The sequence below is a fragment of the Enterococcus faecium genome, from assembly GCF_029023785.1.
Classification (GTDB): domain Bacteria; phylum Bacillota; class Bacilli; order Lactobacillales; family Enterococcaceae; genus Enterococcus_B; species Enterococcus_B faecium.
The window spans coordinates 1,009,217-1,066,887 of the sequence record NZ_CP118955.1 but is presented as its reverse complement, the minus strand read 5'-3'; the positions used below and the strand labels follow the sequence as shown (position 1 = coordinate 1,066,887).

The 57,671-nt window shown below is 38.6% G+C and carries 49 protein-coding genes and 1 pseudogene (2 of these 50 running past the window's edge); 8 read left to right on the top strand and 42 right to left on the bottom strand.

The features are described 5' to 3' along the window. The 3 genes from gatC to pcrA all read right to left on the bottom strand — a co-directional run. Nucleotides 1–92 carry the 5' portion of an Asp-tRNA(Asn)/Glu-tRNA(Gln) amidotransferase subunit GatC gene (gene gatC / locus PYW34_RS05045; RefSeq protein ID WP_002288477.1) on the bottom strand. The gene continues 214 nt to the left of window position 1, outside the view, so the window shows 92 of its 306 coding nt (coding positions 1–92); the start codon lies at nucleotides 90–92; its stop codon lies beyond the left edge, outside the window. Nucleotides 93–197: 105 nt separating this feature from the next. Next, nucleotides 198–2,234: an NAD-dependent DNA ligase LigA gene (ligA, locus tag PYW34_RS05040; RefSeq protein WP_002323115.1), complete on the bottom strand. Its 2,037-nt coding sequence runs from the start codon at nucleotides 2,232–2,234 to the stop codon at nucleotides 198–200. 16 nt (nucleotides 2,235–2,250) lie between these two features. After that, the gene (gene pcrA / locus PYW34_RS05035) at nucleotides 2,251–4,485 is read right to left on the bottom strand and encodes a DNA helicase PcrA (protein WP_002333058.1); all 2,235 of its coding nucleotides are present in this window, start codon (nucleotides 4,483–4,485) and stop codon (nucleotides 2,251–2,253) included. Nucleotides 4,486–4,639: 154 nt separating this feature from the next. Between pcrA and PYW34_RS05030 the strand changes: the two genes are divergently transcribed. Beyond that, a complete protein-coding gene (locus PYW34_RS05030; protein WP_002334506.1) occupies nucleotides 4,640–6,199 on the top strand; it encodes a ClC family H(+)/Cl(-) exchange transporter in 1,560 nt (519 codons plus the stop codon). A 100-nt stretch (nucleotides 6,200–6,299) separates the two neighbouring features. On the opposite strand, the gene PYW34_RS05025 is transcribed toward PYW34_RS05030, so the two are convergent. From PYW34_RS05025 to PYW34_RS05005, 5 genes are all read right to left on the bottom strand, one after another. Then, nucleotides 6,300–8,231: a PTS fructose transporter subunit IIABC gene (locus PYW34_RS05025; protein WP_002295246.1), complete on the bottom strand. Its 1,932-nt coding sequence runs from the start codon at nucleotides 8,229–8,231 to the stop codon at nucleotides 6,300–6,302. Nucleotides 8,232–8,248: 17 nt separating this feature from the next. Then, entirely contained in the window at nucleotides 8,249–9,163 is a 915-nt protein-coding gene (gene pfkB / locus PYW34_RS05020) for a 1-phosphofructokinase (protein ID WP_002288484.1), read from the bottom strand. Beyond that, the gene (locus PYW34_RS05015) at nucleotides 9,160–9,912 is read right to left on the bottom strand and encodes a DeoR/GlpR family DNA-binding transcription regulator (protein WP_002288485.1); all 753 of its coding nucleotides are present in this window, start codon (nucleotides 9,910–9,912) and stop codon (nucleotides 9,160–9,162) included. The genes pfkB and PYW34_RS05015 overlap by 4 nt, the downstream gene beginning before the upstream one ends. Nucleotides 9,913–10,068: 156 nt before the next feature. Then, nucleotides 10,069–10,278, bottom strand: coding sequence for a hypothetical protein (locus PYW34_RS05010; protein WP_002294422.1), 210 nt, complete (start codon nucleotides 10,276–10,278; stop codon nucleotides 10,069–10,071). Nucleotides 10,279–10,288: 10 nt separating this feature from the next. Continuing rightward, nucleotides 10,289–11,617: a hypothetical protein gene (locus tag PYW34_RS05005; protein WP_002333059.1), complete on the bottom strand. Its 1,329-nt coding sequence runs from the start codon at nucleotides 11,615–11,617 to the stop codon at nucleotides 10,289–10,291. Nucleotides 11,618–11,752: 135 nt separating this feature from the next. Here PYW34_RS05005 and PYW34_RS05000 point away from each other — a divergent pair, with 135 nt between their 5' ends. Then, on the top strand, nucleotides 11,753–11,908 hold the full coding sequence (locus PYW34_RS05000; protein WP_002288488.1) for an SPJ_0845 family protein: 156 nt from the start codon (nucleotides 11,753–11,755) through the stop codon (nucleotides 11,906–11,908). 73 nt (nucleotides 11,909–11,981) lie between these two features. Here the strand turns inward: PYW34_RS05000 and yihA are convergent, their stop codons facing one another. The 7 genes from yihA to PYW34_RS04965 all read right to left on the bottom strand — a co-directional run bounded on the left by yihA (nucleotide 11,982) and on the right by PYW34_RS04965 (nucleotide 18,671). Continuing rightward, on the bottom strand, nucleotides 11,982–12,569 hold the full coding sequence (gene yihA / locus PYW34_RS04995) for a ribosome biogenesis GTP-binding protein YihA/YsxC (RefSeq protein ID WP_002288491.1): 588 nt from the start codon (nucleotides 12,567–12,569) through the stop codon (nucleotides 11,982–11,984). A gap of 82 nt (nucleotides 12,570–12,651) precedes the next feature. Next, complete coding sequence (gene clpX, locus PYW34_RS04990; RefSeq protein WP_002294425.1) at nucleotides 12,652–13,902, bottom strand: ATP-dependent Clp protease ATP-binding subunit ClpX; 1,251 nt, start codon at nucleotides 13,900–13,902, stop codon at nucleotides 12,652–12,654. A gap of 246 nt (nucleotides 13,903–14,148) precedes the next feature. Beyond that, entirely contained in the window at nucleotides 14,149–15,438 is a 1,290-nt protein-coding gene (gene tig, locus PYW34_RS04985; RefSeq protein WP_002292069.1) for a trigger factor, read from the bottom strand. Nucleotides 15,439–15,591: 153 nt separating this feature from the next. After that, entirely contained in the window at nucleotides 15,592–16,524 is a 933-nt protein-coding gene (locus PYW34_RS04980) for a hypothetical protein (protein ID WP_002296313.1), read from the bottom strand. 156 nt (nucleotides 16,525–16,680) lie between these two features. Beyond that, entirely contained in the window at nucleotides 16,681–17,340 is a 660-nt protein-coding gene (locus PYW34_RS04975) for an RDD family protein (RefSeq protein WP_002294427.1), read from the bottom strand. Between the two features lie 2 nt (nucleotides 17,341–17,342). Next, nucleotides 17,343–18,368: a signal peptide peptidase SppA gene (sppA, locus tag PYW34_RS04970; RefSeq protein WP_002333060.1), complete on the bottom strand. Its 1,026-nt coding sequence runs from the start codon at nucleotides 18,366–18,368 to the stop codon at nucleotides 17,343–17,345. A gap of 12 nt (nucleotides 18,369–18,380) precedes the next feature. After that, complete coding sequence (locus PYW34_RS04965; protein ID WP_002287827.1) at nucleotides 18,381–18,671, bottom strand: hypothetical protein; 291 nt, start codon at nucleotides 18,669–18,671, stop codon at nucleotides 18,381–18,383. Between the two features lie 408 nt (nucleotides 18,672–19,079). Between PYW34_RS04965 and glmS the strand changes: the two genes are divergently transcribed. Beyond that, nucleotides 19,080–20,885 carry a glutamine--fructose-6-phosphate transaminase (isomerizing) gene (gene glmS, locus PYW34_RS04960; protein WP_002300367.1) on the top strand — a complete coding sequence of 602 codons (1,806 nt, stop codon included), beginning with the start codon at nucleotides 19,080–19,082 and terminating at the stop codon, nucleotides 20,883–20,885. A gap of 71 nt (nucleotides 20,886–20,956) precedes the next feature. Here the strand turns inward: glmS and glmM are convergent, their stop codons facing one another. The 4 genes from glmM to nifJ form a co-directional block, all read right to left on the bottom strand. Beyond that, the gene (glmM, locus tag PYW34_RS04955; protein WP_002287824.1) at nucleotides 20,957–22,312 is read right to left on the bottom strand and encodes a phosphoglucosamine mutase; all 1,356 of its coding nucleotides are present in this window, start codon (nucleotides 22,310–22,312) and stop codon (nucleotides 20,957–20,959) included. Nucleotides 22,313–22,335: 23 nt separating this feature from the next. Beyond that, nucleotides 22,336–23,505 carry a CdaR family protein gene (locus PYW34_RS04950; RefSeq protein ID WP_002294430.1) on the bottom strand — a complete coding sequence of 390 codons (1,170 nt, stop codon included), beginning with the start codon at nucleotides 23,503–23,505 and terminating at the stop codon, nucleotides 22,336–22,338. Continuing rightward, on the bottom strand, nucleotides 23,502–24,389 hold the full coding sequence (cdaA, locus tag PYW34_RS04945) for a diadenylate cyclase CdaA (protein ID WP_002287821.1): 888 nt from the start codon (nucleotides 24,387–24,389) through the stop codon (nucleotides 23,502–23,504). The genes PYW34_RS04950 and cdaA overlap by 4 nt, the downstream gene beginning before the upstream one ends. Before the next feature lie 188 nt (nucleotides 24,390–24,577). Then, complete coding sequence (gene nifJ, locus PYW34_RS04940; RefSeq protein ID WP_002333061.1) at nucleotides 24,578–28,270, bottom strand: pyruvate:ferredoxin (flavodoxin) oxidoreductase; 3,693 nt, start codon at nucleotides 28,268–28,270, stop codon at nucleotides 24,578–24,580. A gap of 198 nt (nucleotides 28,271–28,468) precedes the next feature. On the opposite strand from nifJ, the gene PYW34_RS04935 reads away from it, so the two are divergent. Next, nucleotides 28,469–28,990, top strand: coding sequence for a DsbA family protein (locus PYW34_RS04935; protein WP_002294434.1), 522 nt, complete (start codon nucleotides 28,469–28,471; stop codon nucleotides 28,988–28,990). A 698-nt stretch (nucleotides 28,991–29,688) separates the two neighbouring features. Here PYW34_RS04935 and PYW34_RS04930 read toward each other — a convergent pair. The 9 genes from PYW34_RS04930 to uvrB form a co-directional block, all read right to left on the bottom strand. Next, nucleotides 29,689–30,246, bottom strand: a complete 558-nt coding sequence (locus PYW34_RS04930; protein WP_002294436.1) for a hypothetical protein — start codon at nucleotides 30,244–30,246, stop codon at nucleotides 29,689–29,691. 178 nt (nucleotides 30,247–30,424) lie between these two features. Beyond that, nucleotides 30,425–31,081 (bottom strand): hypothetical protein, encoded by a 657-nt coding sequence (locus PYW34_RS04925; protein WP_002294437.1) that lies wholly within the window; start codon nucleotides 31,079–31,081, stop codon nucleotides 30,425–30,427. 567 nt (nucleotides 31,082–31,648) lie between these two features. Continuing rightward, entirely contained in the window at nucleotides 31,649–32,584 is a 936-nt protein-coding gene (whiA, locus tag PYW34_RS04920) for a DNA-binding protein WhiA (RefSeq protein ID WP_002333062.1), read from the bottom strand. 33 nt (nucleotides 32,585–32,617) lie between these two features. Continuing rightward, entirely contained in the window at nucleotides 32,618–33,616 is a 999-nt protein-coding gene (locus PYW34_RS04915; RefSeq protein WP_002306471.1) for a gluconeogenesis factor YvcK family protein, read from the bottom strand. Next, nucleotides 33,613–34,497, bottom strand: coding sequence for an RNase adapter RapZ (gene rapZ / locus PYW34_RS04910; RefSeq protein ID WP_002289695.1), 885 nt, complete (start codon nucleotides 34,495–34,497; stop codon nucleotides 33,613–33,615). Before rapZ ends, PYW34_RS04915 begins: the two co-directional genes overlap by 4 nt. Nucleotides 34,498–34,631: 134 nt before the next feature. Continuing rightward, on the bottom strand, nucleotides 34,632–35,363 hold the full coding sequence (locus tag PYW34_RS04905; protein ID WP_002294440.1) for an aspartate racemase: 732 nt from the start codon (nucleotides 35,361–35,363) through the stop codon (nucleotides 34,632–34,634). A 3-nt stretch (nucleotides 35,364–35,366) separates the two neighbouring features. Continuing rightward, nucleotides 35,367–36,632, bottom strand: coding sequence for a D-aspartate ligase (locus tag PYW34_RS04900; protein ID WP_002294441.1), 1,266 nt, complete (start codon nucleotides 36,630–36,632; stop codon nucleotides 35,367–35,369). A 262-nt stretch (nucleotides 36,633–36,894) separates the two neighbouring features. Then, entirely contained in the window at nucleotides 36,895–39,711 is a 2,817-nt protein-coding gene (gene uvrA / locus PYW34_RS04895; RefSeq protein ID WP_002300375.1) for an excinuclease ABC subunit UvrA, read from the bottom strand. Between the two features lie 9 nt (nucleotides 39,712–39,720). After that, the gene (gene uvrB, locus PYW34_RS04890) at nucleotides 39,721–41,715 is read right to left on the bottom strand and encodes an excinuclease ABC subunit UvrB (RefSeq protein ID WP_002294444.1); all 1,995 of its coding nucleotides are present in this window, start codon (nucleotides 41,713–41,715) and stop codon (nucleotides 39,721–39,723) included. 258 nt (nucleotides 41,716–41,973) lie between these two features. Here uvrB and PYW34_RS04885 point away from each other — a divergent pair, with 258 nt between their 5' ends. Both PYW34_RS04885 and PYW34_RS04880 read left to right on the top strand, forming a co-directional pair. After that, entirely contained in the window at nucleotides 41,974–43,476 is a 1,503-nt protein-coding gene (locus tag PYW34_RS04885) for an amino acid ABC transporter substrate-binding protein/permease (RefSeq protein WP_002294446.1), read from the top strand. Nucleotide 43,477: 1 nt separating this feature from the next. Continuing rightward, a complete protein-coding gene (locus PYW34_RS04880) occupies nucleotides 43,478–44,215 on the top strand; it encodes an amino acid ABC transporter ATP-binding protein (protein WP_002292113.1) in 738 nt (245 codons plus the stop codon). 368 nt (nucleotides 44,216–44,583) lie between these two features. On the opposite strand, the gene dnaJ is transcribed toward PYW34_RS04880, so the two are convergent. The 12 genes and pseudogenes from dnaJ to PYW34_RS04825 form a co-directional block, all read right to left on the bottom strand. Beyond that, on the bottom strand, nucleotides 44,584–45,765 hold the full coding sequence (gene dnaJ / locus PYW34_RS04875) for a molecular chaperone DnaJ (RefSeq protein ID WP_002294447.1): 1,182 nt from the start codon (nucleotides 45,763–45,765) through the stop codon (nucleotides 44,584–44,586). A gap of 150 nt (nucleotides 45,766–45,915) precedes the next feature. Next, complete coding sequence (gene dnaK / locus PYW34_RS04870; RefSeq protein WP_002292134.1) at nucleotides 45,916–47,745, bottom strand: molecular chaperone DnaK; 1,830 nt, start codon at nucleotides 47,743–47,745, stop codon at nucleotides 45,916–45,918. Between the two features lie 50 nt (nucleotides 47,746–47,795). After that, complete coding sequence (gene grpE / locus PYW34_RS04865; RefSeq protein WP_002294448.1) at nucleotides 47,796–48,359, bottom strand: nucleotide exchange factor GrpE; 564 nt, start codon at nucleotides 48,357–48,359, stop codon at nucleotides 47,796–47,798. Between the two features lie 93 nt (nucleotides 48,360–48,452). Continuing rightward, on the bottom strand, nucleotides 48,453–49,496 hold the full coding sequence (gene hrcA, locus PYW34_RS04860) for a heat-inducible transcriptional repressor HrcA (protein ID WP_002294449.1): 1,044 nt from the start codon (nucleotides 49,494–49,496) through the stop codon (nucleotides 48,453–48,455). Between the two features lie 234 nt (nucleotides 49,497–49,730). Beyond that, on the bottom strand, nucleotides 49,731–50,897 hold the full coding sequence (gene hemW / locus PYW34_RS04855; protein WP_002300945.1) for a radical SAM family heme chaperone HemW: 1,167 nt from the start codon (nucleotides 50,895–50,897) through the stop codon (nucleotides 49,731–49,733). Between the two features lie 15 nt (nucleotides 50,898–50,912). Then, entirely contained in the window at nucleotides 50,913–51,140 is a 228-nt protein-coding gene (locus PYW34_RS04850; protein WP_002300943.1) for an adenosine deaminase, read from the bottom strand. Between the two features lie 251 nt (nucleotides 51,141–51,391). Next, a pseudogene (locus tag PYW34_RS13110) lies at nucleotides 51,392–51,472 on the bottom strand (type II toxin-antitoxin system RelE family toxin); the annotation flags it as partial. Next, nucleotides 51,460–51,783, bottom strand: a complete 324-nt coding sequence (gene relB / locus PYW34_RS04845) for a type II toxin-antitoxin system RelB family antitoxin (protein WP_002333063.1) — start codon at nucleotides 51,781–51,783, stop codon at nucleotides 51,460–51,462. The pseudogene PYW34_RS13110 and the gene relB, both read right to left, overlap by 13 nt. A gap of 342 nt (nucleotides 51,784–52,125) precedes the next feature. Further along, a complete protein-coding gene (locus PYW34_RS04840) occupies nucleotides 52,126–52,584 on the bottom strand; it encodes an HNH endonuclease (RefSeq protein WP_002323211.1) in 459 nt (152 codons plus the stop codon). Continuing rightward, complete coding sequence (locus PYW34_RS04835; protein ID WP_002294459.1) at nucleotides 52,571–53,179, bottom strand: hypothetical protein; 609 nt, start codon at nucleotides 53,177–53,179, stop codon at nucleotides 52,571–52,573. Before PYW34_RS04835 ends, PYW34_RS04840 begins: the two co-directional genes overlap by 14 nt. Before the next feature lie 483 nt (nucleotides 53,180–53,662). Continuing rightward, the gene (locus PYW34_RS04830; RefSeq protein ID WP_002294460.1) at nucleotides 53,663–53,824 is read right to left on the bottom strand and encodes a hypothetical protein; all 162 of its coding nucleotides are present in this window, start codon (nucleotides 53,822–53,824) and stop codon (nucleotides 53,663–53,665) included. Continuing rightward, a complete protein-coding gene (locus PYW34_RS04825) occupies nucleotides 53,817–54,491 on the bottom strand; it encodes a zeta toxin family protein (protein WP_002294461.1) in 675 nt (224 codons plus the stop codon). The genes PYW34_RS04830 and PYW34_RS04825 overlap by 8 nt, the downstream gene beginning before the upstream one ends. Nucleotides 54,492–55,013: 522 nt before the next feature. Here PYW34_RS04825 and PYW34_RS04820 point away from each other — a divergent pair. Both PYW34_RS04820 and PYW34_RS04815 read left to right on the top strand, forming a co-directional pair. Next, nucleotides 55,014–55,604 carry a type 1 glutamine amidotransferase family protein gene (locus PYW34_RS04820; RefSeq protein WP_002294462.1) on the top strand — a complete coding sequence of 197 codons (591 nt, stop codon included), beginning with the start codon at nucleotides 55,014–55,016 and terminating at the stop codon, nucleotides 55,602–55,604. 189 nt (nucleotides 55,605–55,793) lie between these two features. Next, a complete protein-coding gene (locus PYW34_RS04815; protein WP_002325767.1) occupies nucleotides 55,794–56,507 on the top strand; it encodes a hypothetical protein in 714 nt (237 codons plus the stop codon). Between the two features lie 114 nt (nucleotides 56,508–56,621). Here PYW34_RS04815 and PYW34_RS04810 read toward each other — a convergent pair whose 3' ends face one another. Together PYW34_RS04810 and PYW34_RS04805 are read right to left on the bottom strand one after the other, a co-directional pair. Further along, the gene (locus PYW34_RS04810; protein ID WP_002294465.1) at nucleotides 56,622–57,632 is read right to left on the bottom strand and encodes a S66 family peptidase; all 1,011 of its coding nucleotides are present in this window, start codon (nucleotides 57,630–57,632) and stop codon (nucleotides 56,622–56,624) included. Between the two features lie 36 nt (nucleotides 57,633–57,668). Then, nucleotides 57,669–57,671: the 3' portion of a YbaK/EbsC family protein gene (locus PYW34_RS04805; protein ID WP_002294466.1), read on the bottom strand. The gene runs 480 nt beyond the window's last position; 3 of the gene's 483 nt are visible here — the last part of the coding sequence; the start codon falls outside the window, past its right edge — the gene reads right to left on this strand; it ends in the stop codon at nucleotides 57,669–57,671.

Here is a 57,671-nt window from a genome sequence, read left to right as displayed (position 1 = left end):
AATTGGTCGGTAAAACTTGCAAGTTCTTCATCTGCGAACGCAAGTTTTGCTAATTTGGCAACGTGTTTCACTTGTTCTTCACTAATCGCCATACTACCCCTTCTTTCTAAACGAGTTAAAAACTTTGCTCTCTATTTTAACACAAGAGTGCCGTGTCTGAAATTGTTTATTGAAATTTGTCTGAAAAAACTCATTTTTCATTCTTCTACTGAGCGACTTTTAGCCAATGCATCTGCCATTTGATCTTCTGTCCAAACTTCGATTCCTAATTCTTGTGCTTTGGTCAGCTTGCTGCCAGCATCTTCTCCTGCTACCACGATATCCGTTTTTTTCGATACGCTACCAGTCACTTTCCCGCCAAGATTTTCGATCGTCTCTTTTGCTTCTTCACGAGTAAATCGTGTTAGTTTACCAGTAAGGACTACTGTTTTTTCTTTAAAAGGAGACTCGACTTCTTGCAATTGGGCATTTCGAAGCCCTTTGTATTCGAAATTGACGCCTGCTTGTTTTAATTCATTCATCAATTCATGGACTTCTTCGTTACTGAAATAAGTGACTACACTGTCGGCAATGATATCACCGATCGTATCAAGCGCAATAATCGACTCATAGTCACTTTTACTCAATGTTTCTAGATCACCGAAATGTTCTGCTAAAATTTTTGCTGCTTTCGCTCCGACATGTCGGATTCCTAACCCGAAAATCAACCGCTCGACCGAATTATCTTTGCTGTTGTCGATTGCTGTCAAAATATTATTTGCTGATTTTTCTTTTATTTTGTCCAACGTCAATAACTCTTCTTCTGTCAATTTGTAAAGATCAGCAACATCTGCTACTAGTTTTTTATCATACATCTGTTCTAGTACGCGCGGCCCCAACCCATCGATATTCATCGCATTTCTTGAAACAAAGTGGTTCAAACCTTCTTTCATTTGAGCAGGGCATTTAGGATTGATGCACCGTAAGGCTACTTCTTCATCCAAATGGACAAGTTCACTTCCACAAACTGGACAATGTGTAGGCAATTGGTATTCTTCGCTGTCTTTAGGTCGTTTATCTAACACGACTTGCGAAACTTCTGGGATGATGTCTCCCGCTTTATAAATCAGAACTGTATCTTTCAAGCGGATATCCTTCAACTTAATATAATCACCGTTATGCAGGCTGGCACGGCTTACTGTCGTTCCTGCTACTCGGACTGGTGTCATGATAGCTGTTGGCGTTACTACCCCTGTTCGACCGACTGTCCATTCGATGTTTTCGATTAGCGTTTCAACTTCTTCTGGCGGAAACTTGTAAGCTGCTGCCCATCTCGGTGCTTTGACAGTAAAACCAAGTTGATCTTGTAGCGAGAATTCATTCACTTTGATGACGATTCCATCGATTTCATAGGGCAAATCCACACGTTTGTCATGATATTCTTCAATGTATGACCACACTTCATCAATCGAATGACATAGACGTTTTTCCCGATTCGTGTGGAATCCAATTTTTTCTAGCTCTTCTAGCGCATCATACTGGGTTTTTGCTTGCATAGGACCGAAATCAGCTACTGTGTATAAAAAAGTGTCCAGATTTCTTTTCGCTGTGATTTTAGAATCTAACTGACGCAAAGAACCAGCTGCGGCGTTCCGAGGATTCGCAAAGATATCTTTTCCCTCTGCTTCTCTGTCTTGGTTCAATTGGACAAATGACCGTTTTGGCATGAAACATTCGCCTCTTACTTCGATGTTCATTGGTTCTTTTAATTTGATTGGGACCGACCGGACAGTTTTTAGGTTTTCAGTGATGTTTTCTCCTACAGTTCCATCCCCGCGAGTCGCACCTCTCACGAAATTTCCATCTTCATAACGCAAAGAAACGGAAAGTCCATCTATTTTTAGTTCACAGCAATAGTCAACTACACGTCCCACTGCTTTTTGTACACGTTGATCAAAAGCTATCAGCTCTTCTTTGCTGAAAACGTCGTTCAAACTGTAAAGCGGAATATCATGAGTGACTTTTTCAAAACCTTCTAATACTTTTCCGCCTACTCGTTGAGTGGGAGAATCAGACGTGATCAAATCAGGATATTGTTCCTCGATTGCTACTAATTCTGCGTATTCTTTATCATAAACATAGTCTTCCACTGTTGGTTTATCTTCTACGTAGTATTCGCGAGACCATTGGTTCAGTCTTGTACGAAGTTCTTCTGCTCGTTTAGCAGCTTCGTCAATCGTCATTTCATGTTCCATCATTTACCCTCCACTACTAAGCTTTTTCAATTGGCGCAAAGGCAGCCAAAAGACGTTTTACTCCTTGACTTGGGAAAGCCACATCTAGTTCTAGATCCTTCGACGTCCCGCTTACTCGGACGACTGTTCCTAGACCCCATTTTTTGTGTTTGACTTTATCTCCAGGTTTCCAGTTGTTATTTTCCCCTCCAGTAGCACTTTTAGAGGGAACAACCGCTGTCTCTGGCTGTTTATAGCTATATGCTGTTTTTTTAGCGAATACAGGTGTTTTTTTAGGCGTAGGACGCATGCCTTCGATTTCCAGTAACTCCTGATCGATTTCTTCTACAAAACGAGAAGGTCGGTTATATTGCGTCCGTCCATATAATGTTCTGGAGAAAGCATTTGTTAAATACAACGCTTCTTCTGCTCGCGTGATCCCCACATATGCGAGACGGCGTTCTTCTTCCAGTTCGCTTTCTTCCATCAATGCTCGAGATAAAGGAAAAACCCCCTCTTCTAGACCAATCAGGAATACAACTGGGAATTCTAATCCTTTGGCTGCATGCAAAGTCATCAATGTCACTTGGGAAGCATCTTCTTCTAAATTATCAATGTCGGAAACAAGTGCCAGATCATTCAAGAAGACCGTTAGTTTTTCTTCTGGTGCATCAGCGTCTTCTTCATTTTGCTGTTCGAATTGCTTGTCGAATTCTTGTGTGACCGTTAAAAATTCCTCCAAGTTTTCGATGCGTGCTTGTGCTTCTAATGTATTTTGGATTTTTAAGTCTTCTAGATATCCGCTACGATCCAAAACCTCTTTCGTCAATTCTGTCACTGTCAAGTATTGGATCATCTGAGTGACTTCTTGGATCATCTCTCCAAATGCACCTAATTGCTGTCCTGCTTTTCCACCGATATTTGCCAGATCCACATTTTGCGCTGCTTCAAGCAGTGGCCATTCATGAAGAGAAGCAAAACTGCGTAGTTTTTCGATAGATCCTGGTCCGATGCCTCGTTTGGGCGAATTAACGATACGCTCAAAACTGATTGAATCTTGAGGATTTGCCAGCACATTCAAATACGCTAAAATATCTTTGATTTCTTTACGATCGTAGAACTTGTGCCCTCCAACCATTTTATAAGGAATATTTGCTTTCAACAGAGTTTCTTCCATTACACGAGATTGTGCGTTCGTCCGGTACAAGATGGCAAAGTCGCCGTAATTCCGATGATTGCTTCGAATCTCTTCTTGCATCCGGTCTACGATAAAACGGGTTTCGTCTCGTTCATTATCTGCACGGTAGTAAGTGATCTTGTTTCCTTCTTTGTTTTCTGTCCACAAGTTTTTTGGTTTTCGATTGCTATTGTTTTCAATGACTTGGTTTGCTGCGCTAAGGATGTTTTTAGTGGAGCGATAGTTTTGTTCTAGCAAAATTACTGCAGCATCTGGATAATCTTTTTCAAAATCCAAGATGTTCTGCATATCTGCACCGCGCCAGCCGTAAATACTTTGATCTGCATCTCCCACGACGCACAGGTTCCTAAATCTACCTGCCAATAAATTGACTAGCGTATACTGTGCGTGATTTGTATCTTGGTACTCATCTACATGAATATAATGGAATTTGTTTTGATAATATGTGAGTGAATCAGGATGTTCTTCAAATAACCGAATCGTATTCATGATCAGGTCGTCAAAGTCCATACATTGATTATATTGAAGCTCTTTTTGGTAAGCAGCATAACATTTTGCCGCAATCTCTTCGTAATAACTGCCTTGCATTTTTGCAAAATCCTGAGGGGTCTGCAGGCTGTTTTTTGCTTGAGAGATTGTTCCTAATATACTTCGAGGATCATATTTTTTCGGATCAATGTTCAGTTCTTTTAGTATCCGTTTCATCAAGGTCAGCTGTTCAGAAGAATCGATGATTGTAAAGTTCCGGTTATACCCGATAAAATCAACATCTCTTCTTAAAATACGCACACACATCGAGTGAAAAGTCGATACCCAGACATCTTCGCCTCCAGATGCGAGAATCGCATTGACACGTTCTTTCATTTCTTTTGCAGCCTTATTGGTAAAAGTAATCGCTAGGATGTTCCAAGGATTGACTTCTTTTTCCTCAATCAAATAGGCAATGCGGTGTGTCAGCACTCTCGTCTTTCCACTTCCTGCACCTGCCATTAGCAGTAATGGTCCGTCAGTGTGAAGAACAGCTTCTTTCTGACGGGGGTTCATCCCGTTTAATAATTCAGCTTTGGATGACATTAACAACATCCTTTCTTTTATCAATCTTGTTAATTATAGCATTTTCTTGGCTTTCATTAAACTAGCTAGTTCAAAATCATTTGTTTCTTTTTATGGATTTTTCCTTGTCAATTCGTTGATTTCGCGCTAAATTAAAAGAAAGCGAGGCGTTTGAATGGAAAAAAAAGGAAAAATCAAGAAATTAGATAAGACTCAGATATATTTTATTCTAAAAGGAATATTTGTTGGACTGCTGACAGGAATCGTCGTTAGCCTGTTTCGATTATCTATCGAAAAGCTAAGCGATTTAGTTCGAAGTATCTATGAAATGAGTCGGGAACAGCCGATTTACTTAATTGGCGTAGCTATTTGCTGCATCCTTGCAGCATTTTTCGTGGGTTATCTGGTCAAAAATGAACCGGATATCAAGGGAAGCGGGATTCCACAAGTAGAGGGACAGCTTCGCGGGGAATTATCAATGAACTGGTTCTCTGTTTTATGGAAAAAGTTCATTGGCGGTGTACTTTCAGTTGGTGCGGGCCTTTTTCTAGGTAGAGAAGGACCTTCTATACAGCTTGGCGCATCCATTGGACAAGGAGCTGGACAATTGTTTCGGAGTCCATCTTCAGAAGAAAAGATTTTAATTTCTAGCGGTGCAAGTAGCGGACTTGCAGCAGCATTCAATGCTCCTATCGCAGGATTACTCTTTGTTTTAGAAGAAATCCATCACTCCTTTTCTCCATTTGTTTGGCTGACATCATTTGCTTCAGCAATCACTGCTAACTTCGTCTCTCTTTACTTTTTCGGCTTGAGACCTGTTTTATATCTAGGTGATCTTCCTTCTTTGCCGTTGAAATATTATGGTTCTTTAGTGGGATTAGGAGTACTTCTAGGCGTCTTAGGTTTTATTTATCAGAAGGTCTTGCTGGCTTTGCCAAAATTTTACAACCGATTGCCTTTACCAGCTTATTTTCACGGGTTCGTTCCTTTCTTGCTGATTTTGCCAATTGGTTATTTATGGCCTAATACTCTAGGCGGAGGCAATCAAATTGTTTTAGCTTTTGGACATGCTTCCTTGCCAATCATTATGATTATCGGTTTGTTTGTTCTTCGATTCGTTTTTTCCATGATTTCTTACGGTGGTGGTCTTCCAGGGGGGATTTTCCTTCCGATATTGACATTGGGGGCTTTAATCGGTAGCTTTTATGGAAACATTATGGTTGATTTCGGGATGGATCCAATCTACATCAAGGATTTTGTCGTTATTGCCATGGCTGGTTATTTCACAGCGATTGGAAAAGCACCGCTGACAGCAATTATTTTAGTGACAGAAATGGTTGGCTCTCTTAATCATCTGATGCCTTTAGGATTGGCTGCTCTTGTTGCTTATATCGTCAATGACCTTCTCGGCGGGAATCCAATTTACGAATCATTATTGGAACGTCTACTTGGAAATACTCAGACCGCCTCACTAAAAGGTGCAAGGACAACTTTTGATTTTCCAGTAACGGCAGAGAGTTCTTTAGACGGATTAATGGTACGAGACTTCAATTGGCCTAAAAATATGCTGCTAATCTCTATACGCAGAGGAAATCAGGAAATCTTGACTCACGGTGATACGATCATGAATGTAGGAGATATTTTGGTTATCTTGACTGATGAAGCAAACTTGCCAAGAATCAAGCAGGAAATCGAGGCTAAATCTTCTATCACAAATTTGAAGCAATCATTTTAACGAACATGGAAAAACTATTTTACAACAACTATTCATCTACACTACTTGATTCTATAAAAAAAGAAGAGGCTGGGGTTTCCCAGTCTCTTCTTTTTTATTTCTATGCTTCTGCTGCTGCAGGAGCTTTTCTCAATAAACCATAAATCACACCAGATACGACTGCTCCGATAGCAATAAACACCAAATACATGACCGGGTGACTCAGTAAGAATACAACGAAAATCCCGCCGTGAGGAGCCAGTAATTTGATCCCGAAAGCTCCGACTAATCCGCCAGTTAAAGCAGAACCAATAATAAAACTTGGAATGGCACGAATCGGGTCAGCTGCTGCAAATGGAATCGATCCTTCCGTGACAAACGATAGTCCCATCACGATGTTCGTCAAACCAGCATCTTGATCTGTTTTGCTGAATTTATTCTTAAACAAACGTGTAGCAACGAAAATTGCCAATGGAGGTACCATTCCTCCAGCCATAACAGAAGCCATCACGACACTTCCGCCAGTTGCAACAGTCGTAGCTAAAGTTGCTGTACCAAACACATAAGCAGCTTTGTTGATTGGACCGCCTAAATCTGCCGCCATCATTCCAGCTAATAATGCACCAAGTAAAGCAGCATTCGAACCACTCATACTTGTCAAGAAACCGTTCAATGCATCATTGATTGCTTTCATAGGGACATTGACCAGCAACATCAAGAAACCAGTAATCAGTAAGCCAAACACTGGATAAAAGAGGATCGTTTTAATTCCATCCAATGATTTTGGTAAGTTCTTGAATAATTTACGTAAAAATACGATGACATAACCAGCTAAGAATCCACCAATCAGTGCACCTAAGAATCCTGCACCGCCTGTATTAGCTAATGCACCAGCAGCAAATCCAACGATCAAACCAGGGCGGTCACCGATACTTGAAGCAATAAATCCTGCTAATACCGGCAGCATGAAACCAAATGCAGCTTGTCCGATTTGGTTGAACCAGCTAGCAGCTTGATTGTAATTCCCTAGATTTGATAATTGATCATGTGGCACGCCAATAAATTGGTCGATCATGAAAGAAAGCGCAATAGCGATTCCTCCACCAATAACGAAAGGTAACATGTGTGATACGCCGTTCATCAAATCTTTGTAAATTCTTTGTCCGATAGTACCATCCGCATTTCCTTCTTCTGAACTGCTTTCTTTTCCATCACCATGGAATACTGGTGCAGTACCACTAAGGGCTAGATTGATCAGCTCTTCTGGTTTACGGATACCATCACTGACAGGACGATTGATCAGTTCTTTTCCGTCAAAGCGATTCATCTCTACTTTTTTGTCTGCTGCAACGATTACACCTTCTGCACGGGCGATGTCTTCAGCAGTCAATCGGTTTTTGATTCCTTCTGAACCGTTCGTTTCGACTTTGATCTCCACACCCATTTCTTTCGCTTTTTTCTTCAGAGCATCTTCTGCCATGTAAGTGTGAGCGATCCCTGTTGGACAAGCTGTAACGGCAACAATGAATTTTCTTTCTGGATGAGCAGAAGCTTCTGCAGCTTGTGTTTCTTGTTCTGCTTTTTCTTCTGCTTCTTTTTGCTCTTCAGCTGTTTGGAACAAGTCTTGGACTTCTTCTGGTGTATTTGCTTCTTTTAATTTTCCTACGAAATCTGCATCAATCAGCAATCGAGATAGTGCTGCTAATGCTTGCAAATGTGTGTCGTTTGCGCCTTCTGGAGCTGCGATCATGAAAAACAGATAAGTTGGCTGTCCGTCTAAGGCTTCATAATCTACTCCTTTTTGGCTTTTTGCGAATAAAACTGTTGCTTCTTTAACTGCACTGTTTTTCGCGTGAGGCATGGCGATTCCATCACCAAGACCTGTAGAAGTTTGTGCTTCGCGGGCTAGAATTCCTTCTTTATATGTTTCGATATCGGAAATCCGGCCGGCATCAAACATTTTTTGGACCATTTCATCGATTGCGCCTTTTTTATCAGTCGCTTGCAAATCCATGATCATCGCTTCTTTGACCATTAAATCCTTGATATTCATGATTATCCTCCTTGAAACTAATCAATTTTTGTGATTTCAACTTCTGGCAGCAACTCATCAATCAATTCGCGAGCTGCCAAGTCATCAGAAAAAGCTGTTGCGCTTCCGCAAGCAACTCCCCATTTAAAGGCTTCGATTGGATCTTTCGTACGGCTGTAAGCCCCAATAAAGCCGGCAATCATTGAATCCCCTGCACCTACTGAATTTTTCAATGGGCGAACTAATACATTCGTTTTATAAGTTCCTTGTTCCGTGAAGAGCAAAGCACCGTCTCCAGCCATTGAGATCAGCACATTCTGTGCCCCTTCAGCTAGCAATTTTTTACCATACGGAATGATTTCTTCTACAGATTGGAAGGTTGTATTGTAAAGCTCAGCTAATTCGTGATTGTTTGGTTTGATCAACAATGGTTTCTTAACAAGTGCATTTTTTAGGTCATCACCTGTTGTATCAATCACGAAATCTGCACCTTTTTCTCGAATGATATCAATCAGTTCTTGATAAAATCCTTTTCGCAGGCTAGCCGGCGCGCTTCCTGACAATACGACGATATCTCCTTGTCCTACTGTTCCTAATGCTTGCTTCAACTCATCGATTTCTTCATCTGAAATAGATGGGCCCAAACCGTTAATTTCAGTTTCAGTATCTGATTTTAGTTTGATATTGATTCTTGTATCTTCTTTTACGGTTGTGAACAAAGACTGGATTTGTTCTTTTTCAAGCCACTTCGAAATAAATTCGCCAGTGAACCCTCCTAAAAACCCTAGTGCTGTAGATTGAGAATCGATCCGTTTCAAAATACGGGAAACATTGATCCCTTTTCCTCCAGGTAACTTGAAGTCTTCCTTCATTCGGTTCAAATCGCCTAGTTTTAACCCATCTACGCGTACGATATAATCAATTGATGGATTAAGTGTTACTGTGTAAATCATTGTATTGCCTCCTTAATTGTTGTCTTTTCACGGAATTCATTAACGAATTCTAATGGACAACGCTCGGTTATGATCGTGGCTGCTTCCAAAGGTGCAACAGAGGTGAAGGACAACTGGTTGAATTTGGTATGATCAATCAATACAAATGTCTCTTCGGAATTTTTCATGGCTAAACGTTTAACAGCTGCCTCTTCTGGATCCGGAGTCGTGAATCCTTGTTCAAGATGGGCACCGTTCATTCCCATAAATGCTTTATTAAAATGAAAATTTTTTAGTTGTTCTATCGCATTAGATCCTAAAACAGCATTAGTTGCCAGCTTGATCGTTCCACCTAAAATAATGGTAGCAAGCTCCAAATCAACTAAATTTGCCGCATGTTGAACGGAATTTGTCACTACTGTGATCTGTTTTCCTTGCAGAAAAGGAATCATTTCTAACGTAGTAGAGCCAGCGTCTAAATAAATGACATCTTCGTCATTAATGGTTTCAGCTGCCGATTTGGCGATTTGCTGTTTTTCGTGAACGTTTTTGAGTGATTTTTCACTCATATTCTGCTCAAAATTCAATAATTGCTCTTTCTTAGCTCCGCCATGAACTCTTTCTAGAAACCCACTATTCTCCAGCTCTTGTAAATCACGTCTTATCGTTGATTCAGAAGCATTCAAAAGGTTTACAAGATCTTGTGATTTCACGATTTTCTGCTGTTCAAGCAAGTCTAGGATTTTTTGTCTGCGTTCCTCTGTAAGCATTTTCACGATCACCTCAATACAAATAATAGCATATTTTTTTTCTACTCGCAATATAAATCAGTCAAAAACGTTCATAAAAATTATAAATCAGTCAAAAAAATAAAAAACCAGTCAAAAAGACTGGTTTTTTATTTTTTTGTCTATCATCAAGCCGTTTTATCGTTTTTTATTTTCGCTTCTTGTTTTTTTCATATAAACAGAAGCAGGTTTTCTTTCCTTATGAAGAAGATAATAATAAAGTCCCATCCCGCCAAACATGACCAAAAAACCGATGACTGATCGAATAGGAAAATTAGGAACAAAAAAGAGACAGACGGATAATAATGATGCCGGAACCATTATTCGATAATAGAGTTGTTTATCCATTTTCTTCACCTCATATTTTTTGTAAAGTAATCAATTGTTCTAATTCTCGGTAATCTAAAAATTGCACACGCAGATGCTGCTCACCTTTCTTGACATCGAATTGGATACTTCGCCGCTTTTTCTTTATTCGTTTGAAGGTAACATCAGAGAGTCTATGTTTGATTTCCTTTAACGGTAATTCTGACAGGGATTCTGAAGGAACATAGATTCTTAAGGATAAAAGATACTCTTGATATTTTTCATCTGTTACCTCTACTTCTAGATATTCCCTAATATAATAACAATAAGCTTCGATTCCATTATCCAAAGCAACAGTCGGATCGATAACTTTATAGCACATCATGCGCGAGCGATTCTCGTCAACCCAAGGAAAATACGCCTGAGCATTTAGTGTTCCGCGAACACGCCTTTCTTTATAATCTCCTTGTTGAATATCATAACTTTTTGTTACAAAAAATGAAGCATTCTTTTTAGGAACAAGTTGCATTTGTGCATTCTGATACTGGACAGATTGGATCGTATGGTCAGTGTAAATGTATTCAACGAATGGCGGTTTCAATAAACCGACACCATTGTCCCAAGCAAGATGATCAAACCCAAGCTGGTCCCTAAAATAGGACTGAAACATTTGATTGTTTGGCTTTTGCCAGTTAAAGGGGTCTCGATAAAGCTGGATACATATGACTTCGTTTTCTAATCCCTTCACTTTTTCTACTTGTTGGATGTCGAGAAAAATCGGTTTAGGGATGATTTGATGATAATAGCGACTATAATACATTTCCCAACACGAAGTGAAACATAAACCTTGGTAAAAAAGATCGTATCCTGGAAATTGGTTGCAATCGACTACTACTTCCCCGTTTTGTTGTTTCATTTTAGGTAAATGTTCGATTTCATCCTTTTTCTCAAACAATAGCCGTTGAGAGATCTGTTTTGTATTGTGATAGATAAACTCGCTATAAGCTCGCATATAGGCGAACACCCCATGAGCAATCATTTTTTTCTGAATGAAGTCTCGAATCAAAAATTGCTTTTCTTTGAAAACAGAGATAGACAATACATTTTTTATCAATAATTGATTATCTTCCAAGCGAAAACTACATTCGTTCTCGTCATTTCCTACAACTAACCAACTTTCGTCTCTTACCGATGCTAGCATTATTTTTTCTTGAAGCTTTCGAAGATCATACGGATCCGCTTGTTGTGTGAAAGAGCGGATAAATGTTGGCTGGATCAACAGACGTGTCAAAATAGCCCAATCGCTTATTTCCTGTTTTTTTTCTTCTTCATTTAAGTCTGTGAGCTGGATAGTCATCAATAATTTATCTTCGCCAATCATTTTCTCACCTCTTTCAAATCTTTTTATAATTTAATTATAACCAATGATAAAGAAAAACTAAAACTTTATGTCTTAGAAACCAATTTGGACGATTACATGATAGACTAAGTAAAAAGAAACAAAGAGGTGTTTACAATGGGGTTGAAATTTGAACGTACAGATAATTTAGATAAACTTTTCGAATCATTTGCTGTCGATCCGGAAAAAACAGTTGCACCAAAAGAAGAGATCGATCGATTTCTAAAACCACAGCCACAAAATGAAAAGAAAAAAGACAAGAAACAAAAGTAAGTTAAGCTCAAAAAAAGACTTACCAGCCAAACTTTTATGAAAGAGTTTGACTGGTAAGTCTTTTTTATTCTTTTTATGATTCAATTGCTTGTTCGATTGCTGCCCACGCTTCTTCTTTTCCCTGTTTTGTAACGGAAGAAAAGAGAATAAACGTGTCATTGCGATCAAAATCCAACGCTTTTTTGATTTCGCTCTCATGCTTGTTCCATTTACCACGAGGGATCTTATCTGCCTTAGTGGCAACAACAATTACAGGGATATCATAATACTTCAAAAATTGATACATCTGGATATCTTCTTGAGAAGGCTTATGACGCAAATCTACTAAAGAAACGACCGCACGTAGCTGGTCTCTAGTCGTTAAATATGTCTCGATCATCTTTCCCCATTTTGCTCGCTCAGTTTTGGATACTTTTGCATACCCATATCCCGGAACATCGACAAAATGTAATGCGTTCTCGATCAAATAAAAATTCAATGTCTGGGTCTTTCCTGGCTTACCGGAAGTACGGGCTAAATTCTTTCGATCAATCAATGTGTTGATAAAAGAAGATTTCCCTACATTTGATCGTCCTGCCAGAGCTATTTCTGGCAATTGTGTATCTGGATATTGTTTTGGTGCCACTGCACTTATGATAATTTCAGCTTGATGGACTTTCATGGTCTCTCTCCTTAACAAGGTGATGAATAAAGCAAGCGGCTGTCGCAAAAGCCAAAATGACTTTTACGGCAGCCTCTTTTCATCAACCCGCTTTTTTCTCTGAATCTTTATAGATTACTGTTGGCTCACCAGACAATTCAGCTGCTTCTTTTGTGATAATCACTTTTTCGATGTTTTCATTTGAAGGGATATCAAACATCACATCCATCATGATTTCTTCAATGATGGAACGAAGTCCTCGAGCACCGGTATTGCGTTCGATTGCTTTTTTCGCAATGGCTCTCAACGCTTCAGGTTCAAATTCAAGTTCGGTATTATCTAGAGAAAGAAGTTTTTGATATTGTTTGACTAGCGCATTTTTCGGCTCAGTCAAGATCCGTACCAGATCATCTGTTGTCAATTTCTCTAAAGCTGCCATAACAGGTAATCGTCCGATAAACTCAGGGATCAATCCGAATTTTAGTAAATCTTCAGGAATGATATGCTGCATGACACTTTCGTCTTCAGAAAGTTTTTGGTTTTGTGTACCAAATCCAATCGTCTTTTCGCCCATACGATTCTTCACAATCGTTTCGATGCCATCAAATGCACCACCTACGATGAACAATATGTTCGTCGTATCAATCTGAATAAATTCTTGATGTGGATGTTTACGTCCTCCCTGAGGTGGCACGCTTGCAACAGTTCCTTCTAGAATTTTCAGCAAGGCTTGTTGGACACCTTCGCCGGAAACGTCACGAGTAATAGATACATTTTCGCTTTTACGCGCAATTTTATCGATCTCATCAATATAGATGATCCCTTTTTCTGCACGTTCCACATTGTAATCAGCAGATTGAAGCAATTTAAGCAAAATGTTTTCTACATCTTCCCCCACATAACCAGCTTCTGTCAAACTTGTCGCATCTGCGATTGCAAAAGGTACATTCAATGTTTTTGCTAATGTTTGTGCTAAAAATGTTTTACCAGACCCTGTAGGTCCGATCAAGCAGATATTGCTTTTTTGCAGTTCAACATCATCTGTGTTTTCTTGTGCTTGCTGATTGACACGTTTATAGTGATTGTATACGGCAACAGCTAACGAGCGTTTTGCGCGATCTTGTCCAATCACGTAGTTATTCAATACTTCAAGAATTTCTAGTGGTTTAGGGACTTCAGTGAATTCGCGTACAGCTTCTTCATAAAATTCTTCATCAATGATTTCTTTACATAGGTCGATACATTCATTACAGATGTAGACCCCTGGACCAGCTACGATCTTTTTCACTTCTTCTTGGGTTTTCCCGCAAAAAGAACAGCGTACGGTCTCATTGCTACTTGGATTGTCATACATGGTCTTCACCCCTTAACTTGCAAAAAGTATGCAAGAAACTATCAAAGACTTTACAGTCTTTTACTATCATAACATAGTTTAGTAAAAAGAAAAAGTGTTTAACAAAGGATCAACTGACCTATACCTTTGCATTTTTTACTCTTAACAAAAAATAAGGAACTGTGACAAAATCGTGTCACAGTCCCTTATTTCGAATAAACAATTTTCTAGAAGTAGCTTCTTCAGAAATGATTTATTACTTGATTTCTATTCTTTCGCTTCTGTCGCTGTACCTGTGATCAATTCGATTGCTTTTTTCATTGTCACATCATGTTCCAGCATATCTTCTGTCAACACGCGTTTGATTTGTTCGATTGGCATGTTGTATGTTTCTGATAATTCTTGGATTTCTGCATTGATTTCTTCTTCTGTTGCTTGAAGATTTTCAGCAGCTGCAATTGCTTCGATCACAAGATTTGTTCTTGTGCGCATTTCTGCTTCACCTTCGAATTGTTTATGCAAGTCTTCTTCTGTAGAACCAGTTAATTGATAGTACATTTCAGGAGAGATACCTTGACGTTGCATGTTGTTCAAGAATTCGTCCATTGAACGATGTACTTCATCATGAACCATCACGTGTGGCAATTCAACGATTTCTGCGTTTTCAACAGCCATACGGATCGCTGCTTCATCTTTTGCATCGTCCGCTGCTTTTTCTTTTGTTTCTACTAATTCTTTGCGATATTTTTCTTTCAATTCGTCTAATGTTGATACTTCGTCATCAACATCTTTTGCGAATTCGTCATCTAATTCAGGCACTTCTTTTGCTTTTACTTCATGGATTGTCACTTTGAAGACTGCTTCTTTTCCAGCAAGATCTTCTGCTTGATAATCTTCTGGGAAAGTTACATTTACATCTAGACTTTCACCTGATTTATGACCAACTAATTGATCTTCAAAACCTGGAATGAATGAGCCTGAACCTAATTCAAGTGAGTAATTTTCGCCTTTTCCGCCATCAAACGCTTCGCCATCTACAAAGCCTTCGAAGTCGATTACTACTGTATCGCCATTTTCAGCTGCAGCATCTTCTTTGATAACTAATTCAGCTTGTGCTTCTTGTTCACGTTTGATACGTGCATCCACGTCTGCATCTGTTACTTCACGGTCTTGTTTTTCAACAACTAGATCTTTATATTGTCCTAATTTTACTTCTGGTTTCACTGTTACTTCAGCAGTGATTACCCAGTCTTGACCTTTTTCCATGCTTTCAACATCGATTTTTGGTTGAGAAACAGGATCGATGCCAGCTTCTTTGACAGCAGCTTCATAAGCTTCTGGTAATACAGCATTCAATGCATCTTCATATAAAGCTTCTTCACCGTACATACGGTTGAATACTTGACGAGAAACTTTCCCTTTACGGAATCCAGGTACGTTCAAGCTTTTTTTCACTTTATTAAACGCAGTTGTTAATCCTTTTTGGATTTCGTCTTGCGCAATCGTAAATTTTAAAACACCATCATTCGTGCCTTTTTTTTCAAATGTTGCAGTCATTTAATTCCCTCCGAGTTTAGAAATTCATTTTATACATCAAAAACGTTTCATGCATACCTTTAAATAGTACACTAACCCTTTCAAATTGTAAACATATTGAATGGATAGAATCCTTGTTTTTCATAACATTTTTATCTTTTTCACTGATAAAATCTAATGGAAGAAGATCATTTGCTGCAAAATTTTTTCTCTTTTTTTTAAAAAATCTTGTTTTTCATCTTCTGTACCTTCATACATCGTTTTTCCTGTACACGCCTCTACAGTCAGTTGAAACCAGCGCTTCGGGTCTTCGATATATGTATCATAGACAGGATAAACAATTGCAGATTGCAACGTGAATTCTTCTTTTAACACGGAACTAAGCAGCGCATCTTCATTCCCGTAACGATCTGAAAATACACATAATTGCTGGTAACTTGCCTGCTGCTGCGGCTTTGGCAGATCTTTTGGTATGACTTTGACTAACTTTTCTTCAATCGTCAAATAGAAAACAGGATGGCATTCGTTCAATTGCCTAAGTGTCTCCAGTAATTTTGCCCTTGCTAAAATATGGACCTCTGGCGATACAATAAGTTTACTCGCTGTTTGGATAAACTCATGATAAGGAAGCTGTTCGATCTCATCAATAGACGCAAGCTGACGTGCAGGTTCCAACGAAGGAAGTTCCTCCGATTTATTGTGGAGTGCCTTGATCTTCTGCCTCTCCATTTGTCCGGATAATTCTTCTGCAAATTGGATTTTTTCAATGACCCGCTGCTCGAAAGCTTCATAAAAATCTGTACTTGCTATCAATTTTCTAGCATATAAAAAATCTTGTGTACTGATTAACAAGTCAAAATAAAATTCAGCAAACTCCTCATTTTGAAGATACTGTTTTTCATGCAAGAGTGCTTGCTTCAATGCTTCTTTTTTCTCGTCCAACTCGTAAAGACAAAAAACAAGCAGGCTATTAGCCTCAAAGCTTTCTTTCAACTCGTAAGCTCGTTGAAATAATTCTTTTGCCTGCTGATATTGCTGGTTTGCTAGTGCTTGTTGTGCTACTCGCATTAAATTCTCATATTTTTCTGGAAAATCAATCGGCTTCACGCAGTGTCCTCCTCTTGCTCATGTTCAGCTCATGTTCAATAGTAGCAAAACAAAAAAAGCATGACAATTAAAAATAACTGAAGCACCCTCTAAAAGCTAGATTTTAGATCTGACTTTTAGAAGGTGCTTTCAACTGTTACTGCTTTTTATTGCTCATCAGCTGTTGACTTCCTGGTTGAATGCTTTGATCAGATTGATCGTAACAACACTTGTATTAGTGAAAAAATCGCCCAGATGTTGCTTTTTCTGATTAAAGATTGCTGGAAGATACCCTAACATCAGCAAAGGAAATTTTAGAATGAACCGGCAAGCACCTTCTCTAACTAAAACGGTTGACCAGCTAAGTTCTTCTTCATCAAAGCTGATGACTCGAATACCAAAGATCATTTTCCCAATCGTTTGGCCATGATTGAATTTCGTCAATAAAATAAAATACGCTAGATAAATAAGTAAAGCTGTGAATCCGTAGAGACTCAGATAAGAATCTGAAAAATTAAGCCAACCTAGATTTTTGGCAATACCAAGTGTTAAACGCGTAATAGCTCCGATACACAAAAGATCGACCAAGAAAGCAAACATTCGGATAAAAAAACCTGCATAGAAATACTTAGGAAAATCATTTGCTTTCGGCGGTTCATTTCTTGTGTCCGTATACTTTTTCCATTTACGTTGTTTCTTTTTGATTTCTTCGGGCGTCAAAGGCTCTCTTTCAAAAGAGCTCAGTACCTTTTGGGAAAAGTTGGAGTCAGGTCCTACAGCAGGCTGCTGTTGCTTATCTTTTTCTTGTTCCTTATTTTCATTTGAAAGCTCTGACATGCTTACTCACCTCCGTAATAATACATTGCTTTTGGTGATTCCGCTGTCCCTAGATTCTCAAGAACGGATAAGATCTGACTAGTCTCAGAAGGCTTCAATCCCTGGAATTCTGCTAGTTTACTTCCTAACCATGTACTAGCAAACCCAGATGGCGCGGAAGAATATTCTACTAGTTCCGCATCTTCAAGCTGTTGTTCCTTTCGCATAGCTTTTAAAGCATCTTCAGGAAATCCCAATTCATCGACTAAACCTACTTCTTTTGCTTGGACACCATCATAAATCCTTCCATCAGCAATTTTTTTGACTTCTTCTTCAGATTTATTCCGTCCCTCGCTGACGATTGCTACAAAACGACTATATGCGCTGTCGATATATGCTTGAAGCACCGTTTCTTCTTCTTTTGTCTCTGGTCGCGTTCCTGAACCCATATCTTTCAATGCTCCGCTTTTAACTGTTGTATCTTCCACACCCAGTTTTTCTAGAAGTCCTGAATAATTCAATCCTGACATGATCACACCAATTGAGCCGGTCACTGTTTCTTCTGTTGCAAAGATTTTATCTGCTTGAGCAGAAATATAGTAGCCACCGCTAGCTGCCATGTTTTTCATGCTGACATACATTGGGATATCATGTTCTTTACGAATCGTATCCAATTTCTTAGCGATTTCCGCACTTTCGTAGACACCGCCACCAGGAGAATTTACTTCTAAAAAGATACCTTTGACTGTTGGATCTTCTTCAATCGCCTTCAGTTGTTCCATAAAATTTTTATGATTGTAACCTTCAGAAGCAAATAAACCTGAAGACCCTCCCGCAGCAATCGTTCCATCTACTGATAATTTTACGATTTTTTGCGTACTGTCTCCCTCTTCCAACACATTTGGAGCTAGTTCTTCATCCCCATATAACCAACTGTTCAATCCCTCAATTTGATCGTTTTCCTGAGGCTTAGTCAAACTAGCTGAAACTAACGAAACCACAAATAATCCTGCAGCAATCAGAACTGCTGCCCAACGTCTTTTATTCATTCTTTCTCCTTTCTAATACAAGTTTTTTATGACGATCACAGTTTCTGACTGCTCAGAAGTGTCGAACCGCTCTGCTTTTTCTTCCCGCGCATACCCGGAAAACGACTCTTTTGTCAATTCATCTTCTACCGTAAACTCACGAGCTTGAGCAACTTCCAAGGCATCAGGTGCGATTTCTTGGATGCTATCCCAGCCAGTATCTAAAAATATTTTCGTATCATCTGATACACCAGCTGATGCTTCGAATTTGGACAATTGTTTTTTTAACATTCCCAGTGTCATGATCTCAATTTTTGAATCCATTTTTACTCCTCCTCTATCCGATTACTTTCTATTGTACCGAACTCCTGAAAAAGATGATAGATAAAAACCCATTATTTTTTGACATAAAAAGAGCATTTGACAAAGCATTTGATATATACCAATTTATTTTTTATTCTTTTTTTGTTGACAAGAACATTCGCAAAAGGTTATGATTTTAAATGTTTCCAGATAAAAAACAAAAAGGAGGATAGTTATACCTTTTAGGATAGCGCCAGGTCTGTGTAAACAGATGACGAGGAGAGGGTTTATCGAAAGATTCGGCGGATGGCCCTAGGGACTGCACTCTACAGAAAATCCACAAAAAGTATCTGCAAAGATAAAACAAAAGGATTTTCCTGCAGCTGGAAGCATTCATACGAATTCATTATAGAAAGTAGGATGTTTTTTATGTGCGGAATTGTTGGAATGATTGGTTTAAAAAATGTAACACCAGGATTGATTGACGGTCTAGAAAAATTAGAATACCGTGGTTATGATTCAGCTGGTATCTTTGTCTCAGATGGCACAACTGATTATCTGGTCAAAGCACAAGGCAGAATTCAAAATTTGAAAAACAAAATAAATATTGATACTACAGGAAATATAGGTATTGGTCATACACGTTGGGCAACTCACGGGCAACCTTCTGAAGAAAACGCCCATCCACATACTTCCCAAAGTGGACGCTTCGTGCTCGTTCACAACGGCGTAATCGAAAACTTTGAAGAACTTAAAATTGCTTATTTAGCAAATGACCACTTTATTGGTGAGACCGATACTGAGATTATCGCTCATCTAATTGAAACTTTCGCGAAGGATACTACAACGCAAGAGGCGTTTTTGAAAGCTTTGCGGGTCATCAAAGGTTCTTACGCTTTCGCTTTGATTGATCGGACAGCACCTGATGTTATTTACGTCGCTAAAAATAAAAGTCCACTATTAATCGGACTCGGCGATGGATTCAATGTGATTGCCAGCGATGCAATGGCTATGCTTGCTCATACGAAGGAATTCGTTGAGATTGAAGATAAAGAGATGGTTACTGTCACATCAGAAAAAGTTATTATTCAAAATTTTGCAGGTGACATCGTAGAACGTTCTTCATTCGAAGCACAAGTAGATGCTTCAGATATCGAGAAAGGTACCTATCCTTTTTATATGCTGAAAGAAATCGACGAACAGCCTATTATCATGCGTCGTATCGCTCAAAAATACGTAACAGAAGACAATCGTGTCTCTCTTGATCAAAAGCTGGTCGATACATTGTCTGATAGCGATCGAATCTATATCGTTGCTTGCGGAACTAGTTACCATGCGGGGTTAGCAGGTAAACAGACTTTGGAAAAATTGACACAGATCCCTGTTGAGGTTCATTTAGCCAGTGAATTTGGCTATAACACACCTCTTCTTTCAAAAAAACCATTCTTTATTTTCTTGAGTCAAAGTGGCGAAACAGCAGATAGCCGCCAAGTTCTGGTAAAAATCAACCGTCTCGGCTACCCTTCACTTACGATTACAAATGTTGCTGGTTCTACTCTTTCGCGGGAAGCATCCTTTACACTGCTATTGCATGCTGGACCCGAAATCGCAGTAGCATCAACGAAAGCTTATACTGCACAAATAGCTGTACTAACTTTATTAGCCAAAGCTATCGGTGATAAAAAAGAATTTGAAACTTCTCTTGTATTCGATATCACTCATGAATTGAGTTTAGTTGCTAATGCGATGGAATCGGTCATTGCCCAAAAAGATTATTTAGAAGAGTTGGCAGAAGTATATCTCAGCGATACAAGAAATGCCTTTTACATTGGACGTGGCGCTGACTACAACGTTTCTCTTGAAGCTGCTTTGAAATTGAAAGAAATCAGTTATATCCAGGCAGAAGGTTTTGCCGCTGGCGAATTGAAACATGGAACGATTGCTTTGATCGAAGAAGGAACACCAGTGATCGGAATCATCAGTGAAGAAGTGACTGGTGCGCATACTCGAGGAAACCTGAAAGAAGTCGAAAGCCGTGGCGCTAAAACATTAGTTATTGTCTCAGAGGGATTAGAAAAGGAAAGTGACCAGCTGGTGCTACCAACTGTCCACCCTTATCTAACTACTCTAACGACAGTCGTACCGACTCAATTACTTGCATATTACGCAACGCTATTACGGGGATTCGACGTTGACAAACCACGTAATTTAGCGAAATCAGTGACAGTAGAATAATAAAAGAACAAGGACCAGTGTCAGACATCTGACACTGGTCCTTGTTCTTTTATTTTTTATGAAAATATCTCTTAATCCAGTCCAATTTCTTCTTTGACTACTGCTGCGATTTTATCGACATAGTAATTGACTTTCTCATCAGTAGGCGCTTCTGCCATCACTCGAAGTAATGGTTCTGTACCGGAAGGACGAACTAGGATTCTTCCTTCTGATCCCATTTCAGCTTCTGCCTCTTCAATCACTTTTTTGATTGCCGGAACATCCATCGCACCGTTTTTATCACTTACGCGGATATTCACTAATTTTTGCGGATAGATTGTTACCTCTGCTGCAAGCTCTGATAATTTCTTACCTGTCTGTTTCATGATATTCAGTAACTGAATTCCTGAAAGCATCCCATCTCCAGTTGTGTTAAAATCTAAGAAAATCATGTGCCCAGACTGCTCGCCGCCAAAGTTATAATCGTTTTTGCGCATTTCTTCTACAACGTAACGATCACCAACTTGTGTAACGACATCTTTCAAACCGATTCCTTCCACCGCTTTGTGGAATCCTAAGTTACTCATGACAGTCGTAACGATCGTATCTTTTTTCAACCGATTTTTTTCTGCCAAATATTTAGCACAGATAAACATAATTTTATCACCGTCGACGATGTTTCCAAGTTCATCCACCGCAATAATACGATCGCCATCGCCATCGAAAGCTAGTCCAGCATCTGCTCCTTTTTCAACGACCATCTCAGCTAAACGTTCTGGATGGGTAGAGCCTACGCCGTCATTGATATTTAACCCGTCTGGATTTGTGCCCATTGTATAAAAATCTGTTTCAAGATCGGCAAACAAACGATTAACACTTGTTGAAGTTGCTCCGTTTGCTGCATCGACACAAATGGTCAAACCGGAAAGGTCACCGTTGATCGTTTGTACAAGGAATTGAGAATATTTCAATAAGCCTTCTGGAAATTCTTCTACAGTTCCCAATCCTTCAGCTGATGGACGAGGCAATTCATCCACTTCAGCATCTAATAATGCTTCAATTTCTAGCTCTTGGTCATCTACTAATTTAAAACCATCTGCACCGAAAAATTTGATTCCATTATCTTGTGCTGGATTATGAGAAGCAGAAATCATGACCCCTGCGCTTGCTTTTTGCAAACGTGTCAGATAAGCAACACCTGGTGTAGAGATCACACCTAGCTGGAACACTTCGATACCCACCGATAAAAGTCCTGAAATCAGCGCTTCTTCTAACATTTGACCTGAGATTCTTGTATCCCGCCCTACTAACACGCGTGGGCGTTTTCCTTCTTCTTCATGCTGGCTTAGGACATAACCTCCGCACCGTCCCAGCTTAAATGCAAGTTCTGGCGTAAGTTCCTTGTTGGCTTCACCGCGTACGCCGTCTGTTCCAAAATATTTACCCATAGTTGTAAAATTACTCCTTTAACTTAATTTTCTGAGGAATTTGTTCTGCTCATTTGCGTTGATTCGCTTGTTTCTGATGTTTCTTCTGTACTTGTGGTCGAGCTGCTTGTCCCAGATTCCGAACTGGAAGAAATGGTTGTTGTCGATGGTTCCGTTCCTGAATCAGCAGATGAAATACTTCTACTCGTACTTGTATTTTCTTGTGTCCGACTGCTCGTCGAAGCAGAGCTACTGCTTGACGTTTGCAACACGGGTGTAATCTCCACACTAACTGATTCGGGCTTGATACTTAACCCCTCTTCTACTGGTATTTCAATTTTACGAGTTGTTCGATGATTGATACCTGAGACATTGATCGGTACAGCAATACTGTCACCGATCGATGCAAGCAAATCGCTAGAGCCGCTTACTTCTGCTTCCAGTTTTGAAAAACTGAAATCATAGCTTTCTACCCCGGCAGCTGGTGTTCCTTGCTGTATCCCATAAAGTCGTACCGACTTGCTTGGCTTGATTGAATCAGCTTTCACTGTTACTTGCACTGGATCAGAGACGATACTTAATACTTCCCCTGCTGCATTCAGCGCCTGTATTGGGACCTCACTATTAATCCCATCATCTGTGACCATCGAAGCGTCCACATCAGCTACTACTCGTTTGATTTCTGCCAATGTTTTGTCACCTGTAGTGATAGAGACTTTTTTAGGACTAACGGAAGTATCATCAAGTTCATATCCAGATGGTGTGAACGTTGAAGGAATCAACGTTTCCACATCGAAATCTTTTATTACCTTTTTCTCAACCGTTACTGTAATAGTCGATGGTTCGATCTTTGCTGTGACAGCACTGCTCAAATTTTGAATTTTTAGCGGAACTTCATGTGTTCCTTCGCCCAGCTTAGTGATATCTGCTGTGACGCGGAACATACGTGTATCTTCGTTTGCCTCTGCATTCAACTGAACTCGGTTTGCACTGGAAAGTTTGACAGTCACTGCATTTTCATATCCATGGATATAGTAGCGCTTTGAATCATAAGAAATCTTGATCGGCACCCCAGTAACTGTTTGATTATACGCTTCATTTCCAGAAAGCGTATTTGGAACGGACTGGCCATTTGCATTGAAGTACAGCGCAATACTGAACAGCAATGCAATAAAACTGTAAAGAATGCTTGTCCGTTTCTCTTTTGAGATCATTTGCGATCCCCTCCCTTAGTCATACCGTCTAGGAAAGATTGAATCACGTTTTTCTTGTTTTTTGTTTTCTCTTCAGCAATTAGTTCTCTACGCAAGATTGCCAAATATTCTTGCTGGGATAAGCCAGCCATCAGTTCATTATCTAACGTGATGCTGACGTCCCCGGTTTCTTCAGAGACAACGATGGTAATCGCGTCGCTGACTTCGCTTATACCGACAGCTGCCCGGTGTCGAGTCCCGAATTCTTTAGGGATCAACATACTTTCTGATAGAGGAAGATAGGCGCTTGCTACTGCGATCTTTCCTTCTTTTACAATAACTGCACCGTCATGCAGCGGTGTATTAGGAATAAAGATATTGATCAGCAGCTCCCCAGTGATATCTGCATCTAAAGCAATCCCTGTCTCAATATACTCATCTAATCCAGTATGACGTTCGATAGTGATCAACGCACCGATTTTTCGCTTGGACATATATTGGATGGCTTTGTCAAAAGACAAGATCATCTTCTCATCTTCCTGCTGTTCGCTTTTTGATTGTTTGAAAAGCGAACTGCGTCCAAGATGTTCCAGTCCTCTCCGGATTTCCGGCTGAAAAATCACGATAGCAGCTATCACCCCGTACGTAATGACTTGGTTCATCAGCCAAGACAAGGTGTGCAGACCAATGATTTCCGCTACGATTCGGATAACAATAAAAATAGCTACACCTTTCAGAAGCTGAATCGCTTTTGTGCCTCGCAACAGTTGGATCAGTTTGTATACAAGATACCAGACAACCAGAATATCAAGTATGTTCACCAAAAAATTCAGAGAGAACAAGTCACCGGAAAACATTTGCTGCCAATAGTCCAAATTAAAAAGTTCCCCGATTTGAAATGACATAAAAAGCCTCTCTTCTCTTTTGAGATTTCCTCTCTAGTATATCATATGTTTTAATTTTAGAGGCTGATCTGCTCGTATTTTTCTTGAGAAAAACGCATAATTTTCAAGAAAATTGCAAGTATGCGTTTTATTTTTCTCTGCAATAAATATTTTTAAACTTCAGAGAATTATTCATTATATTTTTTCTGTTATTTTTCCTTTTTTTCTTTTGTAGCTTGTTCCATTTTTTTACGTCGTTCTGCTCTGGCAGCTCTTCTAGCAGCTCTTCTTTCTTCTGCTTCAAGGTCCGTCGTTTTTTCTTTTCTAGTCTTAACGGGTACATCGATAGATTCCTCTGGTTCAAGTCGTTTCTTGATTTTTTCTAATTCTCCCGTCAGTGCAGCATAGTTGTAAAAACGTGTTTTAGCGTCGTGGACAGTCTTTTCAAATAAAGCTTTTGCAAGATTTGGATTTGCGTTCTCTAGCGAGGAAAAACGAACTTGTTTCCTCATGAAATTAGGCATAGTAGAAAAATCAGGTTTTTTGTAGTCCAAAGTCATTGGGTTCTTGTTTTTTTCGACCATTGCAGGGTTATATCGATATAATGACCAATAGCCAGAAGAAACAGCTTCTTTTGCTTCTTTAAGCGATTCTTTCATTCCACCAAGCAAACCATGTGTGATACAAGGCGTATAGGCAATGATTAGAGAAGGTCCAGGATACTTTTCTGCTTCTTCAAATGCCTTGATCGTTTGCATTTGATTGGCACCTGAAGCAATTTGCGCCACATAAACATTTCCATATGTCATCGCCATCATTCCTAGATCTTTCTTTGAAGCATACTTTCCACTAGCCGAAAATTTAGCGATTGCCGAAGCTGGTGTTGCTTTTGAGGTTTGACCGCCAGTATTGGAATAGACTTCGTTATCCAAAACAAGGATATTCACGTCTGCTCCGCTGGCAAGTACATGATCGATCCCGCCAAAACCAATGTCGTAAGCCCATCCGTCTCCACCAATCATCCATTGGCTGTTTTTTACGAATAGATCCTTTCTCTTGTATATATCCTCCAGTTCAGGGACAATTGATCGTTCGCTTTCGATCGCAGCTTGCAGTTTTGCTGCTCTTTGCTGCGTTCCTTCACTCTCAAACATGTGTACCAACCAGTCTTCCATCAATTCTCGTAGTTCTTCTGATACTTTTGGCAATACTTCTTTGATTGAACTTGCCAAAGCCTCGCGACGAGTCTGTGCCGCTAGAAGCATACCATAACCAAATTCAGCATTATCTTCCAATAAAGAATTTGACCATGCAGGCCCTTGACCACATTCATTGGTCGTATAAGGAGAAGCAGGAGAAGCACCGCCCCAAATAGAAGAACAGCCTGTCGCATTCGCGATCATCATTCGATCACCGAACATTTGTGTCAATAATTTTACATAAGGTGTTTCGCCACAGCCTGAGCAAGCGCCCGAGAATTCAAGAAGCGGTTGATTGAATTGTGTAGACAAGACAGTATTCTTTCCTTTGACTGGATTTGCTTTTTGTCTTAATGTCATTGCAAAAGCCCAATTCACAGCTTGTTCTTTCTGTTCTTCATAAGGCTTCATCACTAAAGCTTTTTCTTTTGCGGGACAAGCCTCTACACACAGACCACAACCTGTACAGTCTTCCACTGAAACTTGGATACGGTATTTTACGCCGTCTGCGCCTCGCATTTCTCTCACGATAAATCCTTCTGGCGCTTCTTCCATTTCCTCTTCATCTGCTAAAAATGGACGGATGGCAGCATGAGGACAAACAAAGGCACATTCATTACACATCGTACAGCGATCACTAATCCACTGAGGTACTTCTAAAGCGACGCCCCGCTTTTCCATAGAAGCCGTTCCTAAAGGCATTTCGCCAGTTGTCATTCCATTTGCTACAAGTGTACCAACAGAGAGTTGATTTCCTTCCTGTGCATTCACTGGTTCAAGTATTTCTTGTACATAACCAGTGTTCCTTTTATTGATTTTTTCAGGCATCTCCAACGTTCTCCAATGGTCTGGGATCGCGACTTGATGAAGCAGTTCGGTCGTCCGATCGATTGCTTGTATGTTTTTTTCTACGATAGCCATTGATTTATGTCCATAGCTTTTCAGGGCTTCTTCTTTTAGCAGCGGAATCACCTCATCAAAAGGAATGATGTCAGCTAATTTAAAAAATGCCGTTTCCATTGCGGTATTGATCCGGCGTCCCAAACCGACTTCTTGGGCCAATCTCATGGCATTGATCGTATAGAATCTAATGTTATTTTCAGCCAAGTAACGTTTTAATTTTAAGGGCAGATGCGTTTCTAATTGTTCGTCGCTCCAAAGAGTATTCAATAAAAAAATGCCACCTGGCTTCAATCCTTTGACCAAGTCATAGCTATGCAGGTAAGCTGGTGTGTGACAGGCAACAAGGTCCGCATGCTCGACAAGATACGCAGAACGTATCGGCGTATCTCCAAAACGAAGATGAGAGACAGTTAGACCGCCAGATTTTTTCGAATCATAATAAAAATAGCCTTGCGCATATTTATCGGTGTGATCTCCAATAATCTTGATAGCTGATTTATTTGCTCCGACTGTTCCGTCAGATCCAAACCCCCAAAACTTGGCCTGGAATGTTTGCGGTTCTGTCAAATCCAGACTTTCCTTTGGTTCCAAAGATTGATAAGTCACATCATCAACGATCCCTATGGTGAAACGTTTTTTGCGTATGCTTGGGTCTTTTTGCAATTCATCAAAAACTGCTGAGATTTGGTCGGGAGTCACATCTTTAGACCCCAATCCGTAGCGACCACCAATAACAGCCGGGCGAAGCTCAGAATCATATAATGCACTTTGAACGTCTAATAAGAGAGGTTCTCCACCTGCCCCTGGTTCTTTACTTCGATCAAGAACAGCAATTGTTTTTACTGTATGAGGCAACTTTTGCACGAATGTTTCCACTGGAAAAGGACGATAAAGATGGATATTCAAAAAACCTGTTTTCCGTCCGTTTGCATTCAAGTAATCAATCGTTTGTTCAATCGTCTGTGCAACTGATCCCATAGAAACAATGACTTCTTCCGCATCGTCTGCTCCGTAATAAGTCACCAAGTCATAAGAAGTTCCTCGTAATCGGTTGATCTCTTTCATATATTTTTGAACGATTTCAGGTAATTTATCATAATAGGGGTTGATCGTTTCCCGTTGTTGAAAATGGATGTCTGGATTCTGGTTCGTACCACTAACAGTCGGATGATTGGGATTCATCCCTCGTTTACGAAATGAAGCTAATTTCTCCTGATTGATCAGAGGAGCTAATTCTTCATATTCCAAAACTTCGATTTTTTGAATCTCGTGACTCGTACGGAATCCATCAAAGAAATTCAAAAAAGGTACTTCTCCTTCAATAGAAGCAAGATGGGCAACAGGTGCTAAATCCATCACTTCTTGTACACTGCTTTCAGCTAACATAGCAAATCCTGTTTGTCTTGCAGCCATCACGTCTCCGTGATCTCCGAAAATATTCAAAGCATTTGTCGTCACTGCCCGACTAGCAACGTGGAAAACACTTGGCAGTAGTTCCCCAGCAATCTTGTACATATTCGGTATCATCAAAAGCAGCCCTTGAGAAGCGGTATATGTAGTTGTCAGTGCACCAGTTTTCAATGATCCATGGACCACACCAGCTGCTCCTGCTTCGGATTGCATTTCTACTACTTTTACTGGTTGACCGAATACATTTTCTTTTCCTGCTGCTGACCATTGATCTACTAATTCGGCCATGGTCGAACTGGGTGTTATTGGATATATTGCAGCAATCTCGGTAAATGCATAAGAAATATATGCGGCTGCCGTATTGCCATCCATTGTTTTCATTTTTCGCATGATTCATCATCCTTGTTCATATTCTCTCTTATTATCTGTTCCATTATAACGTAAAACATTCCATTTTTTTCTTTTATTTATAAAAATATTTTACATATATCTATTTGAATTGGTCATCTAATTTTTAGACAAACAGTCTAAATCGTTGCCTTTTTTTGTCAGACATGTATAAACTATAAGCGAAAGAGGTGTTTTAACATGGATATATCAGTGATTGATGCAACGAAAACAAATACACAAAAAGGAATCCTTTATGGTTCATCGAATGCTCCTAAAAAAATGGTCGAATTCATCAACTTAGCTTGTCCGTATTGCCGACAATGGTTTGAAGAATCTTATGAGCTATTAGAAGAAGCAGTCCAAAGCGGGCAATTGCAGCGAGTGATCAAATTGTTCGATAAAGAAAAAGAAAGCTTGCTGCGAGGGAACGTGATGCACCGGTATCTCACAATCAGCGATGGTCAAAAAGCGATCAAAGAGATCAAACAAATATTCGATACTCAAGACGAGTGGAAACATCTTTCTCTCCAAGAAGTAGCGGATTTTGCAGTAGATAAACTAAAGCTGACAGAACTAAAAGACGAACAGCTGAGCCAAGCTGTCATCAACGAAGCTGAGCAAGCACATATTCGATTTGTTCCAACTGTCATCTTGGGTAAAGAAATCTTTGATGAATCTATTTCAATAAAGGAATTAAAAGAATTGATCCAAACAAAATAAAAAAATAAGGAGCGTGGGACAAAAGTAAAGAACACTTTTGTCTCACGCTCTAAACACGTATAAACGGCGGAAGCAGAAGCAACTCCTTCTTATTTCTTGGAGTTAAACGCTTCTGTCCCAACCTCCTTATTCCGAATAAATGGTGTCCAAAAGCTTGCATCTGCCAGATTATCTCATTTCTTATGACAAGCTGAGCAAATTATCTCCACCAAATAATTTATTCATATTTTTGACTTGCGCATACTAACTAATTCTTAAATTTTCATACAAAATTTCTCAATTCCCCTTAACGAGTAATATTTATGTACGGTGATTCTCACTAGTATCCCAATCACTTTTTAAGTTATCCCGATTTCAATTCTACTTCAAAAATAGTTGCTTTTATGTATGCTGTTAGTTGATTAGATGGTCGTTTGTTGAGCTAGGTCGTTTATTTTAAACAAGTTATTTCTTTAGCTTATACCTATCTCGTCTACCAAATGCAAGATGGCAAACACAAATGCATACGCATCTATATTTGCCACTTTGATTCGTATAAAGCTAACAACTCTTAACTCCTCTCATCTAATAGTTGCTCTCTTTTTTATTCAGATTCATTTTTGCTGATCACATCCTAGTATTTCAATGGTTTTGAACACTAAACCAAATTGTTCCATTACAACATTCACTGGCTGATGAAATGGATTAGCAGATTTCGATTATTCAAAACGATTTTCTATTGGTGGATCGTGTTCCCAACTAACAAGACGGATTCCAAACCTATCGTACAGATCTTCTAAACCACTTATAAATTTTGCACCTATTTCAGGTGTTTTATTGCGTGGATATTCTATTGTTACGCCATTAAATGGATACCAATTAGGATTAGGCTCTCTTTCTTTCTGTACATCTCCCATAAAATAGTTAGCACTTTCTGGGACATAAGATATTCTTCGACCATCCTCTAATTCATCTAATAAGATATTTCGTGATCGTCTATCACTTGCTAAATGTAGACGCCACGTGCGATACCATGCCATGCTACCTGCATCTGCAGAAAATCCATCAAATAATGCAACAATTGTATCTTCTATCACAATCCTTTCCCCATCTACTTCATATTCTAATCTAAAATCAAACTCCCCTCGGGTAATTTCTGGCCTTGGTGGCTTAGGACCCAATATTATTCTACTTAAAACCGCATTCGTTCCCAGATGAAACACAGCTATAACAACAATAATGATTAATATTTTGTTTCTATTTGATAAATTTCTCATTATTCGCAAATCACCTCTACATTCTCACATACTAGTTCGTAATACTCCTTTAATATCAAAATATCTACTGATCGTAATAATATTCGCTATGAATTCCTACTACTCGTATAAGAAAGGCCAAATCATCAGCTTTTACTTGCTGATGATTTGGCTTGTTTCTATTTATCGTAATTGTTTTCTAATCACCAAAATTGTTAACAATCGGTTCAGATATTTCCCAATTCACTAGCCTTATATTATATTGATTTAACAATTCTTCTTCATTTATTGTATTTTGATCAAGCGGACCAAATTGTTCTAATAATTCTTTGTCATGTAAAATATCCCTTCTAATAATGCCTCTTTCCCTTTCAATGAAAGAAGCACTAGGAAAAGTATGATTATAACCATTCAACCTATCTCCCATGTAATAATTAGCAGGTCCTGGAAAATAAAATATTTGCTTATTATCACTAACTTCTAACAGCAACACTAAATCTTCTCCGCTGGCTAAACGACTTGTCCATCTACGATATCTCCCTATGCCTTCGTTCATTCCAAATCCATCAAATTCAACTATTAACGTGTCTTCTATCACATGTAATTCTTCATTCAATTCATACTCAAGTCTAAAAGGAAATTCTCCATATGTAATCTCTGGCAATGGTGGTGCTGGAGTTCTCCAAATAAATACAATAACTGTGAATAGAAAAAATCCAACGATCGATATAAATGTTATGAGACCTGCTCGAAGTAAAACCCGATATAATAAAAATGCTGTATTTCGCTTTGCTATATCTAGAAAAATAAAAAGTACTGCAATCATAATGATAGTAAAAGTTGTAAAAAAACGCATTTTTGCCCTCCCTTTATAAACATCGATTCTCAAATTCTAAACCAAATCTTGGTAGTTCAAGTTCAGGTATAACGTATTCCAACCATACATCTCAATTACTATTTATGAACTTATGATTATCACTGAATAAATCACTCCATCCCCTTGTTAAAACTTCTACATTAATTACACCTGGTTGTTTTCGACTAGCTAATCCAATGAACTTATCAACCATCCTTATCCACCAACCACGAGAATCTTGACCAGAAGTAAGAAGAGCAGTTCTCAAGGATGATCGAGCAGTTCCTTCCAGTTTTTTAATTAATCAGGCCAGTTATAGATAAATACTTGATCTTATCTATATCAGGACTTCTATATTAAGCAAAAATTTATGTACAAAACTAAAATCTTCATTCAGTTGTCTCCCCGCTTTTTATACGATTGTATTAAAAACAATAGAAGCCTTTCCAAATTATGTTACTCCAGTAAAGATGGAATTATAGTTTGACGGAAGAAAAGCAAGTATAACTTTTAAAAAAAACTGATACATTCGCATCTCCTGCTTCATGTATCAGTTTTTTCTTTGGATTAAACTACTTCTTCACGCAGTTTTTCCGCAAATTCATTTATTTTGCGAATTCGGTGATTAATTCCCGATTTTGATATCGCACCTGAGGGAATCATTTCCCCTAATTCTTTCAAGCTGACCTCTGGATGTTGAAGCCGAAGTTCTGCGATTTCCTGAAGTTTTTCAGGAAGGGCATGTAGACCGACCTTTGCTTCGATCAATTCGATGTTTTCGATTTGTTTAGAAGCCGCATCAATCGTCTTGTTCAGATTTGCTGTCTCACAATTGACTAGACGATTGACCGAATTTCTCATATCCCGTACGATTCGAACATCTTCAAATCGGAGCATTGAGTTGGTTGCACCAATCAATGTTAAGAAATCAGCAATTTTTTCTGCTCCTTTTAAATAAGAAATATAGCCATTGCGCCGTTCAAGCGTTCGAGCATGTAGACCGTAATAATTTAACATATCGCAAATGTCTTGGTTATGCTGTTCATAAATAGAAAATATTTCCAAATGATAACGGCTCGTTTCCGGATTATTGACTGAACCTGAGGCCATAAAAGCACCACGTAAGTAAGAACGCATTTTTTGCGAATTTCCCATAATCTCGTCCGAAACGTGTCCATTGAACATCATACCATCCATGATATCAAGATCCATCAACACATCTTTTGTGCCTTGCTTCAACCGGACGATATAGACATTGTTCTTTTTTAATTTCATTTTTTTACGAACGAGTAGCTCACTTCGTACCTGATAATGATCTTTCAAAAGAGAATAGATACGTCTGGCAATTGCAGCATTTTCTGTTTGGACGTTCAAAATAAACTGCTGGTTCACAATACCTAAAGAGCCGTTCATTCGCAGCAAAGCAGCTAATTCCGCTTTCGCATGTTCTCGATGAACTTCCAAACCAGTTAGTTCTTTCTTCACATCTGCAGCAAATGACATCCTATTCTCCTCCTTTCTCCAACAATAAATTGCTTAATATTTTGAACCGAAAACTAAACGGAACAATTCTTCTACTACTTTGTCTCCATCGTGGAAGACACCCCCATCTTTCAATTCCAAAAAGTCGGTGGAAATCACTCGACATCCTTCATTTCTCAATCCGTTGAAGTCGTGTGCGACTTGTACTAGATACTCATCATAGATCTCTGGGTCCATATAATCTTCAGGCACTTTTTCCGTATTGACCAATACTGTATCGATAAAAGGCTGATTCAAATGCTTGTGTAAAACACGTATATGATCGGCATCTGTGAAATGTTCCGTTTCCCCTTTTTGGGTCATGATATTACAGATATAGACGGTTTCAGCAGTTGTCTTGAGCATTGCTTCGCCGATTTCTGGTATCACTAAATTTGGAAGGATACTGGTGAATAAACTTCCGGGTCCCAAAACGACCATGTCGGCGTCCATAATTGCTGAAACGACTTTTCGAGCCGCTTTGGCTTCACTTTTATCATTTGTGTTGCAGACATACACACGGTCAATGGTTTTACGGTCGATCGCGATTTTAGATTCTCCTACTGCAGTCGTTCCGTCTTTAAAGACAGCATGCAAGGTCAAAGGAGTTTCTGAAGAAGGATAAACATGTCCATCTACATGCATCATTTTTGCTAATAATTGAATCGCCTCATAAGTGCTTCCCCGCATCTCGGAAACTGCGGCAATGATCAGATTACCGATCGTATGATTGGCTAAAAACTGATCTTCCTTTTTGAAACGGTATTGGAAAATATCTTCATAGAATTGTGGCATATCCGATAACGCCACTAAGACATTTCTCAAGTCACCAGGAGGAGCCATAGCGATCGATTCTCTGATTGCACCGCTGCTTCCCCCATCATCTGCAACAGTCACTACTGCTGTGATATCTGCTCCTTGATTTCGCAAACTTTTCAGGATAACTGGCAGACCAGTGCCACCGCCGACCACTACGATCTTTGGTTTTCTTATCCGGTAGGTTTTCATTTTCACGACCGGTTCACCGTCTCTTTCCTTTTATCCTTGTCCCGATGTGTCACATTGACTTTATAGTTTTTCCCTAAAGCATTTGCCAAACGTTCAGTCAATGCCACAGAACGGTGTTGACCGCCTGTACAGCCGATTGCAACTGTCAAGCTGCTTTTTCCTTCTTTAATGTATCCAGGCAATACAGTTTCCAGAAGATCCAAAAATTTATGGTAGAATGATTGCGTTTCATCAAAGGACATCACATAATCATAGACTGGCTGATCTTTTCCGGTCAATGGTCTTAGTTCCGGGATATAATGAGGGTTGGGCAAAAAACGCACATCCATCACAATATCCGAATCGATCGGCAACCCGTATTTAAAACCAAATGATACAAATTCGATCCGAAATCCTTGGTCTCCCTTTGATTTGAATGACTCATTGATTTTTTCACGTAATTGTCGTGGTGTCAATGTCGTCGTATCAATGATCACGGAAGCTTGGGCTTTCAAGTCGTCTAGTATCGCCCGTTCTTTACGTATCCCTTCAGTGATCAAACCGTCCATCGCCATTGGATGTGCTCGTCTTGTTTCTTTGTAGCGAGCCACTAGTTCTTCGTCTGAAGCATCTAAAAATAAGATAGAAGTGTCGATGAAGTTCGTATTTTCGATTTCGATCAGCATGTTTTGGATTTCTTCAAAGAAGGAACGAGAACGTAAATCCACTCCTAAAGCCATTTTTGTGACTTTGCCTGATTCTTTGATTAATTCCCAGAATTTTGGAATCAATCGAGGCGGCATATTATCGATACAAAAATAGCCCATATCTTCAAAACTTTGGATAGCTACTGTTTTCCCTGCACCGCTCATACCTGTTATGATGACTAATTGCAAATTATCTGTCATAATTACGAACTCCTCTCACATTGTGCATAGTAAAATTATATCATTCCGGGCGTATCATTACCAGTTTTCTTTTTCTTTTACAAAAAGATTTGGACCAAATATCTTTTAGGATATTTGCCCCAAATCCAATTTTTTTACTTTTCCGATGCTGTATCCAATGCCTTGCTTCTTTCAGCTAGCGCTCGTTCAATCGTCCGATCTGCTAAAATAGATTGGGCATCGATCACTGGATAATGGTTATCTTCAGCAAATTCATGCATCAATGACAATTCTGTGCAACCTAAGATGACTTTTTCACAGTTTAGGCGCTCTACCGCTTCTTCTAAGATTTCGTAATATAGCTCTTGATTCAAATAATCCGATTCCTTGATCTCATGATAGATCAGATAATTGATTTTTTCTTGAAGAACAGTATCAGGAATCACTGTTTCGAATCCAAGATTTTTGACTTCGCGTTCATAGATTCCAGCTTTCATACTTCCTTCTGTTCCTAGAATCGCTACTCTCCCTGTCGTATGCTGACGGACAAGTTCATTTGCTGCTTCTCTTGGCATATGAAGGATAGGAATATCCGTTGCCGCTTGTAATTCTTCAAAAAAGTAGTGTGCGGTGTTACAAGTCAACACAATGAAGTTCGGCTGCAATAAATTTTGTTTCTCAATATCATCCAGCAGAAACGGCATTGGATTTTCTTCTGATCGATCTAAAATATAAGCTGTACGATCAGGAACTGTTGCATGATTGAATAAGACATAATTCAAATATTCTTGATCTTTTGTAGCTTTCGTTCGGTGGTTGATCAAGCGAACAAAACTTTCTGTCGCCATCGTGCCCATTCCGCCTAAAATACTGAAAAAATTCTCCATGAACTAGCCTTCTTTCACATGAAAATACTTTTTGAATCTTGGAATATAGTTATGGAACATATATTTCATCAACAACCAGCGCTTGATTGACCGGTCTTTTTCATAAAACACAGTAGTACCGTAACGATTTTCTTTGATCATTTGCTCAGCTAGTTTTTTGTCTTCATTTTCCCGAGCATATTCTAAAAAGATTTTTTTGGGCACACCCATCCATAATCTTGCTTTATCTGATTGATTCGTTCCATAGGTCGTTTCAACAAAGGGTTTGTTAAACACTCGATCTTCTGTGACGAAACGAGCCAGATTCAAGCCGTTCAATGTCACAAAGAAACTGCTACGACCTTGTCTCAAATTGATTTCAAATAATTTATATTCTCCATCTCTAGGATCATACTTCATATCGAAATTGGCAAAGCCTGTATATTCGATTTTTTCCAAAAATGCCTTAATGGTTTGATAGATTTTTTCGTTATAATCTGGCATGATCACAACGTAATTACCAATCGATGCTGGTGTAGGATCTTCTAACAGTGGATGACCAAGACACATCATCCGAACTTGATGATCTTCATCTACATACGCATTTAGCACACGCATATTACTATCATCACCCGGGATAAAATCTTGTACAATCATTTCACTTTTATAACCGGCTTCGTATATCCGGCCTAAAATTAAATCGAACTCTTCTCTAGTCTCTAAAATAAAAGCTTTTTTTCTTCCTTCAAATTGGACAGAAAGATACTCCACACTGTTTGCAGGTTTCAAAGCAACTGGGAATTCAAAAGGCAATTCCTGTTCCAAATGTCCATTTACTAACATTTCTTCTCTGACGATCAATGTTTTAGGATACGGAAGATCATATTCTTCACAAACTTCATAAAAGCTTACTTTATTGATCAGTCTTTCAAATAAAGAATAATCAATATATGGACAGATAAAATATTCTGACAGCTCTTGTTTATGTTGGGAGATCAATTCTGCATATCCATCACCACAAGCAATCAAAAGATATTTTTTACTCTTATCAGAATATCTTTCTTTTGCCAAACGAAGCATCGTCTCGATAAATACAGGGTCTTTATCAAATCCTGGAATAACTTCTACATTGACAATTTTACTGTAGCGGGTAGGGGCTAACTGATCCGAAGCATATGCTTGGCAGATTTTGCCGTATGCTTCATTAAAAGAACGTGCCATACCATAAACGTTCATGTCGCTTCCTAATAATATAGGGATAAATTCTTCATTTTCAATACTGTTCATCATTATCTCTCACTTACTCATAATCTCTTGTTTTTCTTTTCCAACTACACAAGGAATATCATACCATAAAGAAAAAAGCAATCAAAGGAAACTCCTCCGATTGCTCAATTCTTTTTTGAACGGATTGAACTTATAGGAAGTTTTTATCTATACCAATCAGTGTAGAAAGAACTACCATGTAATGATTCTAGAACACTGATATTAATAAAACAAGCAAAAATTCATTTTTTTATGTTTTTTTAACTATCTCAGCTATCTATCCTCTTTATACCATTATTTTTTTCAAATAGTGACCTGTATAACTTTCTTTTACGTTAATGATTTCTTCTGGTGTTCCAGTCGCAAGGATCGTTCCTCCACCTTCTCCACCTTCTGGTCCTAAATCAATGATATAATCTGCTGTTTTGATTACATCTAGATTGTGTTCAATCACTAAAACTGTGTTACCAGCATCTACTAATCTTTGTAATACATGCAACAAGCGGGCGATGTCATCGCTATGAAGTCCTGTCGTTGGTTCATCTAGTATATAGAAATTCTTTCCATTAGAGATTTTGTGCAATTCACTGGCAAGTTTCATCCGTTGTGCCTCACCACCGGACAATGTCGTTGCTGGTTGCCCCATCGTCACATAACCTAAGCCAACATCAACAATCGTTTGCAGTTTGCGATGAATCTTTGGAATGTGCTTGAAGAATTCTACAGCATCTTCTACTGTCATTTCCAAAATATCAGCAATGCTTTTTCTTTTGTAATGCACTTCTAATGTTTCAGAGTTATATCGTTTGCCATGACATACTTCACAAGGAACATAGACATCAGGCAAAAAGTGCATTTCGATCTTAATAATTCCATCCCCGCGACAAGCTTCACAACGACCGCCTTTTACGTTGAAACTAAAACGCCCTTTCTTATAACCCCGCATTTTTGCCTCGTTCGTTTGAGCAAATAACCCACGGATATCATCAAATACACTTGTATAAGTCGCTGGATTACTTCTCGGCGTCCGGCCGATTGGGCTTTGATCAATATCGATGACCTTTTCGATACTTTCGTAGCCGGAAATTGTCTTGAATTTACCTGGCTTAGCAGAATTCTTATTTAATTTTTGCGCTAACGATTTCTTTAAGATACTATTGACCAATGTACTCTTTCCAGAACCAGACACACCTGTGACTGCTACAAATTCTCCTAATGGAAATTCAACACTAATATTTTTCAGATTGTTTTCTGAAGCACCAGTGATCTTGATTGCTTTCCCATTACCTTTACGGCGTTCTTTTGGTACAGGTATTGATTTTTTCCCTGAAAGATATTTCCCTGTCAAAGAATTTTCATCATTAGCTACTTCTTCAGGAGTGCCTGCAGCCACGATTTGTCCGCCTTGTTCTCCGGCCCCAGGTCCGACGTCAATCAGATAATCTGCTGCCCACATCGTATCTTCATCATGTTCGACTACAACGAGGGTGTTGCCAAGATCACGCATTTTCTTTAATGAGCCAATTAGTCGATCGTTGTCGCGTTGATGCAATCCGATCGATGGTTCATCTAAAATATACAAAACTCCAGAAAGATTCGATCCAATTTGCGTAGCCAATCTGATTCGCTGCGCTTCTCCCCCAGATAATGTTCCGGAAGCGCGACTCAAAGTTAGATAGTCTAGCCCCACATTTTCCAAGAATGAAAGTCTGTCATTTACTTCTTTTAAAATCGGTTTGGCAATTACTTTCTCTTGTTCAGATAACGTTAAGTTTGAGAAGAAATCTACTGCTTTTTGAATAGACAACTCATTTGTTTGCCCGATATTCGTTCCATTGATTTGAACAGATAGAGCTTGGGGATTCAATCGATAACCTTTACATGTCTGACAAGTTAATTCTGTCATATAAAGACGCATTTGCTCACGCGTGAAATCACTGTTCGTATCATGATAACGACGCTCGATATTCTTCAATACCCCTTCGAAAGTCGTTTCTACATCGCGAACGCCACCAAAATCATTTTCATAATGGAAATGGAAAAGATCATCTGTCCCATTCAAGATGATCTCCTGATGCTCTTCCGGTAATTCTTCGAATGGTGTATCTAAATCGATACCGAAACTTTCACAAGCCTGCGCTAACATTTGAGGATAATACTGAGAGCTGATTGGATTCCATGGAACGATAGCACCTTGACTAAGTGTCTTCGTTCTATCTGGAATCACTAAATCTTGATCGACTTCTAATTTGACACCTAAACCATCACAGTCTGGACAAGCTCCAAAAGGCGCATTGAATGAGAACAGTCTTGGTTCTAGTTCGCCAACAGTAAATCCGCAATAAGGACAGGCATAGTGTTCGCTAAACAACATTTCTTCTTCACCGATCACGTCAACCAGAGCATAGCCGTCTGCCAATCGCAGGGCCGCCTCTAAAGAATCAAATAGACGAGAACGAATCCCTTCTTTCACAATGATCCGGTCGATGACGATCGCGATATCATGTTTTTTGTTTTTCTCCAGCTCAGGCACTTCACTTAAATCATAGATCTCACCATCGACTCGAACGCGGACGTATCCCTCTTTTTGGATTCGTTCGAATATTTTTTTATGTTGTCCTTTTTTCTTTACCACGATCGGTGCCAACACTTGGATCTTTGTGCGCTCAGGCAAAGCCATTACTTGATCTGCCATTTGATCTACTGATTGACTGGTAATCTCGATATGATCGTTGGGACAAATCGGATGTCCTACACGTGCAAACAACAAGCGTAAATAGTCATTGATTTCCGTCACAGTACCTACTGTCGACCGAGGATTTTTACTTGTTGTTTTCTGATCAATAGAAATCGCCGGACTCAATCCGTCGATGCTATCTACGTCCGGCTTATCCATTTGTCCTAAAAACTGACGAGCATAAGCAGAAAGGCTCTCTACGTATCTCCGCTGCCCTTCAGCGTACAGCGTATCAAATGCTAGGGAACTTTTTCCAGAACCGGACAAACCTGTAACGACCACGAATTTATCTCGTGGAATCGTTACATCTATATTTTTCAAGTTATGGGCACGTGCACCGTGAATCGTAATTTTATCGTTAGCCATGTTGTCCTCCTACTTTGAAGCTTTTAATTCTAAAATCATATCTCGCACATTAGCGGCTGTTTCAAAATCCAATGCTTTCGCCGCATCTTTCATTTCTTTTTCTAATTTCATCAATAACGTATCTTTTTCTTCTTTCGTCATTTCTTCATACGAGACTTGTACCGCTTCTTTTGTATCATCTTCCGATTCTTTCGTAATAGAAATCAAATCTCGGATTTCTTTAATGATCGTTTTTGGAACGATCCCATGTTCTTCATTGTACTTCTGCTGAATCGTACGGCGTCTTGATGTTTCATCCATCGCTAGACGCATAGAATCTGTTACTTTGTCTGCGTACATGATTACTTTACCTTCTTCATTCCGAGCAGCTCGTCCAATCGTTTGGACTAAGGAACGTTCACTACGTAAAAAGCCTTCTTTATCCGCATCCAAGATAGCAACAAGGGAAACTTCAGGTACGTCTAATCCTTCACGAAGCAAATTGATTCCAACTAACACATCAAATTCACCTAATCGAAGATCTCGAATGATTTCTGTTCGTTCCAGCGTTTTGATATCACTATGCAAATATTTGACTTTGATCCCTAATTCTTTGAAATAATCTGTGAGGTCTTCTGCCATTTTTTTCGTCAATGTCGTTACAAACACCCGCTGGTCTTTTTCGACTCGTTCATTTATTTCGCCTACTAGATCATCGATTTGTCCCATGATTGGACGAACTTCGATCACTGGGTCAAGCAGCCCTGTCGGACGGATGATTTGTTGGATAACGGTATCTGTTTGTTCATGTTCATATGGTCCTGGCGTCGCAGAGACATAAATGATCTGATTGACATGTTTTTCAAACTCTTCTAACCGAAGTGGCCGATTGTCTAAAGCAGATGGCAAACGGAAACCGTAATCTACTAGCATCTGTTTTCTCGCTCGGTCACCATTATACATTCCTCTGATTTGAGGCATGGTTACGTGCGATTCGTCCGCCACGATCAAAAAATCTTCAGGAAAGAAATCCAATAGCGTATAAGGCGGTTCACCTTCTTTACGTCCGTCCATATGCCGAGAATAATTTTCAATTCCCGACGTGTAGCCCATTTCTAACATCATTTCAATATCGTAATTGGTTCGCTGTTCTAAACGTTGAGCTTCCAGAAGTTTGTTTTCATTTCGCAAGACAGTTAAACGCTGTTCTAATTCCGCTTTGATATTCGCTACGGCATGCTCCATATGTTCATCATTCGTCACAAAGTGAGTCGCCGGGAAGATTGCCACGTGTTCCGTTTCTCCTAAAACTTCACCTGTCAGTGCATTGACTTCTCGGATACGTTCGACCTCATCTCCAAAAAACTCCACACGTAAGGCACGTTCATCTCTTGAAGCCGGAAAAATCTCCACGACATCACCGCGCACTCGAAAACGACCGCGCTGAAAATCTATATCATTTCTTTCGAATTGGATACTGACTAAGTCACGAATCAACTGATTGCGATCTAGTTCTGCTCCCTGTCGAATCGAAACTACTTGTTTTTGGTACTCAAAAGGCGAACCTAATCCAAAAATACATGAAACGGATGCAATGACGATCACATCATTTCTTTCTAATAATGAACTAGTAGCCGAATGTCGTAATTTGTCGATCTCATCATTTACACTTGAATCTTTTTCGATATACGTATCGCTTGAAGGCACATAAGCTTCAGGCTGATAATAATCATAATAAGAAACAAAATATTCAACAGCATTGTTAGGGAAAAATTCCTTGAATTCCCCGTACAGCTGACCAGCCAATGTTTTATTATGAGCAATAATCAGTGTTGGTTTATTCACTTTCTCAATAAGATTGGAAATCGTATATGTTTTCCCTGTTCCAGTCGCACCTAATAAGATTTGTGCTTTTTTCCCGCCGACTACGCCATCCACTAATTGGTTAATCGCTTCAGGCTGATCACCAGCCGGTTGGTATTTCGAGACAAGCTCAAAGTGTCGGGAGGTATCTCTCTCAATCATTCTTCGTCCTCCTTTTCATTCATTCCTTTTCATTTTACGACCAATAAAAAGAAAAGGAAAGCAAAGGCATTCCTTACTAAAAAATTATACCACACCGAACATACTTTCGCCACTTTTTTATCTTATTATACATGTTACGTTTTATAACATAAAATGTTAGAAACTCGCATTTTTTTCATTTTTTCGAGCTTACAGTCTTGTCTGATTCAGCACTTTTCGCCTATAATAATAAAATATTGGAAATTTAGGAGGTTGATTATGAAAAGAAAGCATTTATTTCACTCATTTGTTTTCTTAATGACAGGACTTGTGACACTTGCGTTTGGTCATGTTGCACAAGCTGACAACACTACAACGGCAGAGTCAAGCACAAGCGAGACAATGCAAAAAATAGAGCCCAAAAAAGACGTATACGTAATTGCCAGTGACTCTGCTTTTGCTCCATTTGAATTTCAAAACGCAAAGGGCGAGTACGAAGGCATCGATGTAAAATTGATGGAAAACATCGCCAAACTGCAAGGATTTAACATCCGAATGGACTACCGTGGTTTCTCTGCTGCTTTGCAAGCTTTGGAATCAGGACAAGCAGACGGAATGATTGCCGGAATGACTGTAACAGATGAACGAAAGAAAAGCTATGATTTTTCTGATTCTTACTTTGATAGCGGGATCCAATTAGCTGTCAAAAAAGGAGATACTTCGATCAAGTCTTATGAAGATTTGAAAGGAAAAACAGTCGGAGCAAAAGTTGGTACCGAAAGTGCTGAATTTTTAAGCGACCATGAATCTGAATATGGCTATTCTATCAAATATTTTGATGCTGCTGATCAATTGTACGACGGGTTAAAAGTTGGCGCAATCGATGCAATGATGGATGATTATCCGGTAATCGGTTATGCGATCAAACAAGGACAAGAATTGGAAACACCGATCGAAAAAGAATCTGGCGGAAAATATGCATTTGCCGTTAAAAAAGGACAAAATCCTGAGCTTCTTAATATGTTCAATGAAGGATTGAAAGAATTAAAAAGAACAGGCGAATACGATAAGATTATCAAAGAATATGTAGCGGATGGTTCAGAAACTTCTAGTGAGTCTTCCACTGCTGATGAATCAACATTTCTTGGACTTATCCAAAACAACTATCAAGCATTGTTGAAAGGACTTTGGAGAACAATTCTCCTAACTTTGATCTCCTTTGCTTTGGCTATAGTAATCGGTGTGATTTTTGGATTATTCAGTGTAGCACCAATACGCGCTCTTCGCACAATTGCTAGTATTTATGTCGATATCATCCGAGGAATTCCAATGATGGTTCTTGCGTTCTTTATTTTCTTTGGGTTGCCTGGTATCGTTGGATTTACGATTCCTGACTTCCTTGCTGGTGTTATCACCTTGACTCTTAACGCAAGTGCTTATATCGCAGAGATTGTTCGAGGCGGGATCAACGCCGTTCCTGTCGGACAAATGGAAGCTTCCAGAAGTTTAGGTCTTTCTTATAATCGGACAATGCAAAAAATCATTTTGCCACAAGCAATACGCATCATGATCCCATCATTCGTCAATCAGTTCGTTATCTCATTAAAAGACACAACGATCATTTCCGCAATCGGTGTAGTCGAATTGCTGCAAACTGGTAAGATCATTGTTGCACGTACAACACAAAGTACGTATGTTTACTTGATCATTGCGATCATGTACTTGATTTTGATCACAGCATTGACAAAATTAGCAAAAGTTTTAGAAAAGAAGGTGAAGTAAGATGGCAGAAAAAATCTTAGTTGAGCATTTAGTCAAAAAATACGGCGATAACACAGTATTAAACGACATCAATGTATCCATCAACGAAGGAGATGTCGTCTGTATCATTGGCCCTTCAGGTTCAGGAAAAAGTACATTTTTGCGTTGCTTGAATCGTTTAGAAGAACCTTCTGACGGTGAAATTATTATTGACGGCGCCCACTTGATGGATAAAAGCACAGATATCAACTTGGTGAGACAACATATCGGAATGGTATTCCAGCACTTTAACCTATTCCCTCATCTTTCTATTTTGGAAAACATCATTTTAGCACCGATGGACCTGAAGAAAGAATCTAGAGAAGAAGCAGAGAAAAAAGCAATCAAATTACTGCAGACAGTTGGTCTAGAAGATAAAAAAGATATGTATCCTGAAATGCTTTCTGGTGGACAAAAACAGCGTGTGGCTATTGCTCGTGCTCTAGCGATGAACCCTGACATCATGCTTTTTGATGAGCCTACATCTGCACTCGACCCCGAAATGGTCGGTGATGTCTTGAACGTCATGAAAAAGTTAGCAGAACAAGGTATGACGATGGTTATCGTTACGCACGAAATGGGCTTCGCTAAAGAAGTGGCCAATCGTGTCATGTTCATTGACGACGGAAACTTTTTAGAAGACGGAACGCCTCAACAAATCTTTGAAAATCCGCAAAATGAACGGACAAAAGATTTCTTGAATAAAGTATTGAATATTTAATAAAAACCAAAAATGCCCGGTTGCTTCATGACGACCGGGCATTTTTAGTTTCTTGTTTTTTCACTTAACTGTACCAGCCGCATCGCTTGTTCTCCTGCACAAACAAGCAATCGCTCTACCTGTTCCATCGCATAAGAAAGTACCATCGGTTCATTGACGATATCAAGTACATAGTCGATACCACCTTCAGAAACTATGATGATTATCTTATTCTAAAGCTGGCTTTTTTGTTGGTACAAACATGACAACTACAAAAAAAACCAGGCGAACGTATGATTGTTCGTCTGGTTTTTAATTATTAATGACTTAGCGTTTTTACTAGAAATAGAAAATTTGGGCAAGTCTACTTTATATTTTTACTAGAAAAACTACTTCCGCTTTTTCCCGCCAAAAGCATCTTTAAACTTATCGAAGAAACCGTCTTCTTGCTGTTCTTCAACTTTGATGCCGCCAGCTTCAGCGAATGCACGTAATGCTTCTCTTTGTTGTTCATTTAGATTTTTCGGTGTGATCAGTTTTACTTTGACATGTTGGTCGCCTGTTGCACCACCACGTAACTTCGGAGCGCCTTTTCCACGTAAACGGAAGTTCGTACCTGTCTGTGTTCCAGCAGGGATCTTCAATTTCACATCTCCATGGACAGTTGGTACTTGGACTTCATCCCCCAAAGCTGCTTGTACAAAACTTAAAGGCAATTCATAGTAAATTTCAGAACCTTCACGATCAAAGATATCACTTTCTTCTACACGAAAGACCACATACAAATCACCAAATGGTCCGCCGTTTTCTCCAGCTTCTCCTTGACCAGCTAAACGCATTTGTTGTCCTTCTTCTACACCAGCTGGTACATTCACTTTAACTGAATGTGCTTTCTTCTCATGCCCTGAGCCATGACAGGTTGGACAAGGTTCTTTGATTTCTTTCCCTGTGCCATGACAAACATCACAAGTTTGACGGCTCATCACTCGTCCAAGTGGCGTTTGGCGTTCTACATTGATCGTACCTGCACCATGACATTTATGACAAGTAGTTGGTTGTGTGCCTGGTTTTGCACCGTTTCCACCACAAGTATGACAGATTTCTTCCCGATTATACTTGATTTCTTTTTCTACACCAAAAATCGCTTCTTCAAAAGACAAGTCGACCGTATATTGCAAATCAGCACCTTGACGAGGCGCATTTGGATCGACTGACCGACCGCCTCCTCCAAAGAAAGAGTCGAAGATATCTTCAAAACCACCGAAGCCGCCACCAGAGAAGCCGCCACCAGAGAAGCCGCCGAATCCACCAAATCCGCCACCAGCTCCACCAGCACCGTAATTTGGATCTGTGCCTGCATGCCCGTATTGGTCGTATGCAGCGCGTTTTTGCGGGTCACTTAAAATCTCATATGCTTCTGATACTTCTTTGAATTTTTCTTCCGCATCAGGTTCTTTATTGATGTCAGGATGGTATTTTTTCGAAAGCTTACGATAAGCTTTCTTTATTTCATCTTCTGATGCTCCTTTTGAGAGCCCTAAGACTTCATAATAATCACGTTTTGTTGCCATAGGCTTTCCTCCTATTGGTTCTCATCATTTTCACGTCGCTTGTTATCATATCATATTTTGTTTGAAACAAAAACCGATACTTCAAACTATTTTTCAAAAGAAAAAGCCAAAGTAGCAACTTTGGCCTTCTCTCGAAATTCAGTGAACTGATTATTTATCGTCGCCATCGACTTCTTCAAAATCAGCATCAACGACATCATCTGCTCCGCCTTGAGCTGCTTCTGGATTTTCTTGAGCTTGTTGTTGTGCAGCTTGTTCGTATAGTTTAACAGTCAAGTTTTGAACGATTTCGTTCAATGCATCGCGTTTAGTTTTCATTTCCTCGATGTTGTTTGCTTCAACAGCGGCTTTTAATTCGTCACGAGCTGTTTCTGCTTTTTTCACTTCTTCTTCGTCCACTTTGCCTTCTAATTCTTTCAATGTTTTGTCCACAGAGAATAGCAATGCGTCTACATCATTACGTAGGTCAACTTCCTCTTTACGAGCTTTATCTGCTTCAGCGTTTGCTTCTGCATCTTTCACCATACGTTCGATTTCTTCGTCTGTTAGACCTGAAGAAGATTTGATCGTGATTTTTTGTTCTTTTTGTGTACCTAGATCTTTCGCAGATACATTTACAATCCCGTTTTTATCAATATCGAATGTTACTTCGATTTGTGGAATACCACGAGGAGCTGCTGGAATATCTGTCAATTGGAATCTTCCTAGAGTTTTGTTGTCAGCAGCCATTGGGCGTTCACCTTGTAATACATGGATGTCTACTGCTGGTTGATTATCTGCCGCAGTTGAGAATACTTGTGATTTACTTGTTGGAATCGTTGTATTGCGGTCAATCAATTTAGTGAACACTCCACCCATTGTTTCGATACCTAATGACAATGGTGTAACGTCAAGTAAAACAACATCTTTCACATCACCAGTGATCACGCCACCTTGGATAGCAGCACCCATAGCAACTACTTCATCAGGGTTAACTGATTTGTTTGGTTCTTTTCCTGTTTCTTTACGTACTGCTTCTACAACTGCAGGGATACGAGTAGATCCACCGACTAAAATAACTTCGTCGATTTCTGATTGTGACAGACCTGCATCTTTTAACGCTTGACGTACTGGTACTTTTGTACGTTCTACTAAGTCAGCTGTTAATTCATCAAATTTTGCACGTGTCAATGTCATTTCCAAATGCAATGGTCCAGATTCTCCTGCTGTGATAAATGGCAAGCTGATTTGTGTGCTTGATACGCCAGATAAATCTTTTTTCGCTTTTTCAGCAGCGTCTTTCAAGCGTTGTAAAGCCATTTTGTCTTGAGACAAGTCAATGCTGTTTTCTTTTTTGAATTCTGCTACCATGTAGTCGATGATTTTGTTATCAAAGTCGTCCCCACCTAGATGGTTGTCGCCAGCTGTTGACAATACATCAAAGACACCGTCTCCTAGTTCAAGGATAGATACGTCAAAAGTACCGCCACCAAGGTCGAATACTAAGATTTTTTCGTCGCGATCTGTTTTATCTAAACCATAGGCAAGAGCAGCTGCAGTTGGTTCATTGACGATACGTTCTACTTCTAGACCAGCGATCTTACCAGCATCTTTTGTTGCTTGACGTTGTGCATCATTAAAGTAAGCTGGCACAGTGATAACTGCTTTTTCGACTTTTTCACCTAAATAGTCTTCTGCGAATCCTTTGATATATTGAAGGATCATTGCTGAGATTTCTTGTGGTGTATATGATTTACCTTCTACATCTACTTTGTAACCTGCTTCACCGATATGGCGTTTGATTGATGAAATCGTATTTGGGTTTGTCACAGCTTGACGTTTTGCAACTTCCCCTACTTGGATTTCTCCATTTTTGAATGATACAACAGAAGGTGTTGTACGGTTTCCTTCTGGGTTAGCGATGATTTTTGCTTCGTTTCCTTCCAATACTGCTACTGCAGAGTTAGTCGTACCTAAGTCAATACCGATAATTTTACTCATAATTAACGTCTCCTTCTTTAATTGAAAGTGTAAGTTTTATATCCGCACAATTATTGTGCAACAATGACCATAGTTGGTCTTAACACGCGATCATGTAATTTGTAGCCTTCTTGTAGTACTTCTACAATCGTATCGGCTGGTGTATCTTCAGTCGCTGGAACAGTTTGTACTGCTTGATGAAGATTAGGATCAAAGGCTTCTCCTTTAGCAGGGATTTTTTCAATTCCTTCTTCTTCCAGTGCGTTACGCAAACTTTCCAAGACCATTTCCACGCCTTTTTTCAAACCTGCCCCTTGATCATCTGACACTTCTGTGGCTAATGCACGTTCCAGGTTGTCAATTGATGGAAGTAATTTTTTGGCTAAATCTTGTGAACGGTATTTTTGTAATTGCTCACGCTCATTTTTTCCTCGATTTGCCATATTTGCGATTTCAGCACGAGCCCGCAAGTATCTATCTTCCATTTCTTCTAACTCAGCTTTTAATTTCGCTGTTTCGAATTCTTCCGCTTCAGCTTCTGAAATACCCGAATCTTCTGCAGCTTCGACATCGATTTCCGGTTCTGGCTGAGCATCTGTCATTTCTTTATCTAGTTCTTCTTGATTTTCTTTCACGATACAGTCTTCCTTTCATTATTCAGTCAGCTGTTTGATTGCTCTTACTAAGAAAGAGAGAACGATCAGCTGCAAATAGCTTCGTTATTCACATTACGAGTTTGACAAGTCAAGCGAGCGGTAATAATCAGCAAGTTTAGCTGCTAGTTCTCTTCGATAAACATCGACTAGACCGAACATCCGAGAATAAGGCATACTAGTAGGCCCTAACAAGGCTATTGTACCTCTTCCATGACCATCTATCTCGTAACTTGCTTGAATCATACTCATATTCTGCAATAAATCATTGCCTAATTCAGCACCAATCTTGATATGAATATTGCTATCCATCGGAGTGATCATTTGTGTAAGTCCGTCTGAGTCTTTCATAAAAGAAAACATCGATTTGAACTGATCAAGATCTTGACGGGGCTCATAATCCAAGAGATTCATTTGTCCACTGACATAAACCTTTTCTTCAAAAACATGACCAAGAACGGTGTCAAATAACTGAGACATCCCTTCTGTCGTCTGGAAATATTTATGAAGAATCATCGGAATCTCCGTACGAAGTTTATGGTACACCGTCATCAGAGGATCTCCGACTAGACGGTCGTTTACAATCTGTACCATTTTTTCTAGTTCCTGACTTCCCATATATTCGGGAAGAGTGAACACTTGGCTTTCTACATTCCCCATATCTGTTACGACGATAGCAATAATCTGTCGATTATTCAAGGGTACGATACGAAAGCCAGTCAGTCGGCGGTCTTTTATTTCAGGTCCCAATGAAAAAGTCGTATAGCTTGTCAGCTCAGATAATATCTCAGCAGATTGCTTAATAATCTCATTGATTTCATGAAATTCTCTGCCTAGAGACTGACGAATCAGCAGCAAATCATCTTCTGCTACGCGAGCAGGTTTTAACAAATGATCCACGTAATAACGATAGCCTAAAGCAGATGGAATCCGCCCAGAAGAAGAGTGAGTCTTCAACAGCAATCCTTCATCTTCTAATGCTTTCATATCATTGCGAATCGTTGCTGAGCTGGCCTTGACTCCCTCAGACATTAATGTTTTGGAACCAACGGGCACGCCACTACTCGTATAGTGTTGGATGATCAGACGTAAAATGTCGTTTTGTCGCTTTGTTAACATCTTCCTCACCTCTCATTAGCACTCATATATTCTAAGTGCTAATTCACTTATAAATATAGCAAGAAGCCCTTCTCCTGTCAAGAGAAAGACTCCATTTTTTAGCACTCTAAACACAAGAGTGCTAATTCTAAATAATTGATGTAAATCCAGTTATATCAATACTTCAATACCTCATTGTCAAACTTTCTAAACTTTTTCTTTTCAAGTTTCGATAAAAAACAAATATTCTTCAAACTATTTTTCAAATAAAAAGCGCTCAAACACATTGTTCCCCAAAAAAGTCCCTCTTGGTGTCAAATAAACACGGTCTTCTTCATTAACAAGTAACCCTTCTTGCTCTAATTCCCTTAGCACATCACCGTACACCGATTCAATTGTTTTTTGATAGCGATCATAGAAATGTTTTTTAGTAATCCCTGTTTTTTTTCTTAGTCCTAAGAACATTTCTTCTTCTATTTGATTTTTTCGTGTCAATTTTTCTTCTTCCAATACCGGGCGTTCATTTGCTCGTAATGGGCGTAAATAGTGTTGGATCGGTCCTTTGTTGCGGTAACGAATATCTCCAAGATAACCGCTAGCACCAGCTCCAAACCCAAAATAGTGGTCATTGTTCCAGTACATGAGGTTATGTTGAGATTCATGTCCGGAGAGCCCAAAGTTACTTATTTCATATTGGTGACGTCCATGCTTTTCCATTGCTTCAATCGTCTCTTCAAACATTCTGGTTTCCGTTTCCTGATCAGGCAGTTCGAGTCTTCCTTGTCGTACCCAGTTCATGAACATTGTTTTGTTTTCGAGGATCAATGAGTACAAAGAATAGTGAGGCAGATCCAAAGCCAAAGCTTTTTCCAAAGTATCCCGATATCCTTCTAGTGTTTGTCCCGGTAATGCATAAATCAAATCGATGCTTACATTGGTAAAATTTTCTGCTTCTAAAAATTGCATTGTTTGATACACATCTTCTGCAGTATGTTTACGTCCAATTTTTTTCAATAAGCGATTGTCAAATGTCTGCACTCCCATGGATAAACGATTGACGCCATAGTTTTTCATCACTTGAAGTTTTTCACGGGTCAAATCACCAGGATTCGCTTCTACAGTAAACTCATTACCATTTTGAAAAGGCAGGATCTCTCTAGCACCTGATAATAGTCGATCAAGTTGTTTAGCAGATAAAGAAGTTGGTGTTCCGCCTCCTACATAAAGTGTTTCCAAATTCGCTGTAGGATGACTTTCCAGCATTAATCTCATTTCATTCAGCAGCATTTCCACATACTCATCTACTGGCTGCCCTTCTAAAAAAACTTTATTAAAGTCACAGTAATAGCAGATATGCTCGCAAAATGGGATATGAATGTACGCAGAAACCTTGTTTTCTGCGGGATTTATTGTTTCTATCATTGAAATTCTTTCTCCTTACGTCGAAAAGTCGTGCCTGTTTTCGACCTTCTTAAAATCGCGTTCAAGCACCAACTCATTGAAATAAGCCGCATATTTAGAATCAAGGAAACCTAGCTCTAAAAATGCTTGCTTATTGTCATCGGAGCTACACGGTGCTTTTACAGCCTCTCGATAAACGGTAATCGCAAAGCTGACCTTCGGCATTAAGTCAAAATCTGCAAAAATATGAAAAGCTATTTTCACAGATTCCTCCTTAAGTGCTCAGACCACAACGCTTTGCTTACAACCTCTCATATACGCATACTAAACGTATTTGGCGAACAAATCCACTAAAAAATCCAAGAATCGACTTCTTGGATGATTTTTTTACACTCATGATTCTTCCTAAACAATTTTGTCCTTATTTTATTCATAAAAAAATCTAGTCAAATCTCTCACTTCAAGAGTTTTAACTAGATTCCAATTATTATTTTTTTGTAAAAATAAACAGTCTCTTAATCATAGACATTTCTTCGGTGCCCTACTTGAATAGCGATAACAACGAATTGATTATCTTCTATCTCTACCAATACACGTATTTGCCAATCAGAGCTGCTTCTGAATTTCGGGCGTGAATTTTAAACGGCAGGTCATTCCAGCCCACCAAATTCATTAAGGATTCTTCCATGAATACTGTTGTTTTCCCACTTCTTATCCAATGTTTATGGGCAATTTCAGCCGTTTGACGATTGTATTCATCTTCTAGTTGTTCCATCGAATAGTTTTTTAGAAGTTCAGATAAAGTAATCCCATAAAATTCAGCTATATAAGAAAGCCATTCTTTTTTGGCGTCACTTACACGAACCGTAATCATAGCCCTATAATTGCCTCTCTTAAAGAATCTCATGCATTTCCTGATGTGATTTTAGAAAAATTTACTTGCTAAAAAACTGTGAAAATGTAGGAGCTAGCATCCTTGTAGTAAATGATCGAGCTCTTTATTATACATTAAAAAAGTTCAGAAATTTTGATGAAGTAGCCAACTACTTTTTCATGAGTAAAGCAACACTAGAAAAAGAATCCTCCAGTACTTAGAATTTACTGGAGGATGTACTTTTGAAGAAGCCTATAGGTTATTTAAAAAATATTACTACAGGAAGGAACGAGAATTACTTCGTTACTTATAATAGAACTTAGTCTTATATAGAAGGCATAGCTCACATTAGCTTATTTGTCCTATAAAAATAAATTACGGTATTTTAGAAAAGCTATTTTCTCTTTTTTCAACGATCTTCAGCAATTTTTCTTTATCGTCAGGTAACTCAAGTTCATGAATTCTAGCATGACAATTGGGACATAACGCGATACAGTTTTCAATCACATCTTTTCCACCTTGCGACAAATATTCTATATGATGACAATGTAAATAAGGTACACCTTCTTTTATAAATGGCCCTTTTTCTTGGCAAAGTTGACAAATACCTTTTGCAAGTCGTTTAACATATTCAGATACGAAGGGATTACGTTTATATATTTTTGTTTTTGAGAAGCAAAACTCCTCTTCGTTAACATATTTTGCAGCCATTTTTTTATTATAATTACTAACTTTTCTTGCTTCTTCCTCTAATTTAGCATCAGATAAATTACGAATATGTCTAGTTTGATTTTCTTCCTGGTTATATATATCTTTATCTTCAATCAATTGCATATATATCTTTATCTTCAATCAATTGCTCTTGATTTATTAAAGCTAATGGAAATTTATATACTTTTCTGCTGTTGCCCGAACTATCTTTTTCATTAACAGTATATATTTGTCCTGCTAAATATACTTCTCCCAGATACGTGTGTTCTTTTGGTTTAAATGTTTCAAATAAATGAATCTTTACAAAATTACTTTTTGAATTGGCTAAAACTTTATTTTGATTCTTATCCAATACTTGATCCCCTTTTAGCCCCATACCGGTATATTGTAAAATACCATTTAACCACTTATCTTTATAAACATTACTTCCTGTTTGATCACTAAACAGTACAAGAGTATTAGTTTGATGAGATCTTCTCATTCCACCCTGTTTGGAACATTTAAACTTCTCTGAAATTTCTTTGTTAGTATATACTCTACCAACTTCTAACTCACCTAATATGTTTTTAGACCAATTTTCTCGCCATGTAATAATCTTATCAAGATTAAACATTTCTCCCTCTTTTGGCATGCCATTTCTAATTAAATCAGCTAATACACCAGTAGAAATATCTAATTTTTTTAGTAATTCTTTCTTAGTAATCAATGTTGGATTCATAACAATGCAGCTCCTAATGATATCAATATAATTGCATTAGATAACTTGAAAAATCGAAAAAAACTCATTTTGTGTCAAGTTATCTGTAATATATAAAAACATCATTATTATACCTCATCTATGTGAATTTTTACTATTCTTACCTTAGCATATTCTTTATAGGTATATCAGAGCTAATCAAACTAAAAAATACCCGAAGTCTTCTTATGTAAAAACACCGGTTATTACTTAAATATGACTTAGGTAAAACAATGAGTGATCCAATTATAAAATTTTATGGCGAATAATTTAGTAAGCGCTACATATTGAATGATTTAGAAATTTTGAAAAAGTAGCTAGTTCCTTTTATACCAGAAAAGTAAACCTAATAAAAAACACAACTAATTTTTAGCTGTGTTTTTTAAGTTACAATAATTATCTATTTAATAGTCTTAATTCATTAAAATAAAAAACTCAACTTTACAAGGATATGGTTTAAAAAATTTATTTATCCAACCCAACTAGTTTTCGCTGCTTACGATTTGCTTCATCTGCTACGTACTTCATTACTGTTTTAAATTCTTTCGCTGAGGCGTTTTCTGATAAATCAGCGATACTTTTATTATACTTCTTCACGATTTGTTGTACTTGTTCTTTCTCAGTCATGTAATTCCTCCTCCAACTCTTTTGAAGTATATTGTATTGGTAGTACTAATTGAATATTATCTGCTGCATAATGCACTTCAGAAATGTCGTTTTGATAATCCTTAATCATTATGTGAAGGACTACTTCAGGATGTCTATTTTTGACTTTTTCAATATTCTCTCTGGACTTAAAAAACGCATTGATAAACATTTCTTTTGGCACATGACGTCCTTCAGCTAGTTCACGTTTTCGAGTGAAATCCCAGGCAACTTTGGGATCTTGGTAAACATAGAAAATCGTAACGCGAAAGTTATTTTTAAGGGCTCGAATAATATTTTTCTCTGCACTAAGGATAGCAAAAGTATCCTTTAGTATGAAAGAATAGCCATGTTCCAGTACATATTTTAATGATTGTTCAACTAACCAAGAAGAAGCTTTCTGAAAAACACTTGAGTTCTTTCCATTGTATTCTGGAAATTGTGCTCTAAAATAGTCCGCATCAATCACAACATGGTTGTCATAATTTTCAGCTAAACCTAGTGCAACCTCTGTTTTACCTGCTCCTGGGCTTCCAGCCATGAATACCGCATCTTTTTCATCATCAGGGATTTTTCCCTTGATGATTGTTTCAATAAATTTATCTTTATTGACCCTAGCGTAATCTAAATACTTGTCTTTAGGTTCCAAGATTGCAGCTTCTTTCCTTCTTCTATATTCATACTAATTATACGATATTTATATAAAAAATATAACGGTCATTTTAACCATATTAACATTTAGTCACAGTAATAGCAGATATGCTCGCAAAATGAGATATGAATGTACGCAGAATCCTTGTTTTCTACGGCATTCGCTGTTTTTTCATTGGACTAGTTATATATTTCTAGGGTTGTTTTCATGTCTGAGTGCCCGATATGATTTATTTTTCGTTTCTATAATTACTTTTTGCCTTCCAGTTTCTTTTAAGATTGTACTCAAGCAAGTGGGAATTGGTTCTTTTGTCATCCATGTATGCAAAATGTTATAATGCTGGTAAACAAAAATGATTACCTGTCATTTTTATTTAGTTCGTATTTAATTAAGTTGACTGTCTGTATACTCTGTCTAAAACTTAAGAATTGTTGTTTTCGCTGTCGCTATCCAAATTTAATGAATGTCTGTATGTTAAAACTGTTGTCCTTGTCATAGATAGTAAAGGAGAGCTTGAAAATGAAAACTGCGATTACGTTTCTATTAGAGGAATATGCCGATTGGGAAGGTGCTTATATTACTAGCACACTAAACCAAAAAGAGGGATGGCAAAACAAAACTGCTTCTATCCAATCAGAGGTCACTTCCATTGGAGGATTAAAAACAAAAATCGATTACTTAATCGAACAAATACCTGAAAAAGTTGACCTTTTTATTATGATCGGTGGCAATTCATGGGACATAAAAAATCATCATTTATATCAAATAATCGATAAATTGTTAAAAACAGACGTACCAGTAGCTGCTATTTGTGGGGCAGTTGATTATTTAGCTCAGAGCGGATTATTGCAAGGTTACAAACACACCGGAAATGCGCAATTTCCTTGGTTAGAATCGGAAAATTATCAGAATAAAGAAGATTTTATAGAACAACAAGCTGTGAAAGATCGTAATTTGATTACTGCGAATGGAACAGCTCCTATAGAATTCACAGACTTGATTCTTCAAGCAGTCCATTTTGAAACAGAAGAAATAAGAGAAAAAAAGATTCGTCTATACAAACTTGGATTCTATGATTACTATAAAAAGTACGGAGATCCTTTCTCCTAATCATTCTCTTCAATTAAATACTCCTTATCAATAGTATGACAAGTAATTTTACTGATGGTTATTTGTCACACTTTTTCTGACATTTATCAAAGAAGATACACTCTATTTATATTCATAGACAAGGTTTTACGGATTCAAAAATTCAGGATTATGCTATACTGGTATTAAAAAAATAATGAGGTATTTTATATGAAAAAGTTAGGTTTTATTTTATTGTTGGTCTCTTTATTCCTTGTAGGATGTACGTCTCCTAGTAAAGAAAATAGTGATCCATCTGCGACCACAGACAAAAGTTCAATCAAACAAACCAGTTCAGCTGAAAAATCAAGTACTCAGAAATCAGCTTCTACTGAAACGAATACATCTTCAACAAGCAGTAAAGTCTCAGAGCCCAATACTTCTTCTACATCTAGTAGTACAGTTGAGACAAATATTTCTTCTTCAACAATAGACACAACTTCCTCACAGTCTTCTCAGTCAATAGATCCGTTAGCAGGATATTCTGATCTACAAATTGAGTACGCACGTGTTTGGCTAGCAATTAGAGGTAATACTTTTAGAGATACATCGGGTGATTTCGAACTACATGTTATTCATTATCCTGCAGGAACACCTATCGCCCCTTATGATGCAGGGAGTGCAGTCTATCCGAAAGATGTGGTTATGCTCACTGGGAAATACAGTTACCAGGGAGTTTTAGTGTATTCAAGTAACCATGACGGGACAATCACTAGTTATCCAGTTCCTTCACATTGGCAAATGCCTGCAGATCAAACATCTTATCCAGCGTTCATTAGAGAAACAACTCAAGAAATTATTGATAATGCATCTGTAGTAGCTATTCCTACAGGTAATCCAAATGATGTGAAACAGCTGATCAATGTGATAGTTATGGATAATTAAAATTTCTAATAGATCATACAAAAAGAAGCTGGCAAAATACTGTCAGCTTCTTTCATTTTCTTTTCTATTTAGATTTGTTGGTCTTTGATAAACTCCAAGGCAGGAAAAAATTTTTTAAATAAACGTTTGCAAAACAGTCGCTTTTCTATCTTCTACCGCTACTTCTGCATAGGCACCATTGATCAATGTCAGTTGTGGCGGTACATGACCACAATCAATATCATACAAGATCGGTAGTTTTAATTCCTTTGACAGATCTTCATATACATCCTTCATTTTATAATCTAACAAATCCTCTGCTGCACTTCTACCGAACATGATCCCCGAGCTGCCATCAAACCATCCTGCCAGTTTCATCTGAACAAGTGATCTTCTTAAATCAACTGACGATAGCTCACAATTTTCTAGAAACCACAAGATCGGCTTTCCATCATTATACTTTCTTTTAAAAGATTGGACATCTCCATAAGGGGTACCGATTAAATGACTGATCGTATCAATACAGCCACCTAATAATCGTCCCTTCATCCTTACTGCATCTCCGCTGACTGATTGCCAATTTGTTGGTTCAGTGAGATGGAAAACAGAAGATGATGAATGCTCATGGGGCCACTCTTTTTGATACTTTTCAGAAGGTTGCTGTAGAATCGATTCTCCTTCTCTTGTTTTCAGTACACTTTCCCACATTGCTGTCGTTTCATCCAAGTACTCTCCTCTTAAATCAATAAGGTTGGTTCCATGTGCAGTGGCTATCCCTGTTTTTAATGTGACAGCAAGTAGCAACGTACTAATATCTGAATAACCTACTATCCATTTTGGTTGTAGAGCATCAAAATCGACAAAATCGAGAATCTCAATCAATAATTCTCCTCCCCAAGGCGGAAAGATCATTTGGATATTTTCATCTTGCATCATTTGATTGAATTCATCTGCTCGTTTTCTTGCTGGACCTGATTTTTCCTTATCTTGCGTCCAAAGCGTCTTTCCAGTAACTACTTGGAAAGATTTTTCTTCCATTCTCTTTAAAGCTGATTCGAGTAACGAATGGTGTTCCTCTGATACGCCTGAGGATGGTGCAGTAACCCCAATCGTTGCATTTCTTTCTAATAATGGATAACTTATCATGTTGCTTCACCTCCAAGTATGCACTATTTTACTTGGTTA

What these genes read in the sequence shown, in the direction of transcription:
- sppA (WP_002333060.1), bottom strand. Translation starts at nt 18,368, where the DNA reads ATGAATAAAAGACGTTGGGCAGCAGTTCTGATTGCTGCAGGATTATTT.
- PYW34_RS04810 (WP_002294465.1), bottom strand. Translation starts at nt 57,632, where the DNA reads ATGATAAGTTATCCATTATTAGAAAGAAATGCAACGATTGGGGTTACT.
- dnaK (WP_002292134.1), bottom strand. Translation starts at nt 47,745, where the DNA reads ATGAGTAAAATTATCGGTATTGACTTAGGTACGACTAACTCTGCAGTA.
- PYW34_RS05015 (WP_002288485.1), bottom strand. Translation starts at nt 9,912, where the DNA reads ATGCTTACAGAGGAACGCAGACAAAAAATCCTAGACTTGCTTGAACAG.
- pcrA (WP_002333058.1), bottom strand. Translation starts at nt 4,485, where the DNA reads ATGTCATCCAAAGCTGAATTATTAAACGGGATGAACCCCCGTCAGAAA.
- PYW34_RS04975 (WP_002294427.1), bottom strand. Translation starts at nt 17,340, where the DNA reads ATGTCAGAGCTTTCAAATGAAAATAAGGAACAAGAAAAAGATAAGCAA.
- dnaJ (WP_002294447.1), bottom strand. Translation starts at nt 45,765, where the DNA reads ATGGCAACAAAACGTGATTATTATGAAGTCTTAGGGCTCTCAAAAGGA.
- nifJ (WP_002333061.1), bottom strand. Translation starts at nt 28,270, where the DNA reads ATGCGAAAAATGAAAACAATGGATGGCAATACGGCAGCCGCATATATT.
- uvrA (WP_002300375.1), bottom strand. Translation starts at nt 39,711, where the DNA reads ATGGCTAACGATAAAATTACGATTCACGGTGCACGTGCCCATAACTTG.
- yihA (WP_002288491.1), bottom strand. Translation starts at nt 12,569, where the DNA reads ATGAAAGTCCATCAAGCTGAAATTATCATAAGTGCAGTGGCACCAAAA.
- PYW34_RS04935 (WP_002294434.1), top strand. Translation starts at nt 28,469, where the DNA reads ATGGATATATCAGTGATTGATGCAACGAAAACAAATACACAAAAAGGA.
- PYW34_RS05025 (WP_002295246.1), bottom strand. Translation starts at nt 8,231, where the DNA reads ATGAATATCAAGGATTTAATGGTCAAAGAAGCGATGATCATGGATTTG.
- PYW34_RS04840 (WP_002323211.1), bottom strand. Translation starts at nt 52,584, where the DNA reads ATGCAATTGATTGAAGATAAAGATATATATAACCAGGAAGAAAATCAA.
- PYW34_RS04835 (WP_002294459.1), bottom strand. Translation starts at nt 53,179, where the DNA reads ATGAATCCAACATTGATTACTAAGAAAGAATTACTAAAAAAATTAGAT.
- glmS (WP_002300367.1), top strand. Translation starts at nt 19,080, where the DNA reads ATGTGCGGAATTGTTGGAATGATTGGTTTAAAAAATGTAACACCAGGA.
- relB (WP_002333063.1), bottom strand. Translation starts at nt 51,783, where the DNA reads ATGAGATTCTTTAAGAGAGGCAATTATAGGGCTATGATTACGGTTCGT.
- PYW34_RS05005 (WP_002333059.1), bottom strand. Translation starts at nt 11,617, where the DNA reads ATGATTGGCGAAGATAAATTATTGATGACTATCCAGCTCACAGACTTA.
- tig (WP_002292069.1), bottom strand. Translation starts at nt 15,438, where the DNA reads ATGACTGCAACATTTGAAAAAAAAGGCACGAATGATGGTGTTTTAAAA.
- PYW34_RS04900 (WP_002294441.1), bottom strand. Translation starts at nt 36,632, where the DNA reads ATGATGAACAGTATTGAAAATGAAGAATTTATCCCTATATTATTAGGA.
- PYW34_RS04965 (WP_002287827.1), bottom strand. Translation starts at nt 18,671, where the DNA reads ATGGATTCAAAAATTGAGATCATGACACTGGGAATGTTAAAAAAACAA.
- hrcA (WP_002294449.1), bottom strand. Translation starts at nt 49,496, where the DNA reads ATGTTAACAAAGCGACAAAACGACATTTTACGTCTGATCATCCAACAC.
- PYW34_RS04830 (WP_002294460.1), bottom strand. Translation starts at nt 53,824, where the DNA reads ATGACTGAGAAAGAACAAGTACAACAAATCGTGAAGAAGTATAATAAA.
- cdaA (WP_002287821.1), bottom strand. Translation starts at nt 24,389, where the DNA reads ATGTCATTTCAAATCGGGGAACTTTTTAATTTGGACTATTGGCAGCAA.
- PYW34_RS04815 (WP_002325767.1), top strand. Translation starts at nt 55,794, where the DNA reads ATGAAAAAGTTAGGTTTTATTTTATTGTTGGTCTCTTTATTCCTTGTA.
- hemW (WP_002300945.1), bottom strand. Translation starts at nt 50,897, where the DNA reads ATGATAGAAACAATAAATCCCGCAGAAAACAAGGTTTCTGCGTACATT.
- rapZ (WP_002289695.1), bottom strand. Translation starts at nt 34,497, where the DNA reads ATGACAGATAATTTGCAATTAGTCATCATAACAGGTATGAGCGGTGCA.
- pfkB (WP_002288484.1), bottom strand. Translation starts at nt 9,163, where the DNA reads ATGATTTACACAGTAACACTTAATCCATCAATTGATTATATCGTACGC.
- PYW34_RS05000 (WP_002288488.1), top strand. Translation starts at nt 11,753, where the DNA reads ATGGGGTTGAAATTTGAACGTACAGATAATTTAGATAAACTTTTCGAA.
- PYW34_RS04905 (WP_002294440.1), bottom strand. Translation starts at nt 35,363, where the DNA reads ATGGAGAATTTTTTCAGTATTTTAGGCGGAATGGGCACGATGGCGACA.
- PYW34_RS04930 (WP_002294436.1), bottom strand. Translation starts at nt 30,246, where the DNA reads ATGAGAAATTTATCAAATAGAAACAAAATATTAATCATTATTGTTGTT.
- uvrB (WP_002294444.1), bottom strand. Translation starts at nt 41,715, where the DNA reads ATGATTGAGAGAGATACCTCCCGACACTTTGAGCTTGTCTCGAAATAC.
- PYW34_RS04885 (WP_002294446.1), top strand. Translation starts at nt 41,974, where the DNA reads ATGAAAAGAAAGCATTTATTTCACTCATTTGTTTTCTTAATGACAGGA.
- ligA (WP_002323115.1), bottom strand. Translation starts at nt 2,234, where the DNA reads ATGGAACATGAAATGACGATTGACGAAGCTGCTAAACGAGCAGAAGAA.
- PYW34_RS04950 (WP_002294430.1), bottom strand. Translation starts at nt 23,505, where the DNA reads ATGATCTCAAAAGAGAAACGGACAAGCATTCTTTACAGTTTTATTGCA.
- whiA (WP_002333062.1), bottom strand. Translation starts at nt 32,584, where the DNA reads ATGTCATTTGCTGCAGATGTGAAGAAAGAACTAACTGGTTTGGAAGTT.
- PYW34_RS05030 (WP_002334506.1), top strand. Translation starts at nt 4,640, where the DNA reads ATGGAAAAAAAAGGAAAAATCAAGAAATTAGATAAGACTCAGATATAT.
- PYW34_RS04880 (WP_002292113.1), top strand. Translation starts at nt 43,478, where the DNA reads ATGGCAGAAAAAATCTTAGTTGAGCATTTAGTCAAAAAATACGGCGAT.
- glmM (WP_002287824.1), bottom strand. Translation starts at nt 22,312, where the DNA reads ATGGGTAAATATTTTGGAACAGACGGCGTACGCGGTGAAGCCAACAAG.
- PYW34_RS05010 (WP_002294422.1), bottom strand. Translation starts at nt 10,278, where the DNA reads ATGGATAAACAACTCTATTATCGAATAATGGTTCCGGCATCATTATTA.
- PYW34_RS04820 (WP_002294462.1), top strand. Translation starts at nt 55,014, where the DNA reads ATGAAAACTGCGATTACGTTTCTATTAGAGGAATATGCCGATTGGGAA.
- clpX (WP_002294425.1), bottom strand. Translation starts at nt 13,902, where the DNA reads ATGTATGACAATCCAAGTAGCAATGAGACCGTACGCTGTTCTTTTTGC.
- PYW34_RS04925 (WP_002294437.1), bottom strand. Translation starts at nt 31,081, where the DNA reads ATGCGTTTTTTTACAACTTTTACTATCATTATGATTGCAGTACTTTTT.